The following is a 43,871-nucleotide window of genomic DNA, read 5'->3' on the forward strand; positions in this document are numbered from 1 at the left end:
TCCACCGCATAATCGTTGTCTGAAAGATTAAAGAGATCACTGAACTCCATGTTGCCTCCGTGGTGCTGCAAACACCGCTGCTCGATGGTATTGGGGGAGGTGTTCGTAGCCAGCGCCCAAAACTCTGGATGCTGTGTTTCGAGGAAGTGGTCCTGTTATGACCAAGAGTGCTGCCTGTAGCGCTAATGTTGGTACAGATCCGTCGCTGTAGCGGTGGGTGTCCAAGAGCGCAGCGTCTGCCGGGGTTGCCTCGGCGATTTGATCCAGCACCACGACATTTTTGCGTTGGTTGAGTTGCAGAGTCTTGTGTGCAAGGCGCAGGCGCACCGCATCCGGATCAGTGCAGAAAATCTGACGCGCGTATGGTGCGAGATATGCGGCTCTAAACCCCGCACCGCAGCCGAACTCCGCTACGGCTTTTCCCGACAACAACGGAGCGAGCCAATCGTTTTCCGACAAACATTCCCCAAAGCTCAACTCGGCAGAGATTTGTGGATGCGATGCAGCTTCAGATGGAACTTTGAGTGAGCAGAAAGTGTTTTGTGCTTGTAGCGCGATCATAATTCTCCTCCCGATTGAATGAGAGCATGCGTCAGTTCTCCGATCAGGCTGTCTAAAACAGCGGCCTCTCTGGCTTCGCTTCGAGCCATTTCTGTGAAGGAAGCAGCTGCATTGTCGCGCTGAAAACTTCCCTTTCGTTGAGAGTTTCGATCGGCGACAATCAAACAAAGCACAGTCGGCCACACACCAATCCGGGTGCACATCTCTTCCCAGATTCGGCGCGATATGCCCAATTCATGAGCTCGGTCATGTGCCGCGCGGGTAATCGATTGCCAATCCGGAGGGCTGCCATTGGCGTACAGGTCAATGTGTCCCCCCAATTGTCCTCCTGCCAAAATCCGAGCGTGTGCAGGGCTGGTGTTCAACCCGCGCTTACTCAACGGCTTTGCAGCTATACGAATTTTGTTTTTCTTTTCTTTGTTCGTAATGAGACGGACATTTTCGTCTGACTCGACGGTAATCTCTGGCTGACCGGCAACTACCGAAAAATCTGCAAGTACGGCTTCCAGCGCCTCGGCCACCTCCTGCATTTTCTTGATTTCGCTCAGCTCGTTGGGTCGACGACGCGGAAGAATGCAGGTCGCTGCCTCATCGGCATCGGCGTTATCCAGATCTCGTATCTGCCGAAAGAGGCCCTGAATATGCTCGCGCAACCGCTTGCAGTCTTCATCAGCCTGCATCTGACGGCTGACCAGCAACCGAATGTACTTCGCCTGCTCGATAAGCGGAGCCAGGTTGATGCCCGCTGCACGCTTGATCACACCATCAACGCGATCACCGGAGCGGCTTTTGCGTTCAGGGTAAGTGCGTTTGATCAGGCCCGCACCAACCAGTTCAGCTTCAATTCTGGTAATCTGACGCTTCGACAACCCAAGGAGAACGGCAAGCCGCTCCAGCGAATGCCAGATCGCGCAAATCCTGCCTTGCTGGAAATCGGACGGCTGACAGTTATCTATCGCGAATTCGAGATACTTGAGCGCGCCGCTCGACAGGCCGAGAGCAATCCTCGCCTGCTGTAGTAAAAGCTTCAGTCGGTAAGATGTCATGTCGGCAGGCAAGCCGTTGTGGGTCAACCGAACACTCATGACGCACCGCCCGGCAGCAGTTTGCCGCCTTGATTACAGATTGATTCAGCGTCGAGATTTGCGGTAAGGTGGCTAGGAAAGCTGGAGGCTTTTGCTGTAGATTTGATCCCGGTTTCGGTTGCCGCCGAGCCGGGATTTTTCTTTCCCTGATACTGGTCAAAAACCCTGCCCCAAGAGTTGGGCTGTACGGGATTTGTACGGGTGTTCTGTACATGTTCGCGCACAAAGACGGCAATATTTTGCAGCATCTTGCAAATTTGATTACTGCGGTCAACGCAAGCCTTTGTATTTGCGTGCATTTTTGGCGACCCCGGCAGGATTCGAACCTGCAACCTGCCCCTTAGGAGGGGGCTGCTCTATCCAGTTGAGCCACGGGGCCGCGCCGGGCCTTCTGTATCCGGCTTTTCCAGGCTTGTCATGACCTTTGCACAACAGTTGAACAGTTTGCCCTGTTCACGCTACCATCCGACAAAACAACAACGCAGGTATCCCGGTGACAACAGAAGCAAAACGCCCGCTAACCCTTCGTGATGTCTCAGAAGCATCCGGAGTTTCGGAAATGACGGTAAGCCGGGTTTTGCGAAATCGCGGGGACGTCTCGGACGCCACCCGAACCCGTGTTTTGGCCGCCGCCAAAGAGCTGGGATATGTCCCCAACAAGATTGCCGGCGCCTTGGCATCCAGCCGGGTCAATCTGGTGGCTGTGATCATCCCGTCGCTGTCGAACATGGTTTTTCCCGAAGTTCTGACAGGCATCAATCAGGTGCTGGAAGATACCGAGCTGCAGCCGGTGGTGGGCGTCACCGACTATATGCCCGAAAAAGAGGAGAAGGTGCTCTATGAAATGCTCTCGTGGCGGCCTTCGGGCGTGATCATCGCAGGGCTAGAACATACTGATGCCGCCCGCGCCATGCTGGATTCGGCAGGCATTCCGGTGGTTGAGATCATGGATACTGACGGCAAGCCGGTGGATGCGATGGTCGGCATCTCGCATCGCCGCGCAGGGCGCGAGATGGCGCAGGCAATCCTGAAGGCCGGGTATGAACACATCGGCTTCATGGGCACCAAGATGCCGCTAGACCATCGCGCCCGAAAACGGTTTGAAGGCTTCACCGAGGTACTGGGAAAACACGGTGTAGAAATCGAAGACCGTGAATTTTATTCCGGCGGGTCTGCGCTGGCCAAGGGGCGCGAAATGACCAAGATGATGTTGGATCGCTCACCCGACCTGGATTTCCTCTATTATTCCAATGATATGATCGGCGCTGGCGGTTTGCTGTATCTGCTGGATCAAGGTATAGATGTACCGGGGCAGATCGGCCTGGCGGGGTTCAACAACGTCGAGCTGCTGCAAGGGCTGCCGCGTAAGCTGGCCACGATGGACGCCTGCCGTCTTGAGATCGGGCGCAAATCCGCCGAGATTATCGCTGCTCAGCTGAAAAAACCCGAAGACGAGATCGATACGCGCATCACGCTGACGCCCAAGATCAGCTATGGTGACACGCTCAAACGGCGCTAGACCATGGTGCCTTTGCAGCTGGACAATCGGGCCGCGCGCGCCCTCTTTATGGAGCGTCACGCGCTGGCCGAACCCCCTGCTGGCAATGCTAAAGGGGCTGACCTGCTGGACCTGATCCATCGGCTTGGATTTGTCCAACTGGACAGTATCAATACAGTTGCCCGCGCCCATGACATGATTCTGTATTCGCGCAGACCGACCTATCGGCCGCGCAACCTCAAGCGTCTTTATGAACATGACCGGGCGTTGTTTGAACACTGGACCCATGACGCCGCTGTTATTCCCATGGAATTCTACCAGCATTGGCATCTGCGTTTTCTGCGCGACGCGGATGTGCTGAAGGCACGGTGGAAAAACTGGCGCCGGGACGGCTATGAACAGCGGTTCAGTACGGTGCTGAAACATATCCGCGACCACGGCCCGGTCAGCTCATCCGATGTTGGCAAGGATGAAAAGAAAGGGTCTGGCGGTTGGTGGGACTGGCACCCCTCTAAGACCGCATTGGAATTCCTCTGGCGCTCTGGTGCATTGAGCGTGATCGGCCGAACCGGGTTTCAGAAACGCTATGACCTGACCGAACGTGTGATCGAGACACATCTGTGTCCGGGCAGCGCACCGTGTGATACAGAACAGACGGTGGACTGGCTGTGCAACGCAGCGCTGGATCGGCTGGGGTTTGCAACATCCGGCGAGTTGGCGGCCTTTTGGGACACCGTCAGTGCCGCAGAGGCCCGAGCATGGTGTGAACAGGCTCTGGCAAAAGGCGAAGTACAGGAACTGAATGTCGAGTGTGCCGATGGGCGCCTGCGAAAGGTCGTGTCCCGGCCCGGCATCGAAGATACTCTGCAGAACATACCCGCCGCGCCGGGACGGATGCGGGTGCTCAGCCCGTTCGATCCAATGCTACGTGACCGTAAGCGGGCCGAGCGTCTATTCGGGTTCTACTACCGGATCGAGGTTTTTGTCCCCGCCCCCAAGCGCACTTATGGATATTACGTCTTTCCGGTGCTGGAAGGGGATCGTCTGGTGGGCCGGATCGATATGAAGGCACATCGCGATTGCGGCGAATTACGCGTCACAGCCTTTTGGCCGGAACGGTCGATAAAATGGTCCGATGCCCGGACCCGGCGGCTTGAGGCGGAACTGGACCGGGTGCGCAGATTTGCGGAACTCGAAACGGTTGATTTTGCCAAAGATTGGCTGAAAGATTCGGTTTAAGGCCTATTTGGCGGCAAGAAATGCCCGGATCTCGATCAGCTCTTTCAACTGTTTCAGTGAGTTTTCGCTGGTCTGCCCCGAGGTATCCAATTGCGCCATCGCGCGCCCATACAATGCCTCGCGACTATCCAGGATGGATTTGAGCTGCTCCAGAGCTTCGGGGTTCCCGGACATGGCACGCACGTCGCCCTGCGCACGGACGCGGTCCATATGCTCTTGTGGCGAGGCGCGCAACCAGACCGTATGGAACCGGCTCAACAACATATCATAGGTCATCGGGTCAGCTACGATGCCGCCTGCCACCGCCAAAACCAATCGATCATGTCTGGCGATCACCTGTTCCAAGGCCGACGCTTCTAACCGGCGGTACCCATCCTGACCATAAAAGGCCAGAATCTCGGATAATGGCACTCCAGCGTTCTCTTCAATGACGCGGGTCAACTCAACACATGGCAGGTCAAGCTCGGCGGCCAGCATCGCACCCAGCGTCGATTTGCCTGCACCACGCAGCCCGATCAAGGCAATCCGTGCGGCATGTGGGCCGGTCGCCGGCTGTGCCCCAAGCACACGCATGACAGCGGCTTTTATCTCATCAGATGCAGCACGGAACATATCCCCAACTTGTACCGCATCTGAGTCCCAAGGGTCGTCCGTGCCGACGAGCTTTTCGACCTGAAAGTCGAGCGCATCCGCAACACGCTGCAAAAGACCGATTGAGATATTCCCTGTACCGGCCTCAATCTGGGCCAGATATCTGGGCGAAACGCCCGACATTTCTGACAGAACACGACGGGATAAACCGCGCATCTGGCGCACACGGCGCACACGCGTGCCGACGCGCAAGCTCAGGTCTTGCCCGGCCGCTTGTTCGCAAGGAGATTGCTCAGCCGGTTTTTGCTGTGATTCCGTCATTCCGCCCTGAGGTTATGCGAAATAATGCACAACGCCAACGCCACATCCCGGCGGCGGCAGTCGCGACAAGAAATGCGCCAGATATCTATGTTAGAGCCTATTCCGCCGCTTCAATCGTCAGGTGTATGGGCTCCAGGCCGTCAACACCGCCTGTGATGACATCCCCGGCAAGAACCGGTCCGACACCCGCAGGCGTACCTGTTAGGATCAGATCCCCGGGACGCAGATGATAGTAGTGCGACAGATGCACAATGATTTCGTCAATTTTCCAGATCAGTTCTTCCAGCATAGCATCCTGTCTGACTTCGCCATTCACGCTCAGATGAATGCGCTTGCTGTCCTCGGGCGCCCAGTCCGACGCTTTTGTCAGCGGCGCGAACACACCACTGTCCTCGACATCCTTGCTGATATCCCAGGGAAGCTGTTTATCAGTCGCATGTTTCTGCAGATCGCGCCGGGTCATATCCAGCGCGCAACCGTATGCATAGATTGCTTCCCACGCCTCGGCCAGCGTCGCGCGAAAGACCGGGCGCCCGATCGCCAGTGCAAGCTCGACCTCGTGATGAAAGTTCTCGGTGCCGGCCGGGTAAGGGGTGTGTGCCCCCGACAAGACCGCATTCGCTGCGGATTTCGTGAAATAAAACGGAGCGTCTCGCTCTACCTTGTTGCCCATTTCCGCAGCATGGGCCGCATAATTCCGGCCAACACAGAATATCCGGCCGATCGGGTAGGTTGCTGTTTCGCCCACAACCGGAATCCCAAGCGGTTCCGGCAGATTAAACAAACGATCCTGCATTTCATGTCCTTATGCTTGCCCTGCAAACCGCATCTTAGGAGGAAACATATACGGCGCAAGCAGCACTGTTTCCTATCTACGTGCCATTTCTTGCCAACAACTGTAAATTGTTTCGGCACAAATCTGCTCAATCCCGCTGCAAAAAAGTGAATCATTTCAAGCATGCGGCAGATCGCTGTATGTGACCGCCAACATGGACGAGCCTCGACAAAACGAGGCCATCCTTTCGAATTGGATAGCGCGCAACAGGGGAGGGGCACGGTCCATTTATTAAATCTGCTTGCAGCCATGGTGGCGAAGCGATGCCAGAGCGTCGCGCAGATCAGCACAAATAACAGACGTTTCGGGGCGCCGGGGTTAGCGATCCACCCCCCTGGATCATTGATCCTTTTCAGGACAACATTTTTTTTGTCCACCCGTTCCCCGAAGCCTGGGTCGGAGCGCCGTTTGGTACCGGTGCGGCCGATCTGGGCCAGGCACGGTATTTTAACGGCGTCTGGCCTTCCCCGTCGGAGATATCCCCCTTTTTCTCCGACGGGGCAAATCTCTTTCAACAGGTTGACATCACGTGCTGGTTTAGTCGTCCAGAGCGTGTAGCTCGTTAAGCAGGTCCAGCAGACGGTCATGCCGGTCCGAGCCGAACTTGCGTCGTATCTCTTCCGCCACCTGCGTACTGGCCGCCACGTTGTCGTGAATAATTTGAAGACCTTTGGGTGCGATATCGACGATTTGCCTGCGTCCGTCACGCGGGTCGGGACGCCGCGCAATCATTTCTTTTTCCTCAAGTTTTTGCAAAATGCGTGTCAGGCTCGGCAACAGCAGGCATGCGCGTTCCGCGATACGGGTCGGTTCTTGCGGACCTTCTTCCTTCAACACGCGCAATACGCGCCACTGTTGCTCGGTCACCCCTGCATCCGCCAGGATTTTGCGAATTGGTCCCATCAATTTCTCACGCGCCCTCAGCAGGGCGATGGGTAAAGAACGCGAGGTCTTCAGGATATCATCAGTCATAAGGAATCTTGTCCGAAATCTGCTGCTGCTGCAACAGGTCATGGCGCACCCAAAAATGGTGAAACCTCTTGTTAGAGACTAATGTCGTCGTGAAACTCACCCCTGACGATTAAAAACTTTGTATTTCCCGCCAGCCAAACAACGTTGACCTTTGAAGCCTGATACTCATCACTGATCGTAAGGAAATGCACATTGTGGTGCAGTCCGTTGAGAATTGGGGGTGTTATGGAGTGGGATGAGTTCTCTGACTGGGGTGCCAGGGTCTCGGAGTGGGCGCAGGACTATCACCGAACAGTGCGGGACCGACCCGTCCGGGCACAAACGGAACCGGGCCATGTGCTGTCCGCTTTGCCCGCATCCCCGCCTGAGGATCGCGCGGCGATTGAGACGATTTTCGAGGATTTCGAGCGCATTGTGATGCCCGGCATCACCCATTGGCAGCATCCGCGTTTCTTTGCCTATTTCAATTCGAATGCCTCGGCCCCGTCGGTTCTTGCCGAGTTTCTGGCCAGCGCCATAGCACCGCAATGCATGCTGTGGCAGACCTCTCCGGCGGCGACCGAGATGGAAACCCGGATGATGGACTGGCTGCGTCAGGCGCTGGACCTGCCCGAGGGGTTTGCCGGCGTCATTCAGGATTCGGCCTCGTCCGCGACATTGGCTGCGATACTGACAATGCGGGAAAAGGCGCTGAACTGGCAAGGCAATCAGCAGGGGCTGTTCGCGCAAAAACCACTGCGGATTTACTGCTCATCCGAGGTACATACATCGATCGACCGGGCCATCTGGGTAGCCGGGATCGGACAGGCCAATCTGGTGCGTATCCCGATCAAAGGCGACTGGCGCGGCATGGATCCCGAGGCCCTAGAAAGGGCGATTCAGCTCGATTTAGAGTCTGATATGCAACCCGCAGGCGTCATTTTATGCGTCGGCGGTACCGGGACCGGTGCAACCGACCCGGTGGATCGCTGCCTTGAGATTGCACAGAAGTACGGGCTCTATTCCCATGTCGATGCGGCCTGGGCCGGGTCTGCAATGATCTGCCCCGAATACCGCCACTACTGGCCCGGAATCGAACACGCCGACAGCATCGTGTTCAACCCGCATAAGTGGCTGGGCGTTCAGTTCGATTGCTGCGCGCATTTCCTGAAAGACCCCGATGATCTGGTGCAAACGCTGGCCATAAGCCCCGAGTATCTCAAGACACATGGCAAGGACGGGATCATCAATTACTCGGAATGGTCCGTGCCTCTGGGACGGCGGTTCAGGGCGCTGAAACTGTGGTTCGTGATCCGCGCCTATGGGCTGGAGGGGCTGCGCCAGCGATTGCGCAATCATGTCAACTGGTCGGTGGCGCTGCATGATCGACTCGCCGCCCAGCCGGACTTTGAAATCGTCACGCCGCCCATGTGGTCACTGTGGACCTTTCGTTTTGTACCAACTGAAAACCCCGGTTTGTACAATTTGGACGATTTGAATCTGCAACTGGTGAACGCCATCAATGATGACGGGCGCATCTATCTGACCCAAACACGCGTGGATGGCGATATGGCGATCCGATTTCAGGCGGGTCAGTTTGAGACCACCGAAGACGATGTGCAGCTTGCCTTTGACGTGATCACCGAAGTCGCCCGCAACCTGCCGCTTGAAACCGGAAGGAGACCGTGATGCCCGCACCAAAAAACAGCTTTAAACAAGCCCTCAAGAATGGCGAGCGTCAGATCGGCTGCTGGATGAGTTCGGGTGAAACCATGCTGGCCGAAATCATGGGCACCACCGGGTTCGACTGGCTGGTGATTGATGGCGAGCATGGTCCAAACGACATACGTTCGATCCGCGATCAGTTGCTGGCCCTGGAACACAGCCCCTCACACCCGGTTGTGCGCCTGCCGATGGGCGAGGCCTGGATGATCAAGATGGTGCTGGATGCGGGCGCGCAGACGGTGCTGGTGCCGATTGTCGAAAGCGCGGAACAGGCGCGCGCGCTGGTGCAGGCCTGCCACTATCCGCCCGAAGGGATCAGGGGCGTGGGGGCGATTGCGTCCCGTGCCACGATGTACGGATCGGCAAGCGATTATATCCAGACGGTTGATCAGGAAATCTGTCTGCTGGTTCAGGTAGAGAACCGCGCGGGCATGGCGGCTCTGGATGAGATTTTGCAGGTCGATGGTGTGGACGGTGTCTTTATCGGTCCTGCCGATCTGTCGACCGACATGGGGTATCAGGGCGACAGCGCCGCCCCCGAAGTGCGCGAGACCATCGCAGATGCCCTGACGCGTATCCGGGCAGCAGGCAAGGCGCCGGGCATATTGGGGGTGCAGGACGAGACAACTCAAAGCTATCTGGACATGGGCGCGCAGTTTCTGGCCGTGGGCATCGACGTGATGCTGCTGACGCAATCTGCCCGCGCACTATCGGCGAAATGGAAAGCCAAATAGCGGTCTATGCCCGCATCGTCGCAGCCGCACGGGCATAGCCGCCTGAGGCCCCATCGACAAAATGCACGTGATCGTCGCGCGTGGCGGATGGGACAAAACAGGTCATCATCGCCTCTTGCTGGGCATGCAGCCCATAGCGGATTTTGCCGCGCGATTGCGCATCATCCAGCGTCCGGGTGATATGCGACAGGGTCGCGGGATCGCAATCCAGCGTCATTTTCAGCCCGTCATCGAATTTGCGATAATCGGCGTTGCGGCTGACCATCTGCTTGTAATGCCCGGGCTCAAAACTCCCCAGCCGTTTGCCGGATTTGAACAGCAGCCAGATCAGCAGGTTCTGAACCAGCAATTTCGCCTTTTGCAGAGCCAGACTGCGCCCCGCGCGCGCGACATGCGCGTCCAGCGCCAGACCCGGTGGCGGCCATTTGATCGGCGGGCCATTGGTGGGCACCGGGTGCCCTGCCCGGTCCAGCGCCTCAGAGGCGGACAGCACGGATTGCGCCAGATCTGCAAAATCCTGCTCGGTTGCGGTGGCGGTGGGCTGAATCACGACCGAGACGATCTGACCGTGGCGCGCCGGGCTGTTGGACCAACGGCAGGACAGGCCGGTCAGATCGGGCTGCGCATCGGGTGCCGCCGGGGGTATCTCGTACTGGTCGGACTTCATCTGCGCCTCGGCCCAAGCGACGCCACCCCCGGTGAACATGGCATAGTCAACGCCCGAGGACGGCGCGTATCGCGCCACCCGCAGGTCGCGGCCTGCCGCCCGGATATCAGCAACCGGAACAAGGGCGGCGCGCAATGAGATGGCAAACTCGGATTTGGCCCAGCTGCGCAGCGCGGCCAGCTCTGGGCGCGCTTTGTCTGCATCGGAACCCGGAATGGCAAACGCCGCCCCGTCGCCGCCAAAGACGTAAGGAAACACCTGCCCGCCCAGCGCATTGATCATGGCCGAGATCACCGCGGCCCCCACCATATTCACGGTTTTATAGCGCCCCCGGTCAATCTCACCTGTGGAGTCGACGATGTCGGCAACGCCGACGATCCAGTCACCCGGTACGGCGGTAAACCGGGCCGGTTCGGTCAGGTTCAGAAACTCGTGCGAGATGGGAACGGTGTCGTAAAACGCGGTCTCGGGGGGTGTCATCGTCCCTCTCAATATGTTGGTCACTGATCAAATAGGTCATACGTGATGGAAATCCGCTTGGTTCAGTATAGCACACGCGCTTGTGCCCCGCACAGGGACATGCCAAGCATCCCGGGTCAGGGCTGAGGCGGAGGGTAAAATGCAGGCAGGCTTGGTCATCTTGTGTCTGGCCTATGTGCTCAGCCAGTTTTTTCGCGCCTTTCTGGCGGTTCTGACGGCTGATCTGGGGCGCGACATCGGGGCCACGCCCGAGGATCTGGCCTTTGCCTCGGGGCTGTGGTTCCTGATCTTTGCCGCCATGCAGATCCCCGTGGGCTGGGCGCTGGACCGGATCGGGCCACGGCGCAGTTCAGCTGTGTTGCTGATGATCGGCGGCGCGGGAGGTGCGGCGCTGTTTGCAGTCGCCACAACACCGTTTCATGTAGCGTTGGCGATGGCACTGATCGGCATCGGGTGCTCTCCGGTTTTGATGGCGTCGTACTTCATCTTCGCACGCGAATACCCGCCCGCGAAATTTGCAACGCTGGCGGCGGTAATGCTGGGCGTTGGATCGGTGGGCAATCTTGTGGCCTCATACCCAACCGCACTGGCGGTCGAGTTGATGGGCTGGCGGGCAACGCTAGCCGGGCTGGCGGTGATTTCCGCAGCTGTGGCAGTGGGCATCTGGGTCACGGTGCAAGACCCCAAACGGGTCGAGACCGAACAAAAGGGATCGCTGCTGGATTTGCTGAAAGAGCCGGCGCTGTGGACGATTCTGCCGCTGATGCTGGTGGCCTATGCGCCCTCAGGCGCGCTGCGCGGGTTGTGGGCGGGACCTTATCTGCTGGATGTCTTTGGGCTGAGCATCACTCAAGTCGGTCAGGCCACGCTGATCATGGGGGTCGCAATGATTGCCGGCACCTTTGCCTATGGGCCGCTGGACCGGGTTCTGGGCACGCGCAAATGGGTCATTCTGGGCGGCAATGTGCTGAGCTGCGTCTCGCTGATCCTGCTGTGCCTTTGGATCAACAATGCGGTCTGGCTGTCGATCGCGCTGATGGCGCTGGTCGGCTTTTCCGGGGCGGCCTTTCCCGTCATCATGGCGCATGGCCGCGCCTTTATCCCGCCGCATCTGGTGGGGCGGGGTGTGACGCTGCTGAACCTGTTTGGCGTGGGCGGTGTCGGGCTGGCGCAGTTTGCCACCGGGCGCATCCATGCGGCGACGGTGGACATGGGGCCAACCGCGCCCTACACAGCGATATTCGGCTTTTTCGCCGTCACAGTTGCCATCGGATGCGTGATCTATCTGTTCAGCCGGGACAGTATGGACTGACGCCTGACCCGCCGGGAGAGCCAAGTGAAAGACCCTGTTGTTATTGCGCCCAATCTGAAACGCAGGCTGTCGGGCGTGACCGCAACCATTGCGCGGCTGGTGCCATTACAGGCGCAACAGATCGATATTGCCGCAACCGGGCCGGGCCTGCCCGTAGACATCCCTCATATCCCGCTGGCCCGCCTGCCCTTTCTGTCCCGGCGCACCCACCGCATCTGGCACGCGCGGCGCAATACCGAGATGCTGCTGGGCCTGATCCTACGTGGGGTGTTTCGGCTGAAACTGACGCTACTGTTCACCAGCGCCTCGCAGCGGGCGCATACGGGCTATACCAAATGGCTGATCGGCAAGATGGATGCGGTGGTCGCCACCTCGCGCAAAACCGCCGGCTATCTGGAACGCGATGCGCAGGTGATCATGCATGGCATCAACCTGCAGGATTTTGTGCCCTCGCAGGACAAAGCGGCGTCGCGTCAGAAACTGGGCTTGCCCTGCGGGGTGCTGCTAGGCTGTTATGGTCGTATCCGTCATCAAAAGGGCACGGATGCTTTTGTCGACGCGATGATCGACCTGTGTGGCCGGTTCGATGACGTATCCGGCATCGTCATGGGGCGGGCAACTGAGAAACACACCAGCTTTCTAACCGGGTTGAAGGACAAGGTGGCCAAGGCCGAGCTGTCCGACCGTATCCTGTTCATGCCCGAGGTCACGGTCAATCAGATCGCCGAATGGTATCAGGTGCTGGACCTGTTCATCGCCCCGCAACGCTGGGAAGGGTTTGGCCTGACCCCGCTCGAGGCGATGGCCTGCGGCGTTCCTGTGGTCGCCACCGATGTCGGCGCGTTTTCCGAGATTGTTACCGACCCGGCGCTGGGCCGCATCGTGGCCCCCGATGACATCCCTGCGCTGGCCGATGCCGCGGCCGAGATGCTGACGGATCGTGATTCCCTGCAGAGCGCAGGTCAGGCTGCCCGCGCGCATGTCGAGCAGAATTTCGACATTCATGGCGAGGCCGAGGCGCTGGTGACGCTGTATCAACAGCTTCTGGACAGTTGAAGCGCCTCAATTCGGCGTCATTCGGTTAAATCCTCTCTGAAAGCTCTTTTTTCTTTTCTGCAACGCGGCTATGAACGCGCGTCCTTTATTCAGGAGAAATAAAAATGGGCTATCGCGTCGTTGTCGTCGGCGCCACAGGCAATGTGGGCCGCGAAATGCTGAACATTCTGGCTGAACGCCAGTTCCCCGTCGATGAACTTGCCGCGCTGGCAAGCCGTCGGTCGCTGGGCACGGAGGTCAGCTTTGGCGACAAGACACTCACGACCCAGGACCTGGACACCTTTGATTTCACCGGCTGGGACATTGCGCTGTTTGCCGTGGGCTCTGCCGCGACCAAAGATTATGCGCCGAAGGCCGCTGCTGCGGGCTGTGTGGTGATCGATAACTCGTCGCTGTATCGCTATGACCCGGATATTCCGCTGATCGTACCGGAATGTAACCCGCAGGCGATCCATGACTATAAGAATAAGAACATCATCGCCAACCCCAACTGCTCGACCGCGCAGATGGTTGTCGCGCTGAAACCGCTGCATGATCGTGCCAAGATCAAGCGCGTGGTTGTGTCGACCTATCAGTCGGTTTCGGGCGCCGGTAAAGACGGGATGGATGAGCTGTGGGATCAGACCAAAGCGGTCTATAATCCCACCACCGAAGTTGAGCCGAAGAAGTTCCAGAAACAGATCGCCTTTAACGTCATTCCGCAGATCGACGTCTTCATGGAAGACGGCTCGACCAAGGAAGAATGGAAGATGGTTGTTGAGACCAAAAAGATCGTCGATCCGTCGATCAAGGTCACAGCCACCTGCGTCCGCGTTCCGGTCTTCGTCGGCCATTCCGAGGCCGTGAATATCGAGTTTGAGGAATTCTTGGACGAAGACGAAGCGCGCGACATCCTGCGCGAGGCCCCGGGCATCATGGTGATCGATAAGCGTGAAGATGGCGGTTATGTCTCGCCCATCGAATGCGCGGGCGATTTCGCCACGTTCATCAGCCGCATCCGTCAGGATTCGACGATTGAGAACGGCCTGAACCTGTGGTGCGTCTCGGACAACCTGCGCAAAGGCGCGGCGCTGAACGCAGTACAGATTGCCGAATTGCTGGGCCGTGAGGTTCTGAAAAAGGGCTGAGCCGCATAAACCGGACGTCAGCTGAGCCCGCTTCGAAAGAAGCGGGCTTACTTTTTTGCATAAGATGTCAGATCGCGCGTCCTGAGCGGGCAAACGCGCTGCAAGGGCAGGCCCGTTTCATTGCCCAGCGCGATGTGAACGGAACCTTGACAAGTTCGATCCATTAATTAATTTTATTTGCTAAAATAAAGCGGCGCATGGGGGCACCAGATGTATCTTGGGTTGGATTTGGGAACGTCGGGCCTCAGGGGGATTCTGGTCAACGATGCAGGTGTTGTCGTTGATGACGCAGAGGTTGGCATCTCGACCTCAACCCCAAAGTCAGGCTGGTCCGAACAAAATCCGCAGGACTGGATAACGGCTTGTAACGAGGTCGTCGGAAAGCTCCGCGCGCAGAACGCGCAGGCTTTTGGAAAACTGCGGGGGATTGGCCTGAGCGGGCATATGCACGGCGCCACACTTCTGGATTCCGACGGCAAAGTATTGCGGCCCTGTATTCTGTGGAACGATACGCGATCTGCCGATGAGGCAAGGGCGCTGGATCAAACGCCGGAGATGCGCGCCATTTCGGGAAACATCGTGTTTCCCGGATTTACCGCCCCGAAACTGGACTGGGTGCGTCGACATGAGCCCGAGGTTTTCGCGGACGTCGCCAAGGTTCTACTGCCGAAAGATTATCTTCGGTTCTGGCTAACGGGCGAGTATGTCTCGGACATGTCGGACAGCGCCGGGACATCCTGGCTGGATGTTGGTGCGCGGCGCTGGTCGGAAACCGCGCTTGAGCTGGGGCACATGCACGCGGATCAGATGCCCCGCCTGGTCGAAGGCAGCGATCCCGGCGGCGCGTTGAAGGATGAGCTACGGCAGGACTGGGGGCTGACAGGTCCTGTGGTTGTGGCCGGAGGGGCTGGCGACAACGCAGCCGCCGCCTGTGGCATCGGAAGTATTCACAACGGCGCCGGATTTGTGTCGCTGGGAACGTCTGGCGTCTTGCTTGTCGCCCGCGACAGCTATGCCCCGGACCCCGAAACAGCCGTGCATTGCTTTTGCCACGCGGTTCCCCAGAGGTGGATACAGATGGGGGTCATCCTTTCGGCAACAAACAGCATGAACTGGCTGTCCCGGAACCTTGGTCAGCCTGTGGAACAGCTGGCCGCCGCCTTGCCCGACACGCTGGATGGCCCGTCCCCGATCACCTTCCTGCCGTATCTGTCAGGGGAACGAACACCGCATAATGACAGCGATATCCGGGGCGCCTTTTTGGGTCTCGATGTGGCGTCAGAGCCCGGCGACCTGACCTGCGCGGTCATGGAAGGTGTGGCTTTCGCGATGCGGGATTGCCTTGAGGCGCTTAAGAGCACCGGCACCAGCCCCGACAGCCTGATGGCGGTCGGCGGTGGTGCGCGCTCACGGTTTTGGCTGGAGACATTGGCAACAGTCTTGCAGGTCCCGCTGGACCTGCCCACAGGCAGCGAGTTCGGCGCAGCCATGGGGGCTGCGCGTCTTGCCATCTGCGCGGCCAATGGTGCAAAGCCAACCGAGGTCATGACGCCGCCAAACATAGAAGGGCGTATTGAACCGCGCACCGATCTGATCGAGGCTTATGAAAATGAATACAGACGGTATCGGCAATTCTATCAGGCGCTGTCGCCATTGGCTGCAAGATGACATCTGAGTCAAAGCGCTTACCCAAAATTGAAACGGCTCTTCTGACAGACGGCGACATGCGTGCGTCAATCTTGAACTATGGGGCGATCACGCAGGGGTGGTGGCACGGGGATGTGCCGCTGATACTGGGGTTCGCCGAGCCGACTGACTATCTGAGCGATACCAGCTATCAGGGCGCAATTGCCGGGCGTGTTGCAAACCGCATCGGCGGCGCGCGTTTCGATCTGGACGGCACCGGGTTTGCGCTGAATGCCAACGAAGGCAACAACACCCTGCACGGCGGACAGGACGGGCTGTCTGGGCAATTCTGGGACCTGAAACAGATCAGCCGGAACGAGGTTGTCCTGAGCTATTTGTCGCGCGACGGGGAAAGCGGTTTTCCCGGAGAGGTCAGGTTCGAAGTTCGGGTTCGCCTGACCTCTGGGCGATTGACCTATGCGATTTTTGCCCAACCCGACCGGCCGACACCGATAAGCGTTGCTCAGCATAACTATTATATGTTGGGCGATGCAGAGGGGATCTCGGCCCACAGGCTGAAACTGGCGGCGAGCCGGTTTCTTGAGATCGACGCGCAGGGGATTCCCTCGGGCCGGTTGTGTCCGGTCAAAAACAGCGCGTTGGATTTTGAGACGCCAAAGGCAATTGGGCGTGCTGCACAGGGCATTGATCACTATTTCTGCTTTGATCCCGATCGCGATCCACACACGCCGGTGGCACGGCTGACCGCCCCGTCTGGTCTGGCGCTGAATGTCTATTCGGATCAGCCCGGCGCGCAGGTCTATTCTGCCGCCATGCTCTCAGAACCCTTTCGCCCATCGGCAGGTGTATGCATTGAGCCGTCGGGCTATCCCAATGCCCCCAATATCCCGTCCTTCCCTTCGATGATCTCAACCCCCGAGGCACCCTACCGGCAGACACTGACACTCGAGCTATCTGAGGGCCGAGATGAGAGTTAGACCACTCTTGACCGCGATCAGCCTTGTGATCGCGACCGCTGCGGATGCACAGGATCTCGGTCCCCGGCCAGAGTTTGCCGCGCCCGATTTTGCAAGTGCCGAACTGGGCCAGCTGTTGTTCTACGATCCCGTGCTGTCGGGGAACAGGAACACAAGCTGCGCGACCTGTCATCACCCCAGACTGGGTACCTCGGACGGTCTTTCGCTTGGAATTGGCGAAGGCGGGATCGGGCTGGGCACCGAACGACAGCTGGACCCGCAGAACACGCCCGAACAACGTATTCCCCGCAATTCACCCGGGCTTTGGAACCTTGGCGCCGCCGAATTCACGACGTTTTTTCATGACGGACGGCTGGAGGCAGACAGCACGCAGCCCAATGGTATCAGAACGCCGCTGGGCACCCATATGCGGCCAGGTTTCAAATCTGCGCTGGCAGCACAAGCGATGTTTCCGGTTCTGTCGGCGGATGAGATGGCCGGGCATTACTCTGAGAATGACATAAGCAAAGCGGTCCGGCTGGGGTTTCTGACGCAGGATGGCGGCGCGTGGGATCTGATTGCCGCCCGGGTTGCCGCGATCCCCGAATATGAGCAGCGGTTTCATGACATCGCGCCAGACCAAGAGATCACCTTTACCGCCATCGCCAATGCCATCGCCGATTTCATTGCATTTGAATGGCGTGCAGATAACAGCGCATTTGATCGTGCGATGCGCGGCGAGGCGGCGCTGTCGCCAGAGGCCGAAACCGGCATGACCCTGTTCTACGGAGAGGCAGGCTGCAGTCAGTGCCATTCCGGCTGGTTTCAGACAGATCACAAGTTTCATTCGATCGCGATGCCGCAGATCGGCCCGGGAAAAGCAGCACGATTTGAGAACCACGCAAGAGATGACGGGCGTCTGCGCGTGACCGGCGACAGCGCGGATGCGTTTGCCTTTCGCACGCCGTCGCTGCGCAATGTGACGCTGACCGCGCCCTATGGGCACAGCGGCGCATATGCCGAGCTGGAAGACGTTATCCGGCACCATCTGGATCCGGTGGCGTCTTTGCGAAACTATTCGATTGATATGGCGGTGCTGCCAGACTTTCCGGGGGCTGATGATCAGGCCCCTCTGCTGCATCTGGACCATGTCGATGCGATTGCTCAAAGCAACAGCCTGCAGGCGACCACTTTGACCGATCAGGACATCAGGGCCCTGCTCAGCTTTCTGAGCAGCCTTGAAGACCCGGCCAAACGGCTGGGCGTCCCGGATCGTATTCCAAGCGGGCTTCCTGTTGATCAATGATCAGCGCTGGATCGCGATGGTCTGGTTCGAAGGATATTCGCGCCAGTCACTTGACGCGCCGTCGGGCCAGATCACTCTGACCTCGACGTGGTTCTCGGCCCCCAGGCCAAAATGGTGCAACCCCGCGACGCCCCCCGCGTGCCCCCCGCCAACGGTGATTTCGCGGGTCTGAACGCCGCGCGGAGTTTTGACTTCGATGAACCCCCCTATGGCGGCGCGGTTGGCACGCTCTTGGGTAACCTCAAGCAACAGCCAATTGCCGCCCGTAGCCGTGTTTTCGCTGACCTCCACATCCGATCCGCGGTTCACCACCACCAGATCAAGCCACCCATCCTTGTTCAGATCGGTAAGCGCGGCACCGCGGGATTTCGCCATCGATGCAATGCCGGCCTGCGCCGAGGCTTCGGAAAAGCCACCTTCAGCCTGCTGTAAAAGAAGGTTGTTGGGGTCGTTCAAAGCGGCGTCAGGCATCTGCTCGACATTGCCTTTGGCCACAAAGATGTCATCCAGACCGTCGTTGTTAACGTCACCGAACTGTGCATGCCACCCGGTCGATGGACGACCGTCCCCGCCGACATGTGGTCTGTGAGCTGTGGTGCCCCGGTCATAGGTCGCATCGCGCCAGGTGGGGCCTTGGGCACCCGGATCAAAAACCTGAAGCTTCTGATCCCCCATAGAGGTCAGATAGACCTCGGGGAAGCCATCGCCGGTCAAATCCCGCGAGGCGATGCCCATACCCCAGATCGAATAGGGCAACCATCCGTCCTGTTGTGAATAGGGGCGCGGCTCGGCTTCCATGGCCCAAAGCTGTTCCCGACCATCGCGAACATAGTAGTGACGGTCATTGCTGACACGCAGATCCGCTCGCCCGGATCGGGCCCAGTCAGAGAACAGAATAGACAGAGAGCAATATCCGGGTTCCAGATGGCGCGGCGACCCATAGCCGCCCTCGTCCGGACGATAGAGCAGCGTTGGTCCGCAGGTTTCGAACGGACCTTCGGGGTCGAAGCGATCCACATAGGTGCCAAACGCCAGCGTTGGCAGGGTTTGCCCGCGCTCCCATGTCGCCGAAAACCCTGTGGTCCAATGATCCGCCGCCTCGAAACCGAGCGTGCTGAAAGGTCGGAACTGACACTCTGGCTGACCCTGAAGCAGCAGGTCTTTGCCCACACGCAATATCGCCAGGTCAATGAAGCCGTCGCTGTCCACGTCCAGAGGATAGGCGCCAGTCACACCGGTCAGGGCAAGCGGGTCCGGTGTTTCCGCGCGAAACGAGACCGCCCCTTGCGATGTGTTCCTGAACAGCTGAGATTGGTTCGCCCCGCCAGCGACAAACACTTCGGGCAGGCTGTCCCCGTCGCAATCAAAGACGGCAACGCCACCGCCAACAAAGTGCTCCCAACCGCCACCATAGACATGCGCCGGAACGTCAACGCTTTGGAAATCAGGGATTTTTGTGTCAGCTTGCGCCGCCGTGGCACATAAGACTAGCGCGGCAATCTCAGGACGCATGAGCCGTAAGCTCCTTGACCTTGAGAATCGCGATCTGTTCGATCCCATAAGCCGCCGCACCTTTGGCCCACATCAGGTCTCCCCATTGGTGAACCTTGATTTCGGGCAGCGGCGCATCGACTTTCACGACGCCGTTTCGGATGCGTTTGATCACGTCGTCCGAACACAGATGCTCAAAACTCATCTGCGCACCGGACAGAATGATACATTCGGGATCAAACAGGTTGATCAGATTAGAGACCCCAAGACCGAACATCTGACCCGCGCGTGCGAGAACAGAGGCGGCTCTTTCATCTCCGGCGCTAGCACGCTCATGGATATCGGACACGGTCTCCATCTCGGTGCCGGTGTTGGTGACCGTCATTTCGCGGATCAGGGCATAATCACCGACATACGCTTCGAGGCAACCGCGCTGACCGCACTGGCACAGCGCGCCATCCAGCTGAACTTTGGTATGCCCAAGCTCTGCGCCACAGCCTCTCTCTCCTCGGTGGAGCTTACCATCCAGAACGATGCCGAGGCCGACACCGTGTTCGATCGTCACGACAATGAAATTCTTCAGCCCCTTGCCCAGTCCAAAAAGCTGTTCAGCCTTTGCCACAAGATTGGCGTCATTATCCACAAATGCAGGACAGGGCAGCGCGTCTGCAAGCAGGAGGCTGAAATCAATATTGCGCCCGGTCATCGAAGAGGACCAATGAACAAAATTCCTGTTCGCGTCGACAAGGCCCGCTATTCCTATGGACACTCCGGCCAGCTGTTCGACTGAGCTATCGATCAGGTTACAGGTTTCCTCCAGCGCCCTGCGGATCGCCAACACAAAATCGGATGGCGACATTCTGGCGTGTTGCAACGAATACTTATGCGACGTGACCTCGTTGCCTTCGAAGTCGACCAAAATGACCGAAATCACCTGACGCGCAACTTTCAGGCCAGCCACGATATGTGATCTACCGTTGAGCTGAAGCAGAACTCTTGGCCGACCTCTTTTGCCGGACTTGGACTGCGCCTCGCCCTCGATCTCTTTGATCAGGCCAGCCGAGATAAGATCAGCGGTTGCGGCGGTTACGGTCGCCGGGCTGGTTTGCAGCGCCGTCGCAATATCGATACGCGAGACAGACCCCTTTGCCCGGATATGCTCCAACACCCGCAGGCGGGTCGCGTGTCTTTGGTCCAAAGACGTCGGAGAGGCATTGGTTTTCAGCATCTTGTCCTCGCGAATCTGGCTGTCGGCCAATCTATTTGAATTTCCGCATTTCTGACAGACTAAATATTTTACCCGCTGAAATAAATATGGTATCCAGATTCGTGAGAGCCGCGAATCAAGATAAATGGCTCGGCAAATGGGAGGAAATCATGAAAAGAATTCTCAGCTTCTCAGCTGCGGCCGCGTTGCTGGCCTCGACCGCGCTCGCGGACTCGGTGGTTGGCGTGAGTTGGTCGAACTTTCAGGAAGAACGCTGGAAAACAGACGAAGCCGCGATCAAGGCCGCGCTCGAAGCAGGCGGTGCGGAATATATCTCGGCAGACGCGCAGTCGTCTTCGGCAAAACAGCTTTCCGACATCGAAAGCCTGATTGCGCAGGGCGTGGATGCGCTGATCATTCTGGCGCAGGATGCGCAGGCAATCGGGCCAGCCGTTCAGGCAGCAGCGGACGAGGGCATCCCGGTCATCGCCTATGACCGCCTTATCGAGGATGATCGCGCCTTTTACCTGACCTTCGACAACGTCGAGGTCGGCAGAATGCAGGCACGTGCGGTTTTTGAAGCGATGCCCAAAGGCAACTATGTGATGATCAAGGGCTCTCCCACTGACCCAAACGCGGATTTCCTGCGAGGCGGCCAACAAGAAATCATCGGCGCAGCCGTTGACAGCGGCGATATCGTGATTGTTGGCGAAGCCTACACCGATGGCTGGCTGCCCGCGAACGCGCAGCGGAATATGGAACAGATTCTGACAGCGAATGAAAACAACGTGGATGCAGTTGTCGCGTCGAATGACGGTACTGCGGGCGGCGTTGTTGCGGCTCTGACTGCACAGGGCATGGAAGGCATTCCAGTGTCCGGTCAGGATGGTGATCACGCGGCACTAAACCGTGTTGCGCTGGGAACCCAGACTGTTTCGGTTTGGAAGGACGCCCGCGAACTGGGCAAGGCGGCCGGTGAAATCGCGGTTGCACTCAGCGGGGGCACAAGCCCAGCGGATGTCGAAGGCGCGGTGAGCTGGACATCACCGGGCGGTGCCGAAATGAACTCGGTTTTCCTGGCACCTGTGCCGATCACCAAGGACAACCTGTCTGTCGTTGTCGACGCCGGTTGGATTCCCTTGGAGGATCTGTGCCAGGGCGTTGAAAACGGCCCTGCTCCTTGTAACTAAATCTCAAAGTCCCCGGCCCTTTGACTGGGCCGGGGACCATTGCTGAATATGAAAGATCGGAAATGACCGAAACTTCGTCTCAGCCGGTACCTGAAAAAGCGAAACCCAGCCTGTTCCATCAGTTGGAACTGGACGTGCGGCTTTTGGGAATGATCGGCGCGTTTGTCATCCTGTGCATCGGCTTCAACATCCTTACAGAGGGGCGGTTCCTCACGCCGCGCAACCTGTTCAACCTGTCCATCCAGACAGTTTCGGTTGCCATTATGGCATGCGGGATGGTGTTCATTATCGTCACGCGCCACATCGACTTGTCGGTTGGCGCATTGCTGGCAACCACCTCGGCGGTGATGGCCATGACGCAAACCGAACTGCTGCCTCAGGTGCTTGGGATGGGGCTGAACAACCCTGCAACATGGGCGATCACCATTGTCGTCGGAATATTTGTTGGCACGCTGATCGGGGCGTTTCACGGCTGGATGGTCGGTTATCTGACGATACCGGCCTTCATCGTGACGCTTGGCGGGTTTCTGGTCTGGCGCAACGTGGCCTGGTATCTGACCAGCGGCCAGACGATCGGACCGCTGGACAGCACGTTCCTGATGTTTGGGGGCACCAACGGAACTTTGGGCACAACAACAAGCTGGTTGTTCGGGCTGTTCGCCACCGCAATCGCCATCTGGGTTCTATGGAGCAGCCGGCGCGCAAAAGCGGCCCATGGCTTTCCTGTGAAACCTGTCTGGGCCGAGACAACGCTGGCTGGAATAATCGCGATTGCCATCCTTGGCTATGTCTACATCGTGAACAGCTACGCCATACCGACACGCCGTCTGCAACGCATGTTCGAAGCGCGTGGAGAGACGATGCCCGAGGGGCTGGTTGTCGGATATGGCATACCGATTTCCGTCCTCATTCTGATCATCGTTGCCGTTGTGCTTACGATCGTGGCGCGAAAAACCCGGTTTGGCCGCTATATCTTTGCAACCGGTGGCAACCCGGACGCGGCAGAACTGTCCGGGATCAACACACGGCTGCTGACCGTAAAAATCTTTGCGCTGATGGGCTTCCTGTGCGCTGTGTCCGCTGTGGTCGCCTCGGCGCGTCTGGCCAACCACTCGAACGATATCGGTACTCTGGACGAATTGCGGGTCATCGCAGCTGCGGTGATCGGAGGAACAGCGTTGTCTGGCGGTGTTGGCACCATCTACGGCGCGATCCTAGGGGCATTGATCATGCAGGCTCTTCAATCCGGCATGGCGATGGTCGGCGTGGATGCACCGTTTCAAAACATCGTGGTCGGCAGCGTTCTTGTTCTGGCCGTCTATATCGACATCGTCTATCGCAAGCGGCTGGGGGCAAAATGATGCAAACACAGGACACGCAAGCACAAGCCCCAAAAGCAGCGCGCGGTTCCGGCGCGCCGCCTCTGGTCGAGATGCGCGACATTTCGATTTCATTTGGCGGCATCAAGGCCGTCGACCATGTGTCGGTTGATCTGTATCCCGGCGAAGTGGTTGGTCTGCTCGGGCATAACGGGGCCGGCAAATCAACACTGATCAAGGTGTTGTCCGGCGCCTATCGGATGGATCATGGCGAGATCCTGATCGACGGCAAACCGGTCGACATCGGAAACCCCCGCGACGCGCGGGCTAACAATATCGAAACGATCTATCAGACGCTGGCCCTGGCCGACAATCTGGATGCCACATCGAACCTTTTCCTGGGGCGCGAGATGACCACGCCTTTTGGGTTGGTCAACGATGCAGCCATGGAGGCCGAATGTCGCAAGATCATGGCGCAGCTCAACCCGAACTTTCAAAAGTTCAATGATCCCGTTTCCGCATTATCCGGCGGCCAGAGGCAATCGGTGGCCATCGCGCGCGCGGTCTACTTCAACGCCCGCATCCTGATCATGGATGAACCCACGGCGGCACTGGGACCGCATGAAACGCAAATGGTTGCGGACCTGATTCACCAACTGAAAGCGCAGGGTATCGGGATTTTCCTGATCGACCACGATGTGCATGCGGTGATGGATTTGTGTGACCGTGCCTCGGTCATGAAGAACGGAAAACTGGTTGGGACGGTCGATATCGACGACGTCACCGATGACGACCTTTTGTCGATGATCATTCTCGGCAAGCAACCCGCGCAAAAATCAGAACAGGGCCAGGTATGACAAGCGAATTTTTTAACGGGATCGACCAGATCCAATATGAGGGCGCGGACAGCCGAAACCCGATGGCCTTCCGGCATTACAACCCGGACGAAGTTGTTTTGGGCAAGCGCATGGAGGACCATCTGAGGTTTGCTGTCGCCTGGTGGCATTCCTTCGCATGGGAGGGCGGGGACCCCTTTGGCGGACCCACATTCGAACGCCCATGGCACCCGCAGGACGACATGGGACGCGCGCGCATGAAGGCGGATATCGCGTTCGAGATGTTCGAGATCCTGGGGCAGCCGTATTTTTGCTGGCACGATGCCGACATCCGGCCCGAGCAGGGAAACTTTGCCGACAATCTGAGAACTCTGGAAGAGATCACGGATTATATCGGTGAAAAGATGCAGGGGTCCCGGACCCGGCTGCTGTGGGGCACGGCAAACATGTTCAGTCATCGCCGCTGGATGGCGGGGGCCAGCACCAATCCCGATCCCGACGTCTTTGCATTTGCGGCGGCAACGGTGAAATCCTGCCTGGACGCGACCCACAAACTGGGGGGTGAGAACTATGTGCTGTGGGGTGGGCGCGAAGGCTATGAGACCTTGCTGAACACCGATATGAAAACCGAGCTGGACCATATGGGCCGGTTCCTGAACATGGTCGTGGACTATAAGCACAAGATCGGGTTCAAGGGGGCCATTCTTGTAGAGCCCAAACCTCAGGAACCCTCGAAACACCAATATGACTATGATGCGGCCACGTGTATCGGGTTTCTCAGGAAATACGGGCTGGAGGATGAGGTAAAGCTGAACCTCGAACAGGGGCACGCCATCCTTGCTGGCCATAGCTTCGAGCATGAGATTGCGGTTGCTGCCAGCGAGGGCATGCTGGGGTCGATTGACATGAACCGCAACGACTATCAGTCGGGTTGGGACACGGATCAGTTCCCCAACAACACACCCGAAGTGGCGCTGGCCTATTACTACATCCTGAAGGCCGGCGGGTTTACCACCGGCGGCACGAATTTTGACGCCAAGATACGTCGGCAGTCGATCGACGCAAAAGATCTGATCGCTGCGCATATCGGCGGGATGGATGTCTGCGCACGGGGCCTGAAAGCAGCCGCGGCAATGATCGAGGATGGCGGTCTGCAAGACGCACTGACAGAACGGTATTCAGGCTGGGACGCCCCCGAGGCGGCATCGATGTTGACCAGCAGTCTGGAGGACATCTCAGCGCGGGTGCTGAAGGACAACGTTAACCCGCAGCCCCGGTCCGGGCGGCAGGAAATACTTGAGAACTATATCAACAGGTTCGTGTGAAGCTGACAGAACCGCCTGAAACCTTTTGGGGGCTTTAGTCAAAAAGCCCCCCTCACACGGGTGTATCAGGCCTCCCAGTTCTCGTCATGCGCGCGCTGTGCCGCGGTCAGGCCGTTCTGGAAATAGGCGTCATAATATTCGGCCTCGACCCGATGGGTCTGCAGCCAGATACCGGGCGCATGGATCGCCTCGCAATGGGCCGGGAACCGTCCATGTGTTTTGTGGATATATGTGCAGATATCGCGGGCGCATTCGATGACGTCCTGTTCGTATTCGCCCGCTTCCTGCAGGTATTTGTCGCCAAACTCGCCCTTGTAAATCCGCTCGAACAGGGCGTCGTCCTTGTAGATGCCACCGGGTCCGAATTTGCCCGCGATCACGGCATCCACCGCGTCAGACATCGAGGGATAGTAGGGCGGGCACTTGCCCTTGATCAGGTGTTCCCCGTGGTGACGCAGCCCGACCGCATGCGCCCGGACATGTTTCATCGCCGAAACCGGCAGCGTGTGCCAGCGCAACAGATCCATGAACCGCCATTTCGGCGTCACATAATCAAATCCCAGCATCTTTCCATAGCGGTCGCTGAACTTGGGATCGCCCATCAGCACCGGCGGGGAAATCGCGGCGTGAATCCAACCGCCCAATCCCAGAGCCTCGGTGACCAGAAAGAGGTTCTGCACCAGAAGGTCGGCCTCGATCTGTGTGCGCATCTGCCCCAGAACGCCAAGCGGGATTTTGATATCGGGGTTCAGGAACCCGCTTTTGATCCATTTCTTCACACCCGCGGGCTGATAGAAGTTCCGGTCATCCACAATCACCGGCCGCGCCTTGTCAGGTTGCGTCAGCAGATACATCAGCGCGTTGATATACTGGTGTGAAAGGTCAACGACCGGAAAGAAAATGGTCGAACCGGGCGTGTTCGACAGGAAGCGGTTCGAATCCAGATAGGCCGGGAAATCGCGCATGTCGCCCGGTACATCGATGCGGCGATCAAAGAGCTGTACCTTGGCCTGTTCAGCCCGGTCAATCAGGACCTCGGGCGTCCAGTTCTTGATCCCACCCTCCAGGGGATCAAGACGGCGCAGGAAATAGGTGCCGCTGTCATTGATCATGAAAAAATGCGTGCCCTGCGCGTTGTCGGGGCTGCCGGCCGTGCGGCCCTCCATCACCAGATTGGGTTTCGACATGATCGGATCGCCGCTTTCATCGTCGAAAAAGGGCCGGTCCGGCATGGTCATGCCCGAGGCCCCCGTGGCGGCGATCAGGATCGCCTCTTGCAGCGGCGACAGGGGCGAAGGGTCGTTTTGGGATGTCCAGCTCAGCGATCCGGCGACAACATCAGACCCCCGGCTGACCCTTTTTGTGCGGCGGTTCCACAAGGTCTGCGCCATCGGCGCTTCGAGAAAGGATTTGAGCCCCTTGGAGACGGTATCCTTCGGCATAGCTTAACCCTCCTGAATCATGGTCCACGGCGCAAAGGCGGTCGCGTTTTTTGGCAGGACCGGGGCGAATTCGGGGAAATGTCGCAACAGCACCGATTTCATCCCGTTGCGCGCGATCCAGTCCATGCCGAGCGGCGTGTAGATCTCAGGCCTGAAATCGGTGGTCAGAAAGCGGTCTGACTGCAACCGGCGCGACGCCATCAAGATAAAGACCCGGAAGGCCGTATCCGAAAAGCCAAACCCGTCGGGGGGCGTTTCCCCCAACAGTCCGATCACCGTATCGACCTTGTCGATATCGCCATACAGGTCTTTGAGAATGCGGTTTGTCTCGGGATTGGCGGTCAGGTCGTCCCAGTCCGTCACCGGCGGCATATGCAAGCCTTTGCGAAATTCGTTGTAGCGCGGGACGCGGCGCGCCCGGGTGCGTACGATATCCACAACCGACAGGTCGATCATCTCGCCGTCACGTTCGAGATTTTGCAGCGATTTCGGGAAGTTGTGCAGAGTGATGGCGCCGGGATAGGCGATCCCCTGAGAATAGAGGCAATCCCGCAGGCCCAGATCACGCAGCTGTTCGTCAGTCTGCTCGCCTTGAATCTCAAGGAAATTGCGGCGGGCTTTTTCTTTGCCGGTCTCGAAATCGTAGAAGATATAGTCGTCCGGGATCAGCGGGTGCATCCGGTACACGGTGGCAAATTCCTCGGTCAGGGAATAGCGGGCCGTATGATGATCGGGCTCAGTTTCCGGGATGCCCTTCAGCGCATGGGTATCCGTCAGCCAAATGCCCAGCCGGGTCAGCCAGGATTTCGGCGGGCCGTACCAATTGGTTTTCATCCCGACATCCAGCGCCTCGGTGCCCAGAATGGCGGGCGTCCACTCGACCGTGTGAATCTTGGCAATCAGCGCCGAAACGATCAGCCGCGCGGTCTGATACACACGCTCGTCATCCATGTTCGGATATGCGCGCTGCAGCTCATCGCACAGGCAATTATGCTCACGCGCGAACAGCGTGTGCAGTGTGGACAGGCCCAGCCACCAGCTTTCGTTGAATCCGGTCAGGGAAAAGCCGTGGACATTTTCGGGCAGGTAGTAGCCGTCCTTGAACTTGTCCAGCCGCAGCTTTGGACCATCGCGCAGCTCCTTCGCTGCTTTGGAGTTGACCCCATAGACCTGCGACCCATCCCACCAGTGCGAATTCTCATTGGCAAAGAGGAACGGATCATCCGCCCCGTCTTTGGGGATGTTCCCGGCAATCCGCATCTCGCGCTCGGGCACGCCGTCGGTGGCGTTTTTCCAATCGGGATAGGCATCGGGGATCGGAATGATCTCGTCGTCTTCGCCCAGTTTTCGGCGTTCGTGGGCGACCCAGTCATGCACCTGAAACTGAATCCACGAGGCCGCCAGTATGTTGAGGATCTTGGCCGGGACAAAGGTCTGCCGATCCATCAGCTTGCGCGCCACGTCGATGGGGTTCGGGCTGCCGTCGGGCTGTTCTTGCGGGGGCATGTTGCGCCCGAAAGTTGCGCCCGCGGCCCCCATTTGCGGATCCGACAGGTCATTATAGCTGCCGTCATGTGTGCGATAGGTTCGATGCTCGGGCGTCGGCTCGGGCGGCACCGCACGGGCACTTGGAACGGGTTCTTCCGGATCGGTGTCGATCAGGCTTTTATGCCGCAAATCATGGCGCAGAGCGTCAAGGTTGAGCAATTGCACCAGCAGGAAGGGGATCTTGTGCCACGGGATCCGGCGGTTCACCGCGCGCAGGATCGCGCGCGCGCCAGAGCCGAATATCCGGTTCTGCAGCGGTGGTGGCGCGGCCTTATAGCGCTTGCCCTGACGATGCGCAGCTGATGCATCATAGACCCCTTTGCGCGCCCGGTTCAGATTGCCAAGCGGGCGGAATTCATGGGTCGTGTTCCACGGGTTGAAGCCAAGGCGCTCGATCTCGAGCGACTCTGCCAGCGCCTCGGTTGTCGAGAGGTCTCGCTGCGGCAAAACCAGCTGGGCCACCTTGATGGGCGGGCTGACCATTTCGCTCCATTCATGGGCGGCGTCTTCGATGGGCGTCTGCTCTTCCGAGACAAACCGCTGAATATAGAGATCAAAGGTGATGTCGCCCGACGCCTGCCGCGCCGCATATTCCGCCGAGAGCCGCGCCGCGCCGGTAAAGTCACCGGACACACCTGGCGTTCCGGTGGCAGGCTTGAACGTATAGCGTACCGCCTCAGCCCCCCAGGCGACGGCACCGCGGCTCCAATAGCTTTCCAGCGCCACACTGTCACACACGCGCAACGCCTCGCGCACATTGCCCAGCATCCGGCGTGTTTCCCCGAAGCCCAGCACAAAACACAGCCGCACCAAACCGACCAGTTTCGACAAACGTCCCCCGGCAAGCGCATGGGCAAAGACCACGAACTGATAGGCAGTCCGGGCATGCGGAACGGCAAAATTGGTCGCAAGAAGGTCATGGTCGACTCCGTCGGCCTCGGTCACACGGATCGCCAGACCACGCAGGTCTTTCTCTTCATCCGACTGGGTCTGAGACGAGGCGTTCGAAAACCGAACGCTGGCAGGATAGCTGGCACCGGGCTTGGCAAACCCGACCTGCAGGTCCTCGGGCAGGTCATCGACAAACCGCAGCTCGGCCGATTTGAAGGCCGCGATCGGTTTCTTGTGCAGGGCCCGGTCGACCCCCCGCGCCTTGGCTGCCGCCATGGATTTGAGCTGCGCGGCCATCATCAGCTGAGCAAGCTCTTTGGTTTCCTTCAACTCGGCCTCGGCTGAGCCCCCCACGTAAACTTCACGCCATGTCGAAGGCGTTTTCTGGCTGCCGTCCACGGGAACCTCCTGTTTATAGTCCAAACCTTTGACGTATGCCTGACCAGATCGCTGCCAGAACCCCTTCGGGATGGGGCGAGTAGTTCGGCAAAGCGAGGCGTGTTATCCGCGCATCGATCAGGGCGGGTTTGCCGCTGGCCAATGCCGCGCGGAAGGCGTCTTCGAATTCGTCCAGCCGGTCGACCGTGTACCCTTCGGCACCGCAGGCGCGGGCGTAGGCGGCGTAGTCGGGGTTGTCGAACTCGACCAGTCCGGTCTTGAAGAACGCCGACAGCTGATAGAGCTTGATCAGCTTGAATTCCCGATCGTTGAAGATCACCCAAACCACCGGGATATCGTATTGCACGGCGGTCATCAGCTCGAAGCCGCTCATCAGATAGGACCCGTCTCCCACAGCGGCGACCACGGGGCGGTTCATCTCGGCGTATTTGGCCCCTATGGCCCCGCAGACGCCAATTCCCATCGGCCCGTACGTGCCCGGTTTGCGAAAGTTCTGTCCCTTCTTCAGTTCCAGATAATACCCGGCCCAAGCGGCATGGGCCCCGGCATCAGCCAGCACAATCCCACTCGGAGGCAACATCTGCGATATCTTCTGGACCATCTCGCCCGGATGCAGCTGCTTTTGCGGCGAGATGATGAACCTTTCGTCGTAATCCTTGGGGCGAAAATCTCGGGCGGGCACAGGATCAAGAACCTTGTCCATCCGGTCATACAGCCCCTGCATCACTTGTTTTGCATCCCCCAGAACAACCTGATCAGCCTTGTAGAATTTGTCGAATTCCCCGGCATCAATGTTGACGTGGATCAGCGTTTTGTCGTCGAAAAGCCCCTCGTGGAAATCAAAGGTTGCGTGCTGGGCAAAGGAATTGCCCACCGCCAGAACCACATCCGCCTCTGAAAACAGCTCCCACGCGGCTTTGTGCCCGGAATCGCAATAGAGCCCGATGGCCAGCGGGTTTTCCTCAGGGACGATTCCCTTGCCGTCCATGGTCGTCAGCAACGGGATCTGAAACCGTTCGATAAACTGCTGGGTGATGTCATTGGCGCCGGCTCGGATCGTACCGAACCCGGCCAGCAGAACGACGGTTTTGTCCGCCCGGATCGCCTGTTCCAGGGTTTCCGTGGCAGTGTCCAGATCAGCCGGTTCAGGCGCAACACCGATCCGGGGCAGGCGCAGGGGCCGGAAATTCGTCACCTCTATTTTAGGATCGGTGATGTCCTCGGCGATGGCCACATGTACGGGGCCGGGGCGCCCTTCGAAGGCGATATCGATCGCTTTCTGCAGCGTATCGATCAGGTCGTCCGGGTCGGTGACGAGGAAATCCGCAGGCTCGCCCGTCGCGGGGTCTTTTTTGGTCACGGCACGAAACATCATGCGCGAATCCGGCGTCCGCGCCAGACCGGAGGTTTCGTTCAACCCGCCCCGGCCCTGCCAGGCGACCGTAGAATAGCCGCTGATCGCCAGCAGCGGATAGCTGTCGGTCAAGGCCACGCACATGCCCGAAATCAGGTTGAACGCGCCGGGGCCTGCGGTGGCGAAACACACCCCCAGCTTGTCGGTGAACATGGCATGGCCGCAGGCCATAAAAGACGCACCCTGTTCATTCTTTGAAATCACCGGGCGAATCTTGTCCGAGGCGTCCAGCGCCAACATCATTCCGGCCGCGTTTTCACCGGCTCCGCCATACGCTGCGTCGACACCAATTGTCTCCAGAGCAGCCACGACTGCTTCGTAGGCTTTCATAAATTGCTCCAAAATAAATCAACTATGTCTGCAGTACATAACAGATTTTGGCGTTCTGCGAAACAGTGACGCATATCCCTGCGGCAGGACCAAGAGCGGTGGCCCTAGCAGTTTGTCCAATCTGGCGGAAGGGTGCTGCCGATCTCATCGGCAAAATCTTCAAGAAAACCGATCATCCGGCGCACTCTGCGTTGCGCCAATCGAGTGCCGGTTTCCGTCAGCATGTCATCGGGCAACGTTAGAAGCTTTGTCCGCCAGTGATCGATAGAAAAGCGCTGTTCATCCAGCGGGCGGCTTTCGGCGAACGGGTCGGACGGGTCATAGAGCATACGACCCAACGTGCCGGATACGGCAAATGTCCGGGCAATACCTATGGCCCCCAGCGCATCCAGCCGATCGGCGTCCCGCAGAATACGGGCCTCAGATGTTTCTGGTGGAATGCCGGCTGAGAAACTATGCGCAGCAATTGCATGTTGAGTCGCTTGAATCTGAACCTGACCAAAGCCCAGCTTCAGAAGAATAGGCTCTGCTTCGGCTGCAGACCGGCGCGATGCCGCGCTACGGTTTGGATCATCCTTGGGCAGGTTGACCAGATCGTGCAGATAGCTGGCCGCCAGAAGAACGCCCATGTCACTTTGGCCCTCGGCGATGGCCTGGGCATTTGCCCAAACCCGGTCCAGATGCGCCAGATCATGCGCCGGGTCGGTGGCCATGCGGGCCTGGATGATCTCGCGCAGACGGCTGCGCAGTTCAGCCAATGCGACCACGATTCTCGCCGATCTGACCCCGGTGCAGCAGCAGGTGATCCAGAATCACGCAGGCCATCATCGCCTCGCCAACCGGCACGGCCCGAATGCCCACGCAGGGGTCGTGGCGACCTTTGGTGATGATCTCAGTCTCTTCGCCGGATTTGGTGATGGTCTTGCGCGTGGTCAGGATCGATGAGGTCGGTTTGACCGCAAAGCGCACAACAATATCCTGCCCGGTCGAGATGCCGCCCAAGATGCCGCCCGCATGGTTCGAGCTGTATTGCGGGCCGTTTTGCCCCATGAATATCTCATCGGCATTGGCTTCGCCGGTCAGTTCGGCGGCGGCCATGCCTTCGCCGATCTCAACCCCTTTGACGGCGTTGATCGACATCATCGCAGCAGCCAGATCAGTGTCTAACTTGGCATAAACGGGGGCGCCCAGCCCGGCCGGAACCCCACGGGCCACAACTTCGACCACAGCACCGACCGAGTTGCCCGACTTGCGCAGATCGTCGAGATAGCTGGCCCAGTCCCCGGCGGCCTGCGCATCCGGCGTCCAAAACGGGTTCTGTTCGATCTGCGCCCAGTCGAAATTGGCGCGGTCGATCTTATTTGGGCCGATCTGGGTCATGTACCCGGTGATCTGCACGTTCGGCGCGATCTGCTTGATCGCCTCACGCGCCAGCCCGCCTGCAGCCACGCGCGATGCGGTCTCACGCGCGGAACTGCGCCCGCCGCCGCGATAGTCGCGAATCCCGTATTTCTGCCAATAGGTGATATCGGCGTGACCCGGACGGAACTTGTCCATGATATCGCCGTAGTCTTTCGAACGCTGATCGGTGTTCTCGATCATCAGCTGCACGGGGGTGCCCGTTGTCTGACCTTCAAACACGCCCGACAGGATTTTCACCTGATCGGGCTCGCGCCGTTGGGTGGTGAACTTGTTCTGCCCCGGTTTGCGCTTGTCCAGCCAGTGCTGGATCATGTCCGCGTCGATCTCGACCCCCGGAGGGCACCCGTCGACCGTGGCGCCCAGCGCGGGGCCGTGACTTTCACCCCAGGTGGTGACGCGGAAGAGGTGGCCAAAACTGTTCATCGACATGGGGCATGCTCCTTTGAGCGTCGTGATTAGCGGGCAAGGCCCTTGGCCTCAAGCGGATTTGCGGTTGGGGCAGGATGCCCCAACCCATCGAGCCTATGCAGCCGCGGTCAGTTGTACACGGGCTGCGTTGATTTTCAGCGCCGCCTGCGCGGCCTCCCGGCCCTTTTCAACAAAATGGGCTCGGTAGATGGCATTGTGGTGTTCAGTTTCCTGATATTGATGTGGGGTCAGCGAAACCGACAAGACCGGAACACCGGTGTCGAGCCCCGCACGCATCAGCCCTTCGACAACGGCCTGAGCCACAAAATCGTGGCGATAGATGCCGCCATCCACGACAAACGCGGCGCAGGCAACCGCTGCATATCGGCCGGTTTGCGCAAGATCGCGCGCCAGCAAGGGCATTTCGAACGCGCCCGGGACGTCAAAGACATCAACCTGATCAGCCGGGATAAGGTCAAGAAACCCATCCAGCGCTCGGTCGACGATATCAGCATGCCAGTTGGCTTTTACAAAAGCATATCGGGTGTGTGTCATCATGATCTCCTTAGCAAAACAGACACTTCACCCAAGGCGATCACGAACAGTCGCACCGATAGACCGGCGCACTGTACGTTCTCTTTCATCCGGACTTTAACCGTCGGCTCTGGCCTCTCACCAGATCTGCTTGTCACCCCGTTAAATGGGGCCGCTCGCGGGCTTACGGGTCAGTGCCCGCATACCGCCGGTGGGGAATTTCGCCCCGCCCTGAGAACACCGCAGACCTTGCCAAGGACGGCTTGGTTCTGCAAGGGCTGTTGGCAGGAGGATCCGCATGCACCCCAATCCCATATTTTGCGCCGAAGAAACGGCCCGCCATATTACCTTTGCACGGGACCGCGCGTTTGGTGTGCTGGCCCTGTCGACGGACACAGCCCCCTTGCTGAGCCATGTGCCGTTCCTTCTGGACGAGACCGGGCAGGTGGCAGAGCTGCATCTTGTGCGGTCAAACCCGATTGTCCGGGTGTTGAAACAATCGCAAACGGCGCGAATCGCGGTGTCAGGGCCAGACGGCTATGTCTCACCCGACTGGTATGAGATCGATGATCAGGTACCGACTTGGAATTATGTTGCCGTGCATTTGACAGGGCAGCTTGAAATGCGGCCCGCGGACGAGCTGCGCGATCTGCTGGACCGCCAATCCGCGTTTTTTGAAAACCGGCTGCGGCCCAAGCCGCCCTGGGTTACCAACAAGATGTCCGACGACGCGTTGCAGCGTATGATGCGCATGATCGTACCGTGCCGGATGCGCGTTGATGACATTCAAGGCACATGGAAGCTGAAGCAAAACAAACCAGAGAACGCACGACTCGGTGCTGCCGATCAACTTGAGGCGGGCGATCTTGGCTCGGAAACCGGAATGCTGGCCGCGCTCATGCGGGGCGTGACCAGTCCGGGCGCGCGTCAATCGGCGAAAGTGGCAAGATAGGCCGCAATATCGTCGGCGCCCTTCCTCAGTTTCACGCTCATATTGGGGCGTGCTGTATCATCGTTCAGAAATTCCTGAATGAAACCGATTGGATCACGCGAGTAAGCTGCGATGTTTTCTTGCGTCCAGATCAGCCCTTCGTCGCCCGCCCGGATCATGTCGTCGGTGAACATGCCGATCGGCAAACGCGCGCTGCCGTTGCGATAATCGTTTTCAGACCCGGCAACCCGCCCCACGATCCCATAGAGATTCGGTCCGGTGATGCCCCCTTTGACCAGAACCTCGCCATCTTTGATGATCGCGTGGCAGGCGGAGCACCGATTGTACAGCTTTTCTCCTTGCGCCGGATCGCCAGCGGCAAAGACCTGTGTTGAGATCGTGGTTGAGAACAGCACAATGGCCGCAATATGTTTTGACATGACTTGCCTCCTGTAGGGAGTTCGCGCAGTCCGGCCTTTGCGACAATCATCCTATAAGTGCAACACAAATTCGATGACTGCGACAGAAGTTCAAATATCTAAGTAAGATGAATGATTTAAACATATTTTGTTCTCGCATAAGTAGAATAATCCATGTCTTTTTTGTGGCAGTAATGGTGCTTGCTTTGATCCCGGCCCGAGTCCCGAATTTTGCAGCACCAGTAAACAACCGCATTTAAGCGATACTTCGAATCACTCCCGGCGGCGCAGTGGCTGACCTTTAGTGCGAATGGATGCTGATGCCCGCTTTGGTGAAATTTTTGGCCTTTGTTGTGACAAGAATGCAGGGATGCGGCGTAATGCGCGCCTATGAACGCTGGACGAACCGTTTTCTCCCCGATAGATACCCCGTTTAAGACGCCGCATTCGTGCGGTGCGCGAGCTATTTGCCCGTCCGCGGGCGCCAGATAATCGGAGAAAACCTCGTGTCCCACGCAGAAGACCACGAAGGCACCCGCAGAGACTTCATATACTACGTCGCTGGCGGCGCCGGTGCCGTAGCGGTGGGGGCTGTCGCCTGGCCCTCGATCAACCAGATGAACCCATCGGCAGACGTTCAGGCGCTGTCCTCGATCCGTGTCGACGTCAGCGGCGTCGAACCGGGGACACAGCTGACCGTCAAATGGTTGGGTAAGCCCGTATTCATCCGCCACCGTACAGGGGCCGAAATTCAGGAAGCGCAGGAACAAGACGCTGAAGGTGTCGATGCCCTGCCCGACCCGCTGGCCCGCAACCTGAACCTGAGCGCGGATGCCCCGGCAACGGATGAGAACCGCGTGATGCCGTCCCCCGAAGGCGAGGCAGCAGGCGCGTGGATCGTTCAGATGGGTGTTTGTACGCACCTTGGTTGCGTTCCGCTGGGTGATGCTGGTGACTTTGGTGGTTGGTTTTGCCCCTGCCACGGTTCGCACTATGATCTAGCAGGACGTATTCGTAAGGGCCCAGCGCCCGAGAACCTTCCTGTCCCGCCCGCAGAATGGGTGGACAACAGCACAATCAAACTCGGCTAAGGGAGACCCAGAATGTCAGGAATTCCCCACGACCACTATGAGCCAAAGACCAAAGGCGAGAAGTGGCTGAACAGCCGTCTCCCGATCGTTGGCTTGCTATATGACACCCTGATGATCCCGACCCCCAAGAACCTGAACTGGTGGTGGATCTGGGGCATCGTTCTGGCTTTCTGCCTGGCGCTGCAAATTATCACCGGCATTATGCTGGTCATGCACTACACCCCGCATGTTGATCTGGCCTTTGCCAGCGTCGAACACATCATGCGGAACGTAAATGGCGGCTACTTTATCCGCTACCTGCACATGAATGGTGCGTCGCTGTTCTTTGTTGCGGTCTATATCCACATGTTCCGCGGCCTGTTCTATGGCTCGTACAAAGCCCCGCGTGAGATCACGTGGATCATCGGGATGCTGATTTACCTGATGATGATGGGCACCGCCTTCATGGGTTACGTTCTGCCCTGGGGTCAGATGTCCTTCTGGGGTGCGACCGTGATCACTGGCCTGTTTGGCGCGATCCCTTTTGTGGGTGATGCAATCCAGACCTGGCTGCTGGGCGGACCGGCGGTGGACAATGCCACGCTGAACCGCTTCTTCTCGCTTCATTACCTGCTGCCGTTCATCATCGCGGCGCTGGTGATCGTGCATATCTGGGCCTTCCACACCACCGGCAACAACAACCCAACGGGTGTTGAAGTGCGCCGTGGCTCGAAAGCCGAAGCCGAGAAAGACACCCTGCCCTTCTGGCCGTACTTTGTGATCAAGGACCTGTTCGCTCTGGCGGTTATTCTGGTCGTGTTCTGGGCAATCGTTGGCTACATGCCGAATTATCTGGGCCACCCCGATAACTATATCGAGGCCAACCCGCTGGTCACACCTGCGCACATCGTGCCCGAATGGTACTTCCTGCCGTTCTACGCGATCCTGCGGGCCTTCACCGGCGAGGTTTGGGTTGTGCAATTCGCCAGCTTCATCACCGGTGGTATCATCGACGCCAAATTCTTTGGTGTTCTGGCGATGTTCGGTGCGATCCTGGCGATGGCTCTGGCCCCGTGGCTGGACACCTCGACCGTGCGTTCGGGAAAATATCGCCCGATGTTCAAATGGTGGTTCTACCTGCTGATCATCGACTTCTTTGCGCTGATGTGGCTGGGTGCGATGCCCGCCGAGGAGCCCTATGCGACCTTCTCGCTGATCGCGTCGGCCTACTGGTTTGGCTATTTCTTCGTGATCCTGCCCCTGCTGGGTGTGATCGAGAAACCTCTGGCGCCGCCGGAAACCATCGAAGAAGACTTCAACGCGCATTATGGCAAGGCAAACGCCGACGCCACGCCGGCCGAGTAAAAAGAGGGACCGGAAACATGTTCAAGAAACTTGCAATCGGCACCGCGTTTGCTCTGGCCCTTGCTCCTGCTGCATCTTTTGCAGCAGGCGGCGAAGGTCATATCGAGGACTTCGACTTCTCGTTCGAAGGCCCCTTTGGCACCTATGACGAGCACCAGCTGCAGCGCGGCCTTCAGGTCTATACCGAAGTCTGTGCGGCCTGCCACGGCCTGAGATATGTGCCCCTGCGCGATCTTGAGGCGCTGGGCTATTCGGAAGAGGAAGTCATTGCCTATGCGGCAGAGAACTTCGAAGTATTCGATCCCGAACTGGACGATTTTCGCCCTGCGATCCCGACTGATCACTTCCCGGTCAATGACGGCGTAGGCGCACCGGACCTAAGCCTTATGGCCAAGGCGCGCGCCGGCTTCCATGGCCCTTACGGTCTGGGCATCAACCAGCTGGTCAAAGGCATGGGTGGCGCGGAATACATCGCCTCGCTGCTGGACGGCTATACGGGTGAGGAAAAGGAAGAAGCCGGTACGGTTCTTTATGAAAATAAAGCCTTCCCCGGTGGCTGGATTTCGATGGCGCCGCCGCTGTCTGACGATCAGGTCGAGTACGCCGATGGCCACGCAGCCACCGTCGAGGCGATGTCCGAGGATGTTGCAGCCTTTTTGATGTGGGCCGCAGAGCCCAAGATGATGGACCGCAAGAACGCCGGTTTTGTCGGCGTAATCTTCCTGTCGGTCCTCTCGGTCCTGCTGTATCTGGTCAACAAGCGTCTGTGGGCGCCGCACAAGGGCAAGCTCCGCCAGGACTGAGCCGCGCTGACCACATAAAGCCAAGGTTTACCCCCGCGCCATCCGGTTGCGGGGGTTCTTTTTTGCCCGGCGTCAGGCGGTACAGAGGAAGAGATGATCAGGCGCTGAGTTGGGTCGCGCTGTGCCCCGTGATCGTCGCCGTCACGATCTGGCCTTCGATCTGAGGGGATGCGAAAGAGACCTCGGTGAACTGCTCGGTGCGGCCCATATGCGGGTTTTCCGTCAGGATCTGATGGGTTTTGCCGATCTGACCCGAGAGGTGTCTGGTCACCTGAGCCGCCCCGGCAGCGCGCAAACGTGCGGCGCGGTCTTTTATGATACTGCCATTGACCTGCTGCGGGATTCGCGCTGCTGGCGTGCCCTCGCGTTTGGAATAGGGGAAGACATGCAGCCAGGTCAGGTCGCACTCGGCGACCAGCTTCAGAGAGTTCTCGAAATGGGCCTCGGTTTCAGTCGGAAAACCGGCGATGATGTCGGCCCCAAAGGTCATGTCAGGCCGCAGCTTGCGGGCCTCTTCGGCAAAGCGGATCGCGTCATCGCGCAGATGGCGGCGCTTCATGCGTTTCAGGATCAGGTCGTCGCCATGTTGCAGTGAGAGGTGCAGATGCGGCATCAGGCGCGGCTCGGTCGCGATGGCCTGCATCAGGTTTTCGTCCACTTCGATCGAATCGATCGAGCTGATCCGCAGGCGCGGCAGGTCAGGCACCAGCTTGAGGATGCGCATCACCAGATCACCCAGCTTGGGCTGCGCGGGCAGGTCGGCACCCCACGAGGTCAGATCAACACCGGTCAGAACAACCTCATTATATCCGCGATCCACCAGACGTTTGATCTGATCGACCACCACGCCTGCCGGGACGCTGCGGGAATTGCCGCGGCCATAGGGAATGATGCAGAAGGTACAGCGGTGATCGCAGCCGTTCTGAACCTGTACATAGGCCCGCGACCGGGTGCCAAACCCGTCAATCAGATGGCCAGCCGTCTCTGTGACGGACATGATGTCGTCCACCTGTACCGCTTCGGTGTCACCGATGAAATCCGCCGCCATACCCTGCCAGGTCTCGGGCCGCATCTTCTCGGTGTTGCCGATCACGGCGTCGACCTCATCCATTTGCGAAAACGTCTGAGGTTCGGTCTGCGCTGCACAACCTGTCACAATCAGTCGGGCGTCGGGGTTTTCCCGCCGCAGTTTGCGAATCTCCTGCCGGGCCTTGCGCACGGCCTCAGCCGTCACCGCGCAGGTGTTCACAATTACTGCATCCTTGAGGCCGGCGCGCTGCGACAGCTCTTTCATCGCCTCCGTCTCATAGGCGTTCAGACGGCAGCCCAACGTGGTGAACTTGGGCGGGTTCATTCCAGCGACTCCAGAAACTCGGGCGTCAGAGTGCCCGAGAATACATGGCATGTGGGTCCGGTCATCCAGACCCCATCATCGCGCCAGTCAATCCAGATTGATCCCCCGTCGAGGTCGATCTGCACCTCGCGGCCGCTCAGCCCGCGCCGCGCGGCGGCAACCGCGGTCGCGCAGGATGAAGACCCGGAGGCGAGCGTGACGCCCACGCCGCGCTCCCAAACCCGCATACGGATGCGGTCCGGGCCGGTGACCTGGGCGACCTGAACATTGGTGCGTTCGGGATAGAGCGGATGATACTCGTATCGCGACCCGAACTCCTCCAGCGGAATGGCTTCGGCGTTTTCCACAAAGAACGTACAATGCGGATTACCCATACCCGTAGCTGTCGGGGTGCCTTCGATGGGCAGCTCCAGCGTGTCCATCTCTTCGGCCAGAGGGATCTCGTTCCAGGACAGCTGCGGCTGCCCCATATTCACCGAGGTCAGTCCGCGTCCCGCGTCCCGCGCCAGCAGAGTGCCGCGTTCGGTTGTCAGGGTCAGGGTCTCTTTCCCCTGCTCGTCCATCAGAAAGCGCGCGATACAGCGCGTCGCATTCCCACACGCGGCCGAGGTCGACCCGTCAGCGTTGTAAAACACCAGATGTGCGTCCGCCTCGCCACGCTCGATCACGGCCAGCTGATCAAAGCCCACCCCAAATTGCCGATGCCCGATTCCCCTGGCCAGACCCGGAGAGATCGGGACAGCCCGCGCGCGGGCATCGACAATGACAAAGTCATTGCCCAGCCCGTGCATCTTCATGAAGTGCAAACCGGTATCATTTGAGCGTTGCATGGCGGGCATATAACGTCGGTCAGGATATGAATCCACCCTATCGCGTAGATTCCTGAAAAAAGGGGTTGACCCCCCTGCGCCACCTGCCTAATTAAGCCGCCTATCGGGACGCACGAGACGCAGATAACTCGGGCGAAACGAAGTGCAAATAAGGTCTTGAACCCGGTTGGGAAAGTGCCTTACAGAGCACGCGGGTCGTAATGATCCAACAAAAGAGTGGGCCGTTAGCTCAGTTGGTAGAGCAACTGACTTTTAATCAGTGGGTCGCAGGTTCGAATCCTGCACGGCTCACCACTTTTTTAAGTAAAATCAAAAACTTGCGCAGCCACTCACGAGCCTTTGATTTTTGCTGACTGAATACCGGAAGCAATACGGAAGCACCGCGACCAAGAATTAATACGTTGCGGTAGAGTCACAGGTCCAGCATCAGTGGTAACCGCGTGGTAGCAGCTTTGCAGCGCAACGCCGGCGGGTCTACCATTTGCATCCAAGTCTAAGGACCGTTTGCTCTCATATTAACATTGAAGCTGCCATGACTGTTTTTTTAGATCGCACGCGCCGGAGCATTCTCGCTCTGGCCGACACACTCGAACCCGAAGAATTTTCTCTGATCCCGACAAGTCGTAATCTTGTTGCTTTGGTGGACAGGAGATTTGCCAATCAAGTATTGCGGCACAATTGGTATGCAGTGATATCGCGGGAAGAACACATATACGCCGTTGCGGATATCAAGGGACAGCGCATCTCATTGCAGCGGCTAATATTGTCGTTGGCGCACCCGAGAAAAACCGTTGCTGACTTCAAGCAAGTGTCGTTCGAAAACAAGCTCAGTTTCGACTGTCGGCTGTCAAATCTGACAGACAGAGTTGGACGTCAGTCAGTTATGCGCAACCGAAAGCCAAAGAAAAATACGTCCTCGCAATACAAAGGTGTAATCAAAACTAAGCGCACGAATGGTTCCACCTATTGGAGATGCCAGATCAAAGGCGACCTTGGCACGATGAGTTTGGGTGCCTTTGATGACGAGAAGTGGGCAGCGATGGTTTACGATGCCGCCGCTTATCTACTGTTTAATGGGGCTGGTTATTATAACTTTCCCGAACTCTGTCCCGATATCGATGCCTTGGAGGTAGCGAGCTCTCGAATAGAGCGCTTTAAGAACCGTAAAAGAACGCAGAAACAAGCTTTTAACATTGATTGACACGGTTGGTGCTCAAGTCGCTGTGGCCACCAAGCTGCCGTTCGCCGCATTAGCAACACTGACCATTACGGGCGGCAGCAATGCGCAGAAATCGGACTTTGCAAAGTCCGGCGTGCGGCCCGCTCCCGCCATTGATTGCAACGCATAATGCAAAGACCGACACCGGTAGAGCTGCCGTTCATTTTGTTCGCCGTACTGGAAGCAAGCGAACCTCGATAAAATCAAAATGTTCACCATGAGTGACATATTGTTGACAATCGTTGCCAACGATCTTAAGTGTAATCTCGGTTGGCACTCTCTCCGAGTGACAGAATAAGTCTCCATAGTTTGGAGGAGGTTTAATTTATCTCACCCGTGGAAGCCCTCGTGGCTTCTGACCTTTGACCCGCACAGGCTCCTCGATGTCCCCGGACATGTGGAGAGCACGGACGGGACGAGCCAGGACCACAACGAAGACCTTTGTGGTCCTGTGTATGCGAGTGAAACTACCGGCATCTGTTTCCTGCTTGAAAGCGAAGACGCGCCATTGGCAATCCCGCCACGGCGTTTTCAAGAGGAGGCTTCAATGAAGCAAGAAAGACAAACTACCAGCCTGCCGGGGCGGCGACTGATCGAGCAACCACCAACAGAAATGAAACCCAAGTGGTCATCAATTCTGGGAACGGTGCTCAGGGGCATCCTAATTTGGATGCCGCGATTGTGGAAAGTGGTTGAAATCGTTTCCGGATGGTTCACTCCGCCACCTTCGTAGGGCGCCGCTCTCAATTACACAAAGGAAGACCAATGTTCGGACAAGCTTTGAAATTGCTGCGACGCTATCAAGGACTCAGTCAAGTCGTTCTTGCTAAAAAGCTTGGTGTGTCACGTTCCTATATTTCGGAACTTGAGAGTGGCAATAGAACACCTTCACTAGAACTTTTAGGACGCTATGCAGATGTCTTCAACATTCCGGTAAGTTCCCTTGTGTTCTTCGCGGAAGCGCTCGAAGACAAGGAAAATCTTTCAAGTCGACTTGAGAAGGCGAAGGGCATCGTCGCTAAGAAAGTTATTGCGCTGATGACACTGCTCGATGTCGACAGTGAGATAGAGCTTTGAAATGACTAACACACGGAAACCATGGCGAAAAAAAGCAAAGAAATTCTATGCTTTGGAGCAAAGCCCTTTTTACGGGTTGCAGCGAAAAAAAGATCTAGCTGAGCTTCTCTTTACCTCCGTCAAGGCTCTAGAAGGAATGACTGACAAGTCTGTTCCACACTACGAATACTGGGAAGAAGAAAAGGCGGACGGCTCTATGAGGCCGCTTTGTCGACCCCATGAAGGACTAGACAAAGCTCAAAGCCGCGTCGCCTATTTGTTGGCCTGCATCGAAACGCCAAGTTACGTTCACGCCCCGGTTCCCAAAAGAACTTACGTCACCAACGCTGCCGCTCATCAAGGTTCAAGATCATTTTGTTTGATGGACATTGAGAGCTTTTACCCATCTTGTCGTGAAGAGAAAGTGCTGGCTTTCTTCCAACATCGCATGAGGTGTTCACCCGACGTCGCGGTCATTCTAGCGAGACTTTGCTGCGATAAAGGCTCCTTGCCTCAAGGTTCTCCGTCAAGCCCAATACTTTCGTACTGGGCATACTCGGAGATGTGGGATGCAATTTTCAACATCGCAAAGGAAGCTGGGAACGTATTCACCTTATACATCGACGATCTGACGGTCTCAGGCCAAGTGGTTTTGAAGAGTACGATCTGGAAAGTTCAGAAGGAAATCCACAAGCACGGCTTGGCGATCAAGGTTGGGAAGACACGCTGGATAGTGAATAAACCAGCGGGAGTAACAGGTACAATTGTTTGTCCTGAAGGACTCAGATTGCCAAATCGGCAGCATCAGAAGCTTTCAGCAGCACAATCAGATTTCTCGAAACCTGGCGGCAACCGAAAGAAGAAGACTGACCCAGCCCCCTGAAATCAGGCCATTGAGGTGTTAGTAATCCGTCCAAGCAAAGGATGGACTATGAAACGCAGATTTAGCGACGAACAGATCATTGGAATGATCAAGG

40 protein-coding genes, 2 tRNA genes and 1 riboswitch are annotated in these 43,871 nt (G+C 58.0%); of the genes, 23 read left to right on the forward strand and 19 right to left on the reverse strand.

What is annotated here, in order from left to right; genetic code table 11:
- Positions 1-36: 36 nt before the first annotated feature.
- The 4 genes from ACR0I7_RS18765 to ACR0I7_RS18780 all read right to left on the reverse strand — a co-directional run bounded on the left by ACR0I7_RS18765 (position 37) and on the right by ACR0I7_RS18780 (position 2,025).
- On the reverse strand, positions 37-561 hold the full coding sequence (locus tag ACR0I7_RS18765; protein WP_480513696.1) for a hypothetical protein: 525 nt from the start codon (positions 559-561) through the stop codon (positions 37-39).
- Positions 558-1,646 carry a helix-turn-helix domain-containing protein gene (locus ACR0I7_RS18770; protein WP_480513698.1) on the reverse strand — a complete coding sequence of 363 codons (1,089 nt, stop codon included), beginning with the start codon at positions 1,644-1,646 and terminating at the stop codon, positions 558-560. The genes ACR0I7_RS18765 and ACR0I7_RS18770 overlap by 4 nt, the downstream gene beginning before the upstream one ends.
- Complete coding sequence (locus ACR0I7_RS18775) at positions 1,643-1,894, reverse strand: hypothetical protein (RefSeq protein ID WP_480513700.1); 252 nt, start codon at positions 1,892-1,894, stop codon at positions 1,643-1,645. The genes ACR0I7_RS18770 and ACR0I7_RS18775 overlap by 4 nt, the downstream gene beginning before the upstream one ends.
- Positions 1,895-1,948: 54 nt before the next feature.
- A tRNA-Arg gene (locus ACR0I7_RS18780) sits at positions 1,949-2,025 on the reverse strand.
- 114 nt (positions 2,026-2,139) lie between these two features.
- On the opposite strand from ACR0I7_RS18780, the gene ACR0I7_RS18785 reads away from it, so the two are divergent.
- Positions 2,140-3,165 (forward strand): LacI family DNA-binding transcriptional regulator, encoded by a 1,026-nt coding sequence (locus ACR0I7_RS18785; protein ID WP_480513702.1) that lies wholly within the window; start codon positions 2,140-2,142, stop codon positions 3,163-3,165.
- A 3-nt stretch (positions 3,166-3,168) separates the two neighbouring features.
- On the forward strand, positions 3,169-4,383 hold the full coding sequence (locus ACR0I7_RS18790) for a winged helix-turn-helix domain-containing protein (RefSeq protein ID WP_480513704.1): 1,215 nt from the start codon (positions 3,169-3,171) through the stop codon (positions 4,381-4,383).
- 3 nt (positions 4,384-4,386) lie between these two features.
- Here the strand turns inward: ACR0I7_RS18790 and ACR0I7_RS18795 are convergent, their stop codons facing one another.
- The 3 genes from ACR0I7_RS18795 to hpaR form a co-directional block, all read right to left on the reverse strand.
- Positions 4,387-5,295, reverse strand: a complete 909-nt coding sequence (locus ACR0I7_RS18795; RefSeq protein WP_480513706.1) for a helix-turn-helix transcriptional regulator — start codon at positions 5,293-5,295, stop codon at positions 4,387-4,389.
- 97 nt (positions 5,296-5,392) lie between these two features.
- Entirely contained in the window at positions 5,393-6,091 is a 699-nt protein-coding gene (locus tag ACR0I7_RS18800; RefSeq protein ID WP_480513708.1) for a fumarylacetoacetate hydrolase family protein, read from the reverse strand.
- 576 nt (positions 6,092-6,667) lie between these two features.
- A complete protein-coding gene (hpaR, locus tag ACR0I7_RS18805) occupies positions 6,668-7,102 on the reverse strand; it encodes a homoprotocatechuate degradation operon regulator HpaR (protein WP_480513709.1) in 435 nt (144 codons plus the stop codon).
- Positions 7,103-7,327: 225 nt separating this feature from the next.
- Here hpaR and ACR0I7_RS18810 point away from each other — a divergent pair, with 225 nt between their 5' ends.
- Both ACR0I7_RS18810 and ACR0I7_RS18815 read left to right on the forward strand, forming a co-directional pair.
- Entirely contained in the window at positions 7,328-8,770 is a 1,443-nt protein-coding gene (locus ACR0I7_RS18810) for a pyridoxal phosphate-dependent decarboxylase family protein (protein ID WP_480513711.1), read from the forward strand.
- Entirely contained in the window at positions 8,770-9,540 is a 771-nt protein-coding gene (locus ACR0I7_RS18815) for an HpcH/HpaI aldolase family protein (RefSeq protein WP_480513713.1), read from the forward strand. The genes ACR0I7_RS18810 and ACR0I7_RS18815 overlap by 1 nt, the downstream gene beginning before the upstream one ends.
- A 4-nt stretch (positions 9,541-9,544) precedes the next feature.
- Here the strand turns inward: ACR0I7_RS18815 and ACR0I7_RS18820 are convergent, their stop codons facing one another.
- Positions 9,545-10,687, reverse strand: a complete 1,143-nt coding sequence (locus ACR0I7_RS18820) for a DUF3095 domain-containing protein (RefSeq protein ID WP_480513715.1) — start codon at positions 10,685-10,687, stop codon at positions 9,545-9,547.
- A gap of 139 nt (positions 10,688-10,826) precedes the next feature.
- Between ACR0I7_RS18820 and ACR0I7_RS18825 the strand changes: the two genes are divergently transcribed.
- From ACR0I7_RS18825 to ACR0I7_RS18850, 6 genes are all read left to right on the forward strand, one after another.
- Positions 10,827-11,999, forward strand: coding sequence for an MFS transporter (locus ACR0I7_RS18825; RefSeq protein WP_480513717.1), 1,173 nt, complete (start codon positions 10,827-10,829; stop codon positions 11,997-11,999).
- Positions 12,000-12,023: 24 nt separating this feature from the next.
- Entirely contained in the window at positions 12,024-13,055 is a 1,032-nt protein-coding gene (locus ACR0I7_RS18830) for a glycosyltransferase family 4 protein (RefSeq protein ID WP_480513719.1), read from the forward strand.
- 104 nt (positions 13,056-13,159) lie between these two features.
- Positions 13,160-14,182: an aspartate-semialdehyde dehydrogenase gene (locus tag ACR0I7_RS18835; RefSeq protein WP_480513721.1), complete on the forward strand. Its 1,023-nt coding sequence runs from the start codon at positions 13,160-13,162 to the stop codon at positions 14,180-14,182.
- Positions 14,183-14,392: 210 nt separating this feature from the next.
- Entirely contained in the window at positions 14,393-15,850 is a 1,458-nt protein-coding gene (xylB, locus tag ACR0I7_RS18840; RefSeq protein WP_480513723.1) for a xylulokinase, read from the forward strand.
- Positions 15,847-16,806 carry an aldose epimerase family protein gene (locus tag ACR0I7_RS18845; RefSeq protein WP_480513725.1) on the forward strand — a complete coding sequence of 320 codons (960 nt, stop codon included), beginning with the start codon at positions 15,847-15,849 and terminating at the stop codon, positions 16,804-16,806. The genes xylB and ACR0I7_RS18845 overlap by 4 nt, the downstream gene beginning before the upstream one ends.
- On the forward strand, positions 16,796-18,091 hold the full coding sequence (locus ACR0I7_RS18850) for a cytochrome-c peroxidase (RefSeq protein ID WP_480513727.1): 1,296 nt from the start codon (positions 16,796-16,798) through the stop codon (positions 18,089-18,091). The genes ACR0I7_RS18845 and ACR0I7_RS18850 overlap by 11 nt, the downstream gene beginning before the upstream one ends.
- Here ACR0I7_RS18850 and ACR0I7_RS18855 read toward each other — a convergent pair whose 3' ends face one another.
- Together ACR0I7_RS18855 and ACR0I7_RS18860 are read right to left on the reverse strand one after the other, a co-directional pair.
- Positions 18,092-19,603 (reverse strand): CRTAC1 family protein, encoded by a 1,512-nt coding sequence (locus ACR0I7_RS18855; protein WP_480513729.1) that lies wholly within the window; start codon positions 19,601-19,603, stop codon positions 18,092-18,094.
- Positions 19,593-20,840 carry an ROK family protein gene (locus ACR0I7_RS18860; protein WP_480513730.1) on the reverse strand — a complete coding sequence of 416 codons (1,248 nt, stop codon included), beginning with the start codon at positions 20,838-20,840 and terminating at the stop codon, positions 19,593-19,595. Before ACR0I7_RS18860 ends, ACR0I7_RS18855 begins: the two co-directional genes overlap by 11 nt.
- A 119-nt stretch (positions 20,841-20,959) precedes the next feature.
- Between ACR0I7_RS18860 and xylF the strand changes: the two genes are divergently transcribed.
- The 4 genes from xylF to xylA all read left to right on the forward strand — a co-directional run bounded on the left by xylF (position 20,960) and on the right by xylA (position 25,459).
- Positions 20,960-21,979 (forward strand): D-xylose ABC transporter substrate-binding protein, encoded by a 1,020-nt coding sequence (gene xylF, locus ACR0I7_RS18865; RefSeq protein ID WP_480513732.1) that lies wholly within the window; start codon positions 20,960-20,962, stop codon positions 21,977-21,979.
- Between the two features lie 62 nt (positions 21,980-22,041).
- The gene (locus ACR0I7_RS18870) at positions 22,042-23,340 is read left to right on the forward strand and encodes a sugar ABC transporter permease (protein ID WP_480513734.1); all 1,299 of its coding nucleotides are present in this window, start codon (positions 22,042-22,044) and stop codon (positions 23,338-23,340) included.
- A complete protein-coding gene (locus ACR0I7_RS18875) occupies positions 23,340-24,155 on the forward strand; it encodes an ATP-binding cassette domain-containing protein (protein ID WP_480513769.1) in 816 nt (271 codons plus the stop codon). The genes ACR0I7_RS18870 and ACR0I7_RS18875 overlap by 1 nt, the downstream gene beginning before the upstream one ends.
- Positions 24,152-25,459: a xylose isomerase gene (gene xylA / locus ACR0I7_RS18880; protein ID WP_480513736.1), complete on the forward strand. Its 1,308-nt coding sequence runs from the start codon at positions 24,152-24,154 to the stop codon at positions 25,457-25,459. The genes ACR0I7_RS18875 and xylA overlap by 4 nt, the downstream gene beginning before the upstream one ends.
- Before the next feature lie 65 nt (positions 25,460-25,524).
- Here the strand turns inward: xylA and ACR0I7_RS18885 are convergent, their stop codons facing one another.
- From ACR0I7_RS18885 to ACR0I7_RS18910, 6 genes are all read right to left on the reverse strand, one after another.
- Positions 25,525-26,901, reverse strand: coding sequence for a hypothetical protein (locus tag ACR0I7_RS18885; RefSeq protein WP_480513738.1), 1,377 nt, complete (start codon positions 26,899-26,901; stop codon positions 25,525-25,527).
- A gap of 3 nt (positions 26,902-26,904) precedes the next feature.
- Positions 26,905-29,763, reverse strand: coding sequence for a peroxidase family protein (locus ACR0I7_RS18890; protein WP_480513740.1), 2,859 nt, complete (start codon positions 29,761-29,763; stop codon positions 26,905-26,907).
- Positions 29,753-31,483, reverse strand: a complete 1,731-nt coding sequence (locus ACR0I7_RS18895; protein ID WP_480513742.1) for a thiamine pyrophosphate-binding protein — start codon at positions 31,481-31,483, stop codon at positions 29,753-29,755. Before ACR0I7_RS18895 ends, ACR0I7_RS18890 begins: the two co-directional genes overlap by 11 nt.
- Before the next feature lie 104 nt (positions 31,484-31,587).
- Positions 31,588-32,250 (reverse strand): HD domain-containing protein, encoded by a 663-nt coding sequence (locus ACR0I7_RS18900; protein WP_480513743.1) that lies wholly within the window; start codon positions 32,248-32,250, stop codon positions 31,588-31,590.
- Entirely contained in the window at positions 32,234-33,334 is a 1,101-nt protein-coding gene (gene aroC, locus ACR0I7_RS18905; RefSeq protein ID WP_480513745.1) for a chorismate synthase, read from the reverse strand. Before aroC ends, ACR0I7_RS18900 begins: the two co-directional genes overlap by 17 nt.
- A gap of 93 nt (positions 33,335-33,427) precedes the next feature.
- Complete coding sequence (locus ACR0I7_RS18910; protein ID WP_480513746.1) at positions 33,428-33,868, reverse strand: 6,7-dimethyl-8-ribityllumazine synthase; 441 nt, start codon at positions 33,866-33,868, stop codon at positions 33,428-33,430.
- Between the two features lie 73 nt (positions 33,869-33,941).
- A riboswitch (FMN riboswitch) is annotated at positions 33,942-34,090 on the reverse strand.
- Positions 34,091-34,145: 55 nt separating this feature from the next.
- On the opposite strand from ACR0I7_RS18910, the gene ACR0I7_RS18915 reads away from it, so the two are divergent.
- Positions 34,146-34,799 carry an FMN-binding negative transcriptional regulator gene (locus ACR0I7_RS18915; RefSeq protein ID WP_480513748.1) on the forward strand — a complete coding sequence of 218 codons (654 nt, stop codon included), beginning with the start codon at positions 34,146-34,148 and terminating at the stop codon, positions 34,797-34,799.
- Here ACR0I7_RS18915 and ACR0I7_RS18920 read toward each other — a convergent pair.
- Positions 34,775-35,218 (reverse strand): c-type cytochrome, encoded by a 444-nt coding sequence (locus ACR0I7_RS18920; RefSeq protein WP_480513750.1) that lies wholly within the window; start codon positions 35,216-35,218, stop codon positions 34,775-34,777. The two genes, ACR0I7_RS18915 and ACR0I7_RS18920, sit on opposite strands and share 25 nt — an antisense overlap.
- 485 nt (positions 35,219-35,703) lie before the next feature.
- Here ACR0I7_RS18920 and petA point away from each other — a divergent pair, with 485 nt between their 5' ends.
- From petA to ACR0I7_RS18935, 3 genes are read left to right on the forward strand one after another with little or no spacing between them, the layout of a single operon-like run.
- Positions 35,704-36,288 (forward strand): ubiquinol-cytochrome c reductase iron-sulfur subunit, encoded by a 585-nt coding sequence (gene petA / locus ACR0I7_RS18925; protein WP_480513752.1) that lies wholly within the window; start codon positions 35,704-35,706, stop codon positions 36,286-36,288.
- A 12-nt stretch (positions 36,289-36,300) separates the two neighbouring features.
- A complete protein-coding gene (gene petB / locus ACR0I7_RS18930; protein ID WP_480513753.1) occupies positions 36,301-37,632 on the forward strand; it encodes a cytochrome b in 1,332 nt (443 codons plus the stop codon).
- Positions 37,633-37,649: 17 nt separating this feature from the next.
- Positions 37,650-38,435, forward strand: coding sequence for a cytochrome c1 (locus ACR0I7_RS18935; protein WP_480513755.1), 786 nt, complete (start codon positions 37,650-37,652; stop codon positions 38,433-38,435).
- Between the two features lie 97 nt (positions 38,436-38,532).
- Here ACR0I7_RS18935 and mtaB read toward each other — a convergent pair whose 3' ends face one another.
- On the reverse strand, positions 38,533-39,789 hold the full coding sequence (gene mtaB, locus ACR0I7_RS18940) for a tRNA (N(6)-L-threonylcarbamoyladenosine(37)-C(2))-methylthiotransferase MtaB (RefSeq protein ID WP_480513757.1): 1,257 nt from the start codon (positions 39,787-39,789) through the stop codon (positions 38,533-38,535).
- Positions 39,786-40,628 carry a diaminopimelate epimerase gene (dapF, locus tag ACR0I7_RS18945; RefSeq protein WP_480513759.1) on the reverse strand — a complete coding sequence of 281 codons (843 nt, stop codon included), beginning with the start codon at positions 40,626-40,628 and terminating at the stop codon, positions 39,786-39,788. Before dapF ends, mtaB begins: the two co-directional genes overlap by 4 nt.
- A 209-nt stretch (positions 40,629-40,837) precedes the next feature.
- On the opposite strand from dapF, the gene ACR0I7_RS18950 reads away from it, so the two are divergent.
- The 5 genes from ACR0I7_RS18950 to ACR0I7_RS18970 all read left to right on the forward strand — a co-directional run bounded on the left by ACR0I7_RS18950 (position 40,838) and on the right by ACR0I7_RS18970 (position 43,777).
- Positions 40,838-40,913, forward strand: a tRNA-Lys gene (locus ACR0I7_RS18950).
- A gap of 238 nt (positions 40,914-41,151) precedes the next feature.
- The gene (locus ACR0I7_RS18955) at positions 41,152-41,820 is read left to right on the forward strand and encodes an AP2/ERF family transcription factor (RefSeq protein ID WP_480513761.1); all 669 of its coding nucleotides are present in this window, start codon (positions 41,152-41,154) and stop codon (positions 41,818-41,820) included.
- Between the two features lie 22 nt (positions 41,821-41,842).
- Complete coding sequence (locus ACR0I7_RS18960; RefSeq protein WP_480513763.1) at positions 41,843-41,968, forward strand: hypothetical protein; 126 nt, start codon at positions 41,843-41,845, stop codon at positions 41,966-41,968.
- A gap of 635 nt (positions 41,969-42,603) precedes the next feature.
- Complete coding sequence (locus ACR0I7_RS18965; protein WP_480513765.1) at positions 42,604-42,915, forward strand: helix-turn-helix domain-containing protein; 312 nt, start codon at positions 42,604-42,606, stop codon at positions 42,913-42,915.
- 1 nt (position 42,916) lies between these two features.
- Positions 42,917-43,777: a reverse transcriptase family protein gene (locus ACR0I7_RS18970; RefSeq protein WP_480513767.1), complete on the forward strand. Its 861-nt coding sequence runs from the start codon at positions 42,917-42,919 to the stop codon at positions 43,775-43,777.
- Positions 43,778-43,871: the final 94 nt, after the last annotated feature.

This window comes from Ruegeria sp. AM1 (assembly GCF_056540745.1).

Coding starts and splice junctions, on each gene's coding strand:
- ACR0I7_RS18775 (WP_480513700.1), bottom strand. CDS start 1,894: ATGCTGCAAAATATTGCCGTCTTTGTGCGCGAACATGTACAGAACACC.
- xylA (WP_480513736.1), top strand. CDS start 24,152: ATGACAAGCGAATTTTTTAACGGGATCGACCAGATCCAATATGAGGGC.
- ACR0I7_RS18815 (WP_480513713.1), top strand. CDS start 8,770: ATGCCCGCACCAAAAAACAGCTTTAAACAAGCCCTCAAGAATGGCGAG.
- aroC (WP_480513745.1), bottom strand. CDS start 33,334: ATGTCGATGAACAGTTTTGGCCACCTCTTCCGCGTCACCACCTGGGGT.
- xylB (WP_480513723.1), top strand. CDS start 14,393: ATGTATCTTGGGTTGGATTTGGGAACGTCGGGCCTCAGGGGGATTCTG.
- ACR0I7_RS18765 (WP_480513696.1), bottom strand. CDS start 561: ATGATCGCGCTACAAGCACAAAACACTTTCTGCTCACTCAAAGTTCCA.
- ACR0I7_RS18885 (WP_480513738.1), bottom strand. CDS start 26,901: ATGCCGAAGGATACCGTCTCCAAGGGGCTCAAATCCTTTCTCGAAGCG.
- ACR0I7_RS18825 (WP_480513717.1), top strand. CDS start 10,827: ATGCAGGCAGGCTTGGTCATCTTGTGTCTGGCCTATGTGCTCAGCCAG.
- ACR0I7_RS18820 (WP_480513715.1), bottom strand. CDS start 10,687: ATGACACCCCCCGAGACCGCGTTTTACGACACCGTTCCCATCTCGCAC.
- ACR0I7_RS18870 (WP_480513734.1), top strand. CDS start 22,042: ATGACCGAAACTTCGTCTCAGCCGGTACCTGAAAAAGCGAAACCCAGC.
- ACR0I7_RS18915 (WP_480513748.1), top strand. CDS start 34,146: ATGCACCCCAATCCCATATTTTGCGCCGAAGAAACGGCCCGCCATATT.
- mtaB (WP_480513757.1), bottom strand. CDS start 39,789: ATGAACCCGCCCAAGTTCACCACGTTGGGCTGCCGTCTGAACGCCTAT.
- ACR0I7_RS18835 (WP_480513721.1), top strand. CDS start 13,160: ATGGGCTATCGCGTCGTTGTCGTCGGCGCCACAGGCAATGTGGGCCGC.
- hpaR (WP_480513709.1), bottom strand. CDS start 7,102: ATGACTGATGATATCCTGAAGACCTCGCGTTCTTTACCCATCGCCCTG.
- ACR0I7_RS18845 (WP_480513725.1), top strand. CDS start 15,847: ATGACATCTGAGTCAAAGCGCTTACCCAAAATTGAAACGGCTCTTCTG.
- ACR0I7_RS18955 (WP_480513761.1), top strand. CDS start 41,152: ATGACTGTTTTTTTAGATCGCACGCGCCGGAGCATTCTCGCTCTGGCC.
- ACR0I7_RS18795 (WP_480513706.1), bottom strand. CDS start 5,295: ATGACGGAATCACAGCAAAAACCGGCTGAGCAATCTCCTTGCGAACAA.
- ACR0I7_RS18790 (WP_480513704.1), top strand. CDS start 3,169: ATGGTGCCTTTGCAGCTGGACAATCGGGCCGCGCGCGCCCTCTTTATG.
- ACR0I7_RS18970 (WP_480513767.1), top strand. CDS start 42,917: ATGACTAACACACGGAAACCATGGCGAAAAAAAGCAAAGAAATTCTAT.
- petB (WP_480513753.1), top strand. CDS start 36,301: ATGTCAGGAATTCCCCACGACCACTATGAGCCAAAGACCAAAGGCGAG.
- ACR0I7_RS18965 (WP_480513765.1), top strand. CDS start 42,604: ATGTTCGGACAAGCTTTGAAATTGCTGCGACGCTATCAAGGACTCAGT.
- ACR0I7_RS18920 (WP_480513750.1), bottom strand. CDS start 35,218: ATGTCAAAACATATTGCGGCCATTGTGCTGTTCTCAACCACGATCTCA.
- ACR0I7_RS18855 (WP_480513729.1), bottom strand. CDS start 19,603: ATGCGTCCTGAGATTGCCGCGCTAGTCTTATGTGCCACGGCGGCGCAA.
- ACR0I7_RS18810 (WP_480513711.1), top strand. CDS start 7,328: ATGGAGTGGGATGAGTTCTCTGACTGGGGTGCCAGGGTCTCGGAGTGG.
- ACR0I7_RS18770 (WP_480513698.1), bottom strand. CDS start 1,646: ATGAGTGTTCGGTTGACCCACAACGGCTTGCCTGCCGACATGACATCT.
- ACR0I7_RS18875 (WP_480513769.1), top strand. CDS start 23,340: ATGCAAACACAGGACACGCAAGCACAAGCCCCAAAAGCAGCGCGCGGT.
- ACR0I7_RS18850 (WP_480513727.1), top strand. CDS start 16,796: ATGAGAGTTAGACCACTCTTGACCGCGATCAGCCTTGTGATCGCGACC.
- ACR0I7_RS18895 (WP_480513742.1), bottom strand. CDS start 31,483: ATGAAAGCCTACGAAGCAGTCGTGGCTGCTCTGGAGACAATTGGTGTC.
- ACR0I7_RS18910 (WP_480513746.1), bottom strand. CDS start 33,868: ATGACACACACCCGATATGCTTTTGTAAAAGCCAACTGGCATGCTGAT.
- ACR0I7_RS18800 (WP_480513708.1), bottom strand. CDS start 6,091: ATGCAGGATCGTTTGTTTAATCTGCCGGAACCGCTTGGGATTCCGGTT.
- xylF (WP_480513732.1), top strand. CDS start 20,960: ATGAAAAGAATTCTCAGCTTCTCAGCTGCGGCCGCGTTGCTGGCCTCG.
- dapF (WP_480513759.1), bottom strand. CDS start 40,628: ATGCCCGCCATGCAACGCTCAAATGATACCGGTTTGCACTTCATGAAG.
- ACR0I7_RS18935 (WP_480513755.1), top strand. CDS start 37,650: ATGTTCAAGAAACTTGCAATCGGCACCGCGTTTGCTCTGGCCCTTGCT.